This window comes from Curtobacterium oceanosedimentum (assembly GCF_040545555.1).
Classification (GTDB): Bacteria; Actinomycetota; Actinomycetes; order Actinomycetales; family Microbacteriaceae; genus Curtobacterium.
Genome location: NZ_JBEPMD010000001.1, coordinates 113,555 through 170,060, shown reverse-complemented (window position 1 = coordinate 170,060; position 56,506 = coordinate 113,555). Strand labels below are relative to the sequence as shown.

Below are 56,506 nucleotides of genomic sequence, written 5' to 3'. Positions count from 1 at the left end.
TGATCGGGATCGCCCCGGCGACGGCGGCCTCGTAGTAGAGCTGTGCACCGACCTGCTCGGCCGCGGCGAAGAGCTCCGGCCCGTGCGTGGCGAGGAGCGCCTTGTTGCCCGTGACGACGTCCGCGCCGGACTGCAGCGCCTGGAGCACCAGGGTGCGCGCCGGCTCGATGCCGCCGATCAGCTCGACGACGATGTCCGCGCCGAGGATGAGCGACTGCGCGTCGGTCGTGAAGAGCTCCTTCGGCAGGTCCACGTCACGGGGCGCGTCGAGGTCCCGCACCGCGATGCCGACGAGCTCGAGCCCGGCACCGGCACGCGAGGCCAGCTCGTCGCCGTGCTCGAGGAGCAGGCGCGCCACCTGGGAACCGACGGAGCCGGCTCCGAGCAGCGCGACGCGGACGTTGCGGTATTCGATCATGTGGTGCGCATTCCTGTGGGGCGGGCGGCAGCCCGGTCGGTCGGGGTCAGCGGCGTCAGCCGGCGACGACCCCCGTGTCGCGGGCGAGCAGGTCGTCGATCGACTCGCCACGGACGAGGATACGGGCTGTGCTGTCCGCGACCGCGACGACCGGCGGACGGCCGACGTGGTTGTAGTTGCTCGCGAGCGACCAGCAGTAGGCGCCGGTCGCCGCGACGGCGAGCAGGTCGCCCCGGTGCACGTCGCCGGGCAGGTACTCGTCGTTCACCACGATGTCGCCCGACTCGCAGTGCTTCCCGACCACGCGCGTCAGGACCGCCGGGGCGTCCGAGCTGCGGGCGAGCCGGGCCGTGTAGTCGGCGCCGTACAGCGCGGGCCGGGCGTTGTCGCTCATGCCGCCGTCGACCGAGACGTACGTGCGCGTCGCCGACGAGCCGTCCTCGGTCTCCAGCGTCACGGGCTTGATCGTGCCGACGCGGTAGAGCGTCGTGCCGGCCGGGCCGACGATGTACCGACCGGGCTCGACGGCGATCTCCGGCACGGGGATGCCCCGCTCCGTGCAGGCGTCGGCGACGATCGTCGCGAGGGCGTCGGCGACGTCCTCGGGCGCGAACGCCTCGTCCGCCTCGGTGTAGTCGATCCCCCAGCCGCCGCCGAGGTTGAGCTCCGGCACCGGGCCGGACGCCACCAGCTCGGCGTGCACGTCCATCAGCCGTCGCGCGGCCTCGCGGAAGCCGGACTCGTCGAAGATCTGCGAGCCGATGTGCGAGTGCAGCCCGACGAACGCGAGCGACGGCTCGGACCGGACCGCGGCCGCGGCGTCGACGGCCTCGGACAGGGGGATGCCGAACTTCTGGTCCTCGCGCGCGGTGGCGAGGTACTCGTGCGTCGAGGCGTGCACCCCGCTGTTGATCCGGATGCGCACGCGCTGGACCGTGCCCGCGTGGGCGGCCGCACGCGCGACGCGGCCGATCTCCTCGTGGCTGTCGAGCACGATCGTGCCGAGCCCGACCTCGACGGCACGGGCGATCTCGGCGTCCGACTTGTCGTTGCCGTGGAAGCCGAGCAGCGCCGGGTCCGCACCCCCGGCCAGCGCGACCGCGAGCTCGCCGGCGGTGCAGACGTCGAGGCGGAGTCCGGCACCGGTCATCCACGCGGCGACCTGGGTCGTGAGGAACGCCTTCGCGGCGTAGTAGACGTGCGCCCGCGTGCCGATCCGGGCGAAGGCCTCGGTGAACGCCGTCCGGACCCGGGCTGCGCGGGCCTGGACGTCGCGTTCGTCGACGACGTAGAGCGGGGAACCGAACCGGGCGACCAGGTCCGACGCCGTGATGCCGCCGACCGCGAGCTCGCCGTCGTCCGTCCGCGTCGCGGACGCCGGCCAGATCCGCGCGGTCAGCGCGGAGGCGTCGGCGGGGAACCGCAGCCGCGGCGGGGCAAGGGGGTTGGCGCTCACGGGACCCGATCCTACCGAGCCGGGGCGGGCCTCCAGGCCGGTGTTACGTCCACCGTCCACGAGCCCGACGCACGGGCGTCAGCCGCAGCTGCCGACCGTGCGGAGTCCCTGCTCGGTGAGCGGCAGCGCGTCCGCGGTGACCCGGACGGTGGCCTGCTCGGCGGTGACGTCGACGGACCGGACCCGGAGCTGCTCCGGGAGGAACTGCGCCGTGCAGACCTGCACCGGGACGCCCGTGACGCCCGGGATGCTGTCGACCCGCAGGCCGAGCGCTGAGTTCGTGATGCGGACGCTCTGCGGGGTGATGGTGACGCCGCGGCCGTCCTGCTGCGCGACCACGTCGCCGGTGGCGGCGTAGCTGATGTCGTAGCCGAGCACCGCGGTCGACCCGGAGAGCTCGACACCGTCGTCGACGAGCCGGAGCCGCTCGAACAGCGGGCTGTACTTCGCCAGGTCCTTCACGCTCGTCGCGGCGAGGGTCACGTGGCCGTCGACGTCGTGGACGTCGCCCTTGCCGTCGACCGGGACGTCGCGTGCGGTGACGTCGGCGGCGAGCGGGACACCGTCGACGGTCAGGCGGTCCGAGGTGATGTCGACGCGGTCGAGCGTGCCGGCGAGCAGCTGCGGGAGGACGATGCCCTCGGCGTGCGCGGTGACCTCGCCGGTGGCACCCTCCGGCAGGGACTGCTCGACCTGGTCCGCGATGATCCGGTCGACGACGCCCCGCAGGACGAACTCGGCGACGACCACCAGCGCGGCGAGCACGAGCACCAGGACGACGAGGACGACGGGCCAGCGACGGCGCTTCCGGGAGGGCGCGGTGGCGGAGGACATCGTCCCACCCTGCCAGGTGCTCCCCGTGGCCGGCCTGGAGGCGCGGTGTGCGCCCGGTGGGCGGGTTGCGGGCGCCGGGCGCGCCGCAGCAGCTACATGCGCTCGGGCGCGCTCACACCGACCAGGCCCAGGCCGTTCCGGACGACCTGCCCGGTGGCGTCGTTCAGCCAGAGTCGGGTGCGGTGCAGGTCCGACACGGCCTCGTCGCCGAGCGGCGTCACGCGGCAGGAGTCGTACCAGCGGTGGTACAGCCCGGCGAGCTGCTCGATGTACCGCGCGATGCGGTGCGGCTCGCGGAGCTCGGCGGCCTGACGCACCACGCGCGGGTACTCGGCGAGGGCGCCGAGGAGCGCGCTCTCCGTCTCGTGCGTGAGCAGGGACGCGTCGAACGCCGAGCGGTCGACGCCCGAGGCCGCAGCGTTGCGGGCGACCGACTGCGTGCGGGCGTGGGCGTAGTGCACGTAGAAGACCGGGTTGTCGTTGGTCCGCTTCGTGAGCAGGTCGAGGTCGATGTCGATCGAGGTGTCGCTCGCGAACCGCACGAGGGCGTAGCGACCGGCGTCGACACCGACCGCCTCGACGAGGTCCTCCATCGACACGATCGTGCCGTTGCGCTTCGACATGCGGAAGGGCTGGCCGTCCTTGAGCAGGTTCACCATCTGGCCGATGAGGATCTCGAGGTTCTTGCCGGGCTCGTCACCGAACGCCGCGCACATCGCCATCATGCGGCCGACGTAGCCGTGGTGGTCCGCGCCGAGCATGATCAGGTTCCGCTCGAACCCGCGCTCGCGCTTGTCGAGGTAGTACGCCAGGTCGCCCGCGATGTACGCCGGCTGCCCGTCCGACTTGATCACGACGCGGTCGCGGTCGTCGCCGAAGTCGGTCGTCCGGAGCCAGAGCGCCCCCTCGGCCTCGTACATCTTGCCGAGGGACTGCAGCCGCTCGATGGCGCGCTCGACGGCCTTCGACTCGTGCAGCGAGTTCTCGTGGAAGTAGACGTCGAAGTCGACGCCGAAGTCGTGCAGCGAGGACTTGATGTCGGCGAACATGAACTCGACGCCCTCGCGGCGGAAGAGCTCCTGGGCCTCGTCGCGCGGCAGGTCGCGGACGTCGGTGCCTGCGGGCAGCGTGGCGATGACGCGCGCCGCGATCTCGCCGATGTACGCACCGCCGTAGCCGTCCTCCGGCGTGGGCTCCCCCAGCGCCGACGCGACGAGCGACCGGGCGAACCGGTCGATCTGCGCACCGTGGTCGTTGAAGTAGTACTCGCGGGTGACGAGTCCGCCCTGGGCCTCGAACACGCGGGCCAGCGAGTCACCGACGGCGGCCCAGCGGACACCACCCATGTGGATCGGACCGGTCGGGTTCGCGGACACGAACTCGAGGTCGATCGACACGCCCTCGTACAGGTCGCCGTGCCCGAACGCGACGCCCTGGTCGACGATCGTGCGGGCGATCTCACCGGCGGCGGCGGCCTCGAGCGTGATGTTGATGAAGCCGGGGCCGGCGACGTCGACGGACGCGACGCCGTCGAGCTCGGTCAGCTCGCCGGCGATCTCGGTCGCGAGCTCACGCGGGTTCGTGCCGAGGCGCTTCGCGAGCTGCATGGCCGCGTTCGAGGCCCAGTCGCCGTGCGCACGGTTCTTCGGCCGCTCGAGGGCCACGTGGGACTCCCCGATCGTCACGGTGTCGGACGCACCTCGTCGCTCGACGATCCCGGTCAGGATCGACAGGTACGCGGCGGAGAGTTCGGCAGGAGTCACGAGGGTCGAGTCTACCGGGACGCCCAGGTGCCTCGCGGGCCGGTGCCGGACGCCGTGCAGCATCATGGCTGGATGACCTCCCGCAGCCGTGCCCGGGCGATCACCGTCGCCCTGCTCACCGTGTCCGCCGCCGTCCTCCTGGCCGGGTGCATGGGCGGGTCCGGCGACGCAGCTCCGAGCGCGAGTCCCACCCCGATCGGAACCGCCGTGCGGCAGACGTGCGCCGAGCTGCTCCCCACGAGCACCCTCGCGGTCTACGGGAAGACCTTCGAGCTGGACACGTCGTGGACGCCCGCGAAGGGCACGCCGGCCGCGACGATCGCGCGCCAGCGTGGCCGGGTCTGCCACCTCGTCGCCACCGACGACCCCTCGACCATGATCACGCTCGCCGTGGCGCACCTGCCTGAGAAGTCGCTCACGACCCTGAAGGACGCCCTCTACGAGCGCGGCGGCTCCGTGCCGACCTACCGCGTCGAGGGGTACTACGCACTCGACGACGGCGTCGGCCGCGCGGACGCCTTCCCCGACCCCTACTGGGTCACCACCGAGTCGACGCTCTACACCGAGCCGGGTGGAGCACAGCCCGTCGTGGACGCGGTGCGCGCGGTGCTGCAGCCGACCGCGTCGGCCAGCCCGGCGGGCTGACGCCACCACCGGTCGGACGGGAGGCGCGGTGCGGGCAAGAGCCGTGCCTCCCGTCCGGCGGTCGTCGCGACACGGACGCGACACGCGCTGTCGGGACCGGCTCGCGGGACCTGCTACGGTTGATCTCACCCACGAGCCCCCATAGCTCAGGGGATAGAGCACTGCCCTCCGGAGGCAGGGGCGGAGGTTCGAATCCTCCTGGGGGCACAGTCACATTCCCGCGCAAGCGGACGTTCTCGCTTCGCTCGATCGGCCGCGCGCGATGTCGCCTTCGGCGACTTTCCCCCGAGGTCGCGTCCGACACGTCAGGCTCGGTCTGCGTTGCGCGATGTCGCCTTCGGCGACCGTCCCCCGTGGTTGCGTCCCCCACGTCGGGCTCGATCGGCCGCGCGCGATGTCGCCTGTGGCGACCGTCACCCGTGGTCGCGTCCGTCAGGTCCTGCTCGATGGGCCGCCAGGCTGCCGGCCACTCCTCGTTCGCGGGGGCGACACCCGGCGTCAGTATGATCCGCGCCGATGAGCACCGGCACCACGGACACCCAGGCACCCCTCGCCCGCGGCCAGTACGCACCCGACCCCCGCACCCTGGTCGACGTCCTCGAGGCGACCGCACGCGCCACGCCCGACGCCCTCGCACTCGAGGACCCCGCGGGCTCCCTCGACTACGCGACGCTCCTCCGACTGGTCCGGGAGCAGGCCGACGACCTCGCCACGCGCGGGGTGTGCCGCGGCGACCGTGTCGGCGTGCGGATCCCCTCGGGTGCCCGTGACCTGTACCTGTCGATCCTCGCCGTGCTGGCCGCCGGCGCCGCCTACGTGCCCGTCGACGCGGACGACCCCGAGGAACGCGCCGCGCTGGTCTTCGGCGAGGCCGCCGTCTTCGGGGTGATCGGCGCCGGCGGGGTCCTGCGGTCGAGCGGCGCGCCGGACGCCGCGCCCGCACCGGTCGTCGACCCGGACGCGCGGGCCGCGACCCCGACCACCGACGACGACGCCTGGGTGATCTTCACCTCCGGTTCGACGGGGGTGCCGAAGGGCGTCGCCGTGACGCACCGCTCCGCCGCGGCGTTCGTCGACGCCGAGGCGCGGATGTTCCTGCAGGGCGCCCCGCTCGGTCCGGGCGACCGCGTGCTCGCCGGTCTCAGCGTCGCGTTCGACGCCTCGTGCGAGGAGATGTGGCTCGCGTGGGCGCACGGTGCGTGCCTCGTGCCGGCACCGCGGTCGCTCGTCCGCACCGGGGTCGACCTCGGCCCGTGGCTCATCGCGCACACGATCACCGTCGTGTCGACGGTCCCGACGCTCGCCGCACTGTGGCCCGACGACGCGTTGGAGCAGGTGCGCCTGGTGGTCTTCGGCGGCGAGGCCTGCCCGCCCGAGCTGGCCGCCCGCATCGCCTCACGCGACCGGGAGCTCTGGAACACCTACGGCCCGACCGAGGCCACCGTCGTCGCCTGCGGGTCCCTGATGGACGGCAGCCAGCCGGTGCGGATCGGCCTGCCGCTCGACGGGTGGGACCTCGCGGTCGTCGACGAGCAGGGGCAGCGCGTCGCGCCCGGCGGTGTCGGCGAGCTCGTGATCGGCGGGGTCGGACTCGGCCGGTACCTCGACCCGGCGAAGGACGCCGAGAAGTACGCAGCGTTCCCCGAGCTCGGGTGGGACCGGGCGTACCGGAGCGGTGACCTCGTCCGCTACGAACCGGAGGGTCTCGTCTTCCAGGGCCGCGCCGACGACCAGGTGAAGCTCGGCGGTCGCCGGATCGAGCTCGGGGAGGTCGACGCGGCGTTGCAGGGCCTCGACGGAGTCGCCGGCGGCGCGGCGGTCGTCCAGCGCACACCGGCCGGCAACCAGGTGCTCGTCGGATACGTCGCCCCCGTCTCCGGCACCGAGATCGACACCGCCGCGGCGAACGCCCGCCTGCGCGAGGAACTGCCCGCCGCCCTCGTACCGCTCCTGGCCGTCGTCGACGCCCTGCCCACGCGGACCTCGGGCAAGGTCGACCGCGCAGCGCTCCCCTGGCCGTTGCCCGGGGCGACGGACGCGGCGCTGCTGCCCGACACCGTGGCGTGGATCGCGGAGCGCTGGTCCGCGATCCTCGGGGTCCCGGTCACGAGCGTCGACGACGACTTCTTCGCGCACGGCGGCGGGTCACTCACCGCCGCACAGCTCGTGTCGGCGATCCGCGAGCGCTTCCCCACCACGACCGTGTCGGACGTGTACGACCACCCCCGCATCGGCGCCCTCGCCGACGCGCTCGACGACGCCGGTCCCGCTGCGGCCGCGCGGCCTCCCGTGCGCCCGGTCCCACCGACGACCGGCCTGCTGCTCACGCTGCTCGGGCTGCCCGTCCAGGTGCTGCGGGGCCTGCGCGTCCTGACCTGGACGGCGCTCGTCGCGGCGGTCCTGCACGCGACGACCCTGCCGGTGCTGCCGGTCCTGCCGTGGTGGGCCCTCGTCGTCGCGCTGCTCCTCTTCGTCACGCCGATCGGCAAGATGGCGGTCACGGTGGTGCTCGCAAGGCTGCTGCTCGTCGGCGTCCGCCCCGGCGACCACCCGCGGGGCGGGTCGGTGCACGTCCGGGTCTGGCTCGCCGAACGGGTCGCCGAGGCCGTCGACGGCCCGTCCACCGCGGGCGCCCCGTGGATCAGCTACTACGCCCGCGCGCTCGGTGCCCGCATCGGCCGCGACGTCGACCTGCACACCCTGCCGCCCGTCACCGGGATGCTCAGCGTCGGCAAGCGTGCGTCGATCGAACCCGAGGTGGACCTCGCCGGGCACTGGGTCGACGGGGACGTCTTCCGCCTGGGTCACGTGCGCGTCGACGCCGACGCGGTGGTGCACAGCCGCTCCACGCTGCTCCCCGGAGCCCACGTCGGCGCGGGTGCCGAGGTCGAGCCCGGCTCCGCCGTCACCGACCGGGTCCCCGACGGGGAACGGTGGGCGGGCTCGCCCGCCGAGCGCGTCGGCTCGGCGCGCCACGGCCGGGAGGCACGTCCCCCGGCCCGACGTCGGTGGCTCGTCGCGTACGGGGTCGGGTCGGTCGTCGTGGCCGGTCTGCCCGTCGTCGGCGTCACCGCGGGGCTGGCCGTCGCGATCACGCTCGTCGGGCCCGCCGGCACCCTGGGTGCGGCCGTGCTGCGCGCGCTGGCGGCGGTCCCGCTGGCCACGATCGTCGCGGGACTCGTGTACGCCGTGCTCGTGGTGGCAGCGGTGCGGCTCCTCGCGCTCGGGCTGCACGAGGGACGGCACCCCGTGCGGTCGCGCCCGGGCTGGCAGGCCTGGTGCACCGAGCGGGTGCTCGACGCCGCCCGGACGCTGCTCTTCCCGCTGTACGCCTCGCTCGTCACCCCGCTCTGGCTGCGACTCCTCGGCGCACGCGTCGGGCGGGACACCGAGATCTCGACGGTGCTGCTCATCCCGTCGCTGACGCAGATCGCGTCCGGGGCCTTCCTGGCCGACGACACCATGGTCGCCACCTACGAGCTCGGTGGCGGGTACGTCCGGATCGGCCGTTCGAAGGTCGGTCGCCGGGCGTTCCTCGGGAACTCCGGGATGACCGGCGCGGGACGGTCGGTCCCGCGCGAGGCGCTCGTGGCCGTCCTCTCCGCCGTGCCGAGGAAGGCGAAGCGCGGGTCGTCGTGGCTCGGATCGCCGCCCGTCCGGCTGCGCCGTGCCACCACGGAGTTCGACGAGGCACGGACGTTCCGCCCGCCCCGGCGGCTCAAGGTCGCGCGCGGGTGCTGGGAGCTGCTCCGCCTGCTCGCCCCGATGGTGTCCGCGGCGATCGCCCTCGGCGTCGCCGGGACCCTGCTCGCGCTCTGGTCGGCCGTCGGGATCGGCTGGACGGTGCTGCTCGCCGGCCCGGTGCTCATCGTGGCCGGTGCGGTGGCGGCCGTGGTCTCCACGCTCGCGAAGTGGGTGTTCGTCGGACGGATCGACGCCCGGGAGCACCCGCTGTGGTCGTCCTTCGTCTGGCGCAACGAGGTGCAGGACACCTTCGTCGAGACGGTGGCGCGCCCGTGGTTCGCCGAGCAGGCCCTCGGAACGCCCGCACTCGCCGCGTGGTTGCGGAGCCTGGGCGCACGTATCGGTCGCGGCACCTGGATCGAGACGTACTGGCTGCCGGAGGCCGACCTCGTGGCGATCGGCGACGGAGCCGCGGTCGCGCGGGGCACGGTCGTGCAGACGCACCTGTTCCACGACCGGGTCATGCAGCTCGACACGGTGCGGCTCGACGACGGTGCGACCCTCGGCCCGCACAGCGTCGCGTTGCCCGCCTCCGGGATCGGGACGAGTGCGACCGTCGGGGCGGGCTCGCTCGTGATGCGCGGCGAGCAGGTTCCCGGTGGCACCCGCTGGGCCGGGAACCCGATCGCCCCGTGGACGTCCGCGCCGACGGCACCGGCCGAGCCCGCGGGAGCGGACCGAGACCGCACCGGCTCCGCCGTCGGGTCCGGGGCCGTGGCAGACTCGACGACACCGTGAAGCCGAACCCCGACGCCGACCCGTACACCCCGCACAGCGGCGACCGGCGGTGGAGCGCGCAGCACTACGACCTGCGCCTCGGCTACCGCGTCGCGACGAACCGCCTCGACGCCACCGCCACCGTCACCGGCCGTGCCGTCGTCGCGCTCGACCGCATCGTGCTCGACCTGCACGGGCTGCGGGTGGACCGCGTCGACGTCGACGGCACCCGTGCGGCGAAGGTCTCCACCGGCACCCACAAGGTCACCGTGACGCCGGCCGCTCCGATCGCCGCCGGGGCCGAGTTCTCGGTGCACGTCCGGTACCGCGGCGCACCCCGTCCGCTCCGGAGTCCGTGGGGGCAGATCGGCTGGGAGGAGCTGACCGACGGCGTGATCGTCGCCGCCCAGCCCACCGGCGCACCCTCCTGGTTCCCGTGCAACGACCGGCCGGACGACAAGGCCACGTACCGCTTCGAGGTCACCGCCGAGAGCGGCTACGACGTCGTGGCGAACGGCGACCTGCTCGGCAGCGAGCGGGCTCGGGCCGGGACGACCTGGACCTACGCCGTCACCGAGCCGATGGCGACGTACCTCGCCACCGTGCAGATCGGGCGCTACCGCACGACGACCCTGCGCGGGACCCCGGCGGTGACCGTGCACCACCCCGCCGACCTGGCCACGGCGGTCCGTACGGACTTCGGCCGGGTCCCGGACATGATCGCCCTGTTCGGCGACGTGTTCGGACCGTACCCGTTCTCGTCCTACGGCATCGTGGTCACCGACGACGAGCTCGAGATCCCGCTCGAGGCCCACGGCCTCGCGGTGTTCGGGCGGAACCACGTCGACGGCGAGCACGGGACCGACCGGCTCATCGCGCACGAGCTCGCACACCAGTGGTGGGGCAACTCGGTGACGGCCGCCCGGTGGCGGGACATCTGGCTGCACGAGGGCTTCGCCTGCTACGCCGAGTGGCTGTGGTCGGAGCACCGCGGGGGTGACTCCGCCGACGTGCTGGCGGAACGGCACCGGCAGGCGCTCCTCGCCGGTCCGCAGGACCTGGTGGTCGCCGACCCGGGCGCGCGCGACATGTTCGACGACCGGGTCTACAAGCGCGGGGCCCTCGCCCTGCACGCACTCCGACGGGCCTTCGGGGACACGGCCTTCACCGCCGCGCTCCGCGGCCTCGGCGCCGCGCACCGGCACGGCTCGGTCGCGTCGACGGACGTGTACGCCGCCTTCGCCGCCGCTGCCGGCACCACCGAGCTCTCGGTGCGTCGGGTCACCGGACCCTGGATCGACGAGCCGGGCGTCCCCGGAGCCGCGGCGACCGACGCGGGGTAGTCACGACCAGACGCGTGCAGCCCCGACGCGGGAACCCGGCGCGTCACCGCCCGTCGGCCCCTCGGGCGACGGCGGGTGCACCTCGGCCCAGAGCGCGTCGAGGGACAGCCCGACGACCCCGGCGACGGCGGCGATGCTCGCGAAGGAGGGGGTCGCGATCCGGCCGGTCTCGACCTTGCGGAGGGTCTCCGGTGAGATGCCGGCGGCCAGTGCCACGTCGAGGATCGAGCGGTCGCCACGTGCGCTCCGGAGCAGCGCGCCGAGACGGCGACCGCGTTCGAGCTCGTCGGGGCTGAGCGGGAGTCGGACCATGCTGCCGATACTAGTACCGGGCTACCAGTACCGGTACGATCATCCGCATGATCGAGATCCTCTCCCCCGCCGAGGTCGACCGGGCCCGACGCACGGGCGCCCTCGTCGGCACGATCCTGCAGACCCTCCGCGAACGGACGACGGTCGGCACGAACCTGCTCGACGTCGACCGGTGGGCCCGCACCATGATCGAGGACGCCGGCGCGGTCTCCTGCTACGTCGACTACGCCCCGTCGTTCGGTCGCGGACCCTTCGGCCACCACGTCTGCACCGCGGTGAACGACGCGGTGCTCCACGGTCTGCCGCACGACCGCTCGCTCGCGGACGGCGACCTGCTCACCCTCGACCTCGCGGTGACCCTGGACGGGATCGCCGCCGATGCCGCGATCAGCTTCGTCGTCGGGCGGGCCGACCCCGCGGACACGGCCCTGATCGAGGCCACCGAACGAGCACTCGCCGCCGGGATCGCCGCAGCGGGGCCGGGAGTCCGGACCGGGGACGTGTCGCACGCCATCGGCAGAGTGCTGACCGCCGCCGGGTACCCCGTGAACACCGAGTTCGGCGGTCACGGCATCGGCTCGACGATGCACCAGGACCCGCACGTGGCGAACACCGGTCGACCCGGGCGGGGCTACACCCTGCGCCCGGGTCTCCTCCTCGCGCTCGAGCCCTGGGTGATGGCGGACACGGACGAACTGGTCACCGATCCGGACGGGTGGACGCTGCGGAGCGCGACCGGAGCGAGGACCGCCCACACGGAGCACACCGTCGCGATCACCGAGGACGGCGTCGAGGTGCTCACCCGACCGGGCCGCTGACGCCGGCACCACGCCCGTCGCCGAGCCCGTCGACGAGCCCGTCGACGATCCGGTGCTCGACGATCACGGGCAGACCGCCGGCCGCCACGGCGAGCACCGTGTCCGGCGCGGGCCAGCGGACCGTCACGAGGTGGTCGCGGCGGGCGAAGCGGGCGGCGCCCCGGGCCAGGTCGACCTCGACGGCGGCCGGGTCGACCCGCAGCCCTCGACCGTCCCGCTTCAGCACCGCTTCCTTGACGGCCCAGGCGGCCGCGCGGTCGTGGTCGTCCCGCAGCCGCGCGGCCTCGACCGGCGTGGAGACGTCGAGCGGGGCGGCCGCGACCCGGTCGACCCGTTCGAGGTCGATGCCGACCGCGACGCCACGGGCTGGGCCGGTCACGACGGCGATCGCGGTGACGCCCGGCGCGCCGGGCCGGCGAGCGGGTGTCCGGGCGAGGCTCACCGGGACGGGGCGGTCCGCGATCGTCGCCCAGGGGCGTCCGTGCTCGGTCGAACCGCAGTGCGGACAGCGGCGCCCCGTGCGCACGGCGACCTCGTCGACGTGGTGGGCCGACGCGACGGCGGTGACCAGGGCCTCCCGGTCGGCGCCGGAGGGTACGATCGTCACCCGGACGACGCCTGACGGACGGACCACGCGGCGAGCCTAGCGTCGGTCCGGCGCGGGGCCGTTGGTCGTGTCAGGCGTGCGTGAGCGCGATGAGCGCGACGTTCATGGTGCTGTAGGCGCCCTCGGACCGGGTGGCCTGGCGGACCCGCCCGCGGAGGACCTCGTAGCGGCCGTCCTGTTCACGGACGAAGCCGATGACACCGCTGGCCGGTGTCGAGACGCGGTGGTAGCCGTCCTCCAGTGGGACGACCTCGGTGCTCGTCGTACGCTCCATCGCTTTCCCCTTCCGTTCGTCGTCGAACGATGGCCACCACCATACCCCGGTCCGGGGTACAAGTCCTCCAGATGACCGACGTCACCGGAGGTTGTCCGAGCATCCACCCGCTGTGTGCGTCGTCTGGATAGCATCGGGACGACGGCACCCGTGCGGGGGCCGTCGGGGGTCGCACGACGGCCCCCGGGGCGACGGATGGAGGACGGATGCGAGCGGTCCACGACGGATCGGGCACGGGCGACCGGGCGGCCGGCAGGCCGCGCCGTCGGCGCCGCGGTCGGGCAGCATCGGTGACGACCAGGTCCCTGGGTCGCCTGAGCGCGCTGCTCCTCGCCGCCGGTCTGGTGCTCGCGCCCGCTGCGGCAGCCCACGCCACGGATCCGGTGGACCTCGGCGGTGCGTACGTGGTCGACGAGGCCGACGCGCTGAGCAGTGCGCAGCGCACGCAGGTCGAACAGGCGGTCCAGGAGCTGTACGACAAGACGCAGACGCAGCTCTACGTGGTCTACGTGCCGACGTTCACGAACCCGAGCGACCACGCGGCGTGGGGCGACGCCCTGATGGAACGCAACCAGATCGACTCCGACGCCATCGTGCTCTCCGTGGCGGTCGACGACCGCATCGCCGACATCCAGCAGACGAACGAGACCGCGCTCTCCCGCGGCGACGTCGAGTCCGCCTACCAGCAGGACGCGGTGCCGCAGCTGCGGGACGGCGACTGGGCGGGCGCCGCCGTCGCCATGGCGGACGGTCTCGTCGCGTCGCAGGCGCCGCCGGACCTGACCTGGCTGTGGGTGATCCTGCTCGTGGTCGTGGTCGGCGCGGTCGTCGCCCTGCTGGTGGTCCGCACCCGCAACAAGCGCCGGACCGCCGAGGCCGAACGGGCACAGCAGGAGTCGCTCGCAGGCCTGGAACGCAAGGCCGGCGCTGCGCTCGTCACGATCGACGACGAGCTCCGCACCGCCGAGCAAGAGGTCGGTTTCGCCACGGCGCAGTTCGGGGAGGACGCGGCGAAGCCCTTCGCCGACGCCGTCGCGACCGCGAAGCGCTCCGTGCGGCAGGCCTTCTCGTACCAGCAGCAGCTCGACGACGAGGTCCCGGACTCGCCGCAGCAGCGCGCGCAGTGGGCGAACCAGATCATCGCGATCTGCGAGCAGGCGCACACGTCGATCGACGAGCAGACCGAGGCCTTCGACCGGCTGCGGTCGCTCGAGGACGGGGTCGAGGACGCCGCGACCGCCCTCGCCTCCGCGGTCGCCGCGGCGCCGATGGAGCTCGACGCCGCGCGCCGCGCGCTCGAACGGGTGCGCGGGTCGTACGGCGGACGGACCCTGGCGACGGTCGCCGACAACGTCGACCAGGCCGAGCGGGTGCTCGGGTACGCGACCGAACGGTCACAGGCGGCGACCGCGGCCATCGCGTCGGGCGACAAGGGCCAGGCGGTGGTCGCCGTGCGCGACGCCCAGCACGCGCTCGCGCAGGTGCAGCAGCTCACCGGGAGCGCGACGGGCGCCGAGCGGGCCTTCGCCGAGGCGGCAGCCCGGGCCGAGGCGATGCGTGCCGACATCGAGGGCGACGTCGCCGCCGCGCGGGCGATGCGATCGGGCGACCCGGCCCTCGCCGCTGCGGTCACCCGGGCCGACACCGTCCTCCGCCAGGGCACCGACCCGCGCGACCCGATCGCCGCGGTGGACGCGCTGACGAAGGCGAACAGCGAGATCGACGCAGCGCTGGCCGCCGCACGCGGGGCCCAGGAGCAGCAGCAGCGCGCGCAACGAGCCCTCGACGACGCCCTGCGCGACGCCCGGGCGCGCATCAGCCAGGCCCGCGACTTCATCTCGATGCGCCGTGGCGCCGTCGGGACCACGGCCCGGACGCGTCTGTCCGAGGCCGAGCGCGCCCTCGACGACGCGGTCGACCTCGCCACGAGCGATCCCGCTCGCGCGCTGGGCGCCGCACGCGCCGCGGAGCAGTACGCCGCCGCTGCGATGGACGCCGCGAACGACGACATGGGCGGGTGGCCCGGCCAGGGCGGCGGCGGCAACGGCGCACAGCTCGGCGGTCTCGTGACCGGGATCGTGCTCGGCGGACTGCTGGGCGGACGCGGCGGCAGCTACGGTGGCGGCTCGTTCGGCGGCGGCGGCTTCGGCGGAGGTGGCGGCTTCGGCGGAGGCGGCGGTGGCGGCTTCGGCGGAGGCGGCGGCTTCGGCGGAGGCGGCGGTGGCGGTGGCTTCTCCGGTGGCGGCCGCTTCTGACACCACGGACCACGACCAGCACCGCGCACGCACGACCAGCACCGCGCACGCACGACCCGCACGACGACGCTCGACCAGCAGCACCACCAGAGACCTTCCACGAAAGGGAAAGCAATGGCAAAGCAGACGATCTTCGGCCGGATCTCCTCGCTCATCCGGGCGAACGTGAACCAGCTCATCGACGACGCCGAGGACCCGCAGAAGATGCTGGACCAGCTCGTCCGCGACTACACGAACAACATCGCGGACGCCAAGACGGCGATCGCGCAGACCATCGGCAACCTCCGCCTGCTCGAGCAGGACAACGAGGAGGACAAGCGCGCCGCCACCGAGTGGGGGCAGAAGGCCGCGAACGCCTCGGCCGCGGCCGACAAGTACCGCGCCGAGGGCAAGACCGCCGACGCGGACAAGTTCGACAACCTGGCGAAGATCGCGATCGGCAAGCAGATCGCGGCCGAGCAGGAGGTCAAGGACAACGAGGCACCGCTCGCGACGCAGAACGAGCAGGTCGAGAAGCTCAAGTCCGGTCTGGCCGGCATGGAGCAGAAGCTCGAGCAGCTCAAGGCCAAGCGCAACTCGCTCGTCGCACGCCAGAAGACCGCCGAGGCGCAGTCGAAGGTCAACGACGCCATCGGCACCATCGACATCACCGACCCGACCAGCGACCTGGCCCGCTTCGAGGAGAAGGTCCGCCGCGAGGAGGCGAAGGTCCTCGGACAGCAGGAGCTGCAGTCATCGAGCCTCGACGCGCAGTTCGAGAGCCTCGAGGACGTCGGTCGCGACACCGAGGTCGAGGCCCGCCTCGCCGCGCTGAAGAACGGCGACTCGTCGAGCATCTGACGCGGAACTGCGGACGACGCCGGACCGTGCTGACAGACTGAGACGATGCAGTTCCTCGTCGTCGGTCAGTGGCAGGGTTCGGCGTCGTCGCGCGCGATGCGCCTCGGCGACGGAGCCCAGGCCATCGCAGCCGACCTCCCCCGCGCCGCCACCACCGTGGTCGACGTCCCGGCCGGTGCCGGCGACCGCCTCGAGACCGCCGTCGCCCGGTACACCTCCGTCCGCGCCGTCGCCGAGCGCGTCGCCGAGGAGGCCGGCGTGGCGAGCGAACCCGTGCTCGTGGTCGGCGGCGACGGATCGAGTGTGCTGGGCGCCACCGTGCTCGTGCGCCCGGACACCGCGTTCGTGCGCATCGCCGGGTCGACCGGCTACCGGTCGCTGAACCGCGCACAACCCGTCGCGGCCGAGACCGCCGTGCTGCGCCTGCTGGTCGACCGGCCGGACGACCTGTTCCCCGACCTGCCGGTCCTCGACCCGGCCGCCGTCGTCCTGGCCGGCGTCCGCGGTGCCGAGGAGGCCGAGGTCGCCGCCCTCGACCGGGTCGGGATCACCCACCTCGACGTCGACGCAGCGACGCCGGACGCGCTCTCCGCCGCGGTCGAGGCCACCGGCGCCGAGCGTGTCTTCGTGCACGTCGACCTCGACGTGCTCGACCCCGCAGAGGTGGACGGCCTGCTCGAACCGGTGCCGTTCGGGCTCGACGCCTCCGGGCTCGTCGAGCGCATCCAGGCCGCGACCCGCGGACGGCGGCTCGTCGGGGCCGCACTGACCGGGTTCGCGCCGGTGGACCCCGACCGTGCGGTCGACGACCTGGGCGTGATCCTGCGCGCGGTCGGCGCCCTGACGACGGCGTCGCGCACCGCCTGACGGTCGGCGCACCGAGCCGCCGGGCGACCGCGCACGGCCGATGCCCCGCCGCTCCGCGTACGTTCGTGAGCATGACGGACTACGACCTCATCGTGATCGGCGCCGGCGCAGTCGGCGAGAACGTGGCGGACTACGCCCACAAGCGCGGCCTGTCGGTCGCCGTGGTCGAGGCCGAGCTGGTCGGCGGCGAGTGCTCCTACTGGGCGTGCATGCCGTCGAAGGCGCTCCTCCGCAGCGGCCACGCGGTCGCGGCCGCGAAGCGCGTGGACGGCGCCGCCCAGGCCGTGACCGGACGCGTCGACGCCGCGAAGGTCCTCGCCCGGCGCAACTCGTTCACCTCCGACTACCAGGACGACAGCCAGGTCGCCTGGCTCGAGTCCGCGGACATCGCCCTGATCCGCGGCCACGCCCGCATCACCGGCGAGAAGACCATCGAGGTCGGCGGCGAGACGCACACCGCACGCGCTGCCGTCGCCGTCGTGACCGGCTCGCTGCACCAGCTGCCCGACGTCCCCGGCCTCGCCGACGCGAAGCCGTGGGGCACCCGCGAGGGCACCAGCGCGCAGCAGGTCCCGGAGAGCCTGCTCGTCATCGGCGGCGGCGTCGCCGGCTCCGAGCTCGCGACCGCGTGGGCGTCCCTCGGGTCGAAGGTCACCCTGGTCGCGCGGCACGGGCTGCTCGGCGGCATGGAGCCCTTCGCGGGCGAGCTCGTCGCCGACGCGATGCGCGAACTCGGCATCGACGTCCGCACCGGTGTGAACCCCACGCGGGTCGACCGCGACGAGCACGGCCTCGTCACCACGACCCTCGACGACGGCACGACGGTCGTCACCAGCGAGGTCCTCGCCGCGACGGGGCGGAAGGCGCACACCGCCGACCTCGGCCTCGAGTCCGTCGGGCTCACCCCGGGCGACTGGCTGCAGGTCGACGACACGATGCTCGTGCAGGGCACCGACTGGCTCTACGCCGTCGGCGACGTCAACCACCGCGCGCTCCTCACCCACCAGGGCAAGTACCAGGCACGCGCCGCCGGCGAGGCGATCGCGGCTCGCGCGCAGGGCCGACCGGTGCACGCCGAACCGTGGGGTGCCCACGTCGCGACGGCCGACCACGCGGCCGTCCCGCAGGTCACCTTCACCGACCCCGAGGTCGCGAGCATCGGCCTGACCGAGGCCGCTGCCCGCGAGCAGGGCATCGACGTCCGGGCGGTCGAGTACGACCTCGGCGCGGTCGCCGGGTCGGCGCTGCAGGCGGACGGCTACACGGGCCGGGCGAAGATGGTCGTCGACGAGTCCCGCGGCGTCGTCGTCGGCGTGACCTTCGTCGGACAGGACGTCGCTGAGATGCTGCACGCGGCGACCGTCGCGGTCGTCGGCGAGGTCCCCGTCGACCGGCTCTGGCACGCGGTCCCGGCCTACCCGACGATGAACGAGATCTGGCTGCGCCTGCTCGAGACCTACGGCCGACCGGAGTAGGGGTGCGCAACCCGCTCCTCGACTCCCCCGTCTCCCGGGCCGGCTGGCTGTTCGCCACTGCCGTCGGGCTGGCGGTCGGCGTGCCGTTCTCGACCGGACGGGTCCGGGTCGAGGACGGGTTGATCGTGTGCACGGGCCTGCCGCGCTGGGCGTTCCGGCGCGGCGGCACGTGCGTCGGGTCGGTCTACCTGACGCGGGACAACGACGGGCCCCGCGTGCTGCGGCACGAGCGGGTGCACGTCGCGCAGTGGCGCCGGTACGGCATGCTCATGCCGCTGCTCTACGCGCTCGCGGGTCGCGACGCCACGCGGAACCGCTTCGAGGTCGAGGCCGGACTCGAGGACGGCGGCTACCGCTGACCGGGTGACCATCCGCCGGACGGGAGGCGCGGGGCGGTCCCGCCACGTGCCTCCCGTCCGCCACCCGGCGCACTCTGCCGCTTCACCCTGCCGCCCCGAGCGGGCCAGATCCGTCACGCTCGCCGCCGCGCACCGACCGATCGCGCCCGCTCGGCGAACGCGCGCGGCGCGTCCTGCCCGCTCGGCGAACGCGACCAGCGGACCGGGCAGCGGGAACCTCAGGCAGCGCGACGCCGCGGCACCACCAGGGGCGTCCCGGTTTCGGGGTCGGGGACGACCACGCAGGGCAGCCCGAAGACGTCCTCGACGAGGCCCGACGTCAGCACCGCAGCCGGCGCCCCCTGCGCCACGATCGCCCCGTCGCGCATCGCCACGAGGTGCGTCGCGTACCGGGCCGCCTGGTTCAGGTCGTGCAGCACGGCGACCACGGTGCGTCCCGACGCGTGCAGGGCCGAGGCGAGCTCGAGCACGTCGTACTGGTGTGCGATGTCGAGGAACGTCGTGGGCTCGTCGAGGAGCACGATGTCGGTCTCCTGCGCCAGGACCATCGCGATCCAGACACGCTGCCGCTGCCCGCCGGAGAGCTCCCCCACGCTGCGGTCGGCGAGGGCCACGGTGTCGGTCTGCTCGAGCGCGGCCTGCACGGCGGTGCGGTCGGACCCCGACGACGGGTGCAGCAGGTCCTGGTGCGGGAAGCGCCCGCGGGACACGAGGTCACGGACGGTGATGCCCTCGGGCGCGATCGGGGTCTGGGGCAGCATGCCCACCCGCCGGGCGACGGCCTTCGGGCGCAGCGAGTCGATCGGGGCGCCGTCGAGGTACACCGTCCCGGCGCTCGGCTTCAGTGTCCGGGCGAACGCCTTCAGCAGCGTGGACTTGCCGCACGCGTTCGGGCCGACGATCACGGTGAGTTCACCGTCGGGCACGTCGACGTCGAGCGACGAGACCACGACCCGGTCGTCGTACGCCAGGGTCAGCCCGCGTGCACCCAGGGCCGTCGTCGGGACGGTCGCGCCGCCGGGGAGGGACGCTGCCGCGCTCAGTGCTCGGCCTTGCCGTGCCGCCAGTAGCCCATGAACGCGACCTGCCGGCGGTCGAGCCCGACGCCGCGTACGAGGTGACGACGGAGCTCCTTCACGCAGCCGGCCTCGCCCGCGATCCACGCGTAGACGGGACGCTCCTCGGCGACCGTCGGCACGTCCCAGAGCACCTGCTCGTCGACGTCCACGTCGGCCAGCTCGACGGCGGCGCGGGACGCACCCGCGACACCGGCCGGGACCGACACGGCCTCGGAGGCCCACGCGTACACCTGGTCGGTCATCCGGACCCCGTGGGAGGCGCCGTTCCGGGCGATCCAGCGCACCTCGACACCGGCGGGCGCGGTGACCGGCAGCCGGTCGGCGTCGGTGGGCACCTCGATGAAGACGTGTCCGACGGTCGCGACGTCGAGCGCCTCGAGGATGGCGCAGATCGCCGGAGCGGCGGTCTCGTCACCGGCGAGCAGGATCCGGGTCGCGCTCCCCGGTGCGAACTCCGCCGCGCCGCTCGGCAGCTCCGCCGGCGAGGACGGCACGGCGGGCCCGACGATGCGGAGCTCGTCGCCGACCCGGCAGGAGGACACCCACCGCGAGGCCGGACCGGTGTCCCCGTGCGCCACGAAGTCGATGTCGAGCTCGCGCGCGTCCGGACGGAAGGACCGCACGGTGTAGGTGCGGAGCGGGTTGCGCTCCGCGTCGGGCAGTGCCCGCCACGCGCCGTACCAGTCGTCGCCGTCGGGCAGGGCGGTGAACCCGTGTCCGGGGATCGGCAGGACGACCTTGATGCGCTGGTCGAGCCCGACCGCGGAGAAGTCCGCGAGCGCGTCACCGGTGAGCGTCACCCGGACGAACGACGGGGTGAGCGCCGACACGGCCGCGACGCGGACGGAGAAGACTCGGTACCGGGCTGCCACGAGGTACGAGTATGGCATGCCTTACCTAAGGCTTCCAGGGTGCAACGGGGTGCCCGCGAGGGTGCGAGGATCGGACCCGTGCACGAACCCGACGACGAATTCTCGGACCTGGCCGCGCTGGCGGCCGCGAGCGGCGTGACGGAGCCGCTCCGCGCCTCCCGTCAGGTGGTCCGCACCGACGACGGACGCGAGACCGCAGCGATCCGCTGGGACACGGCGGACGGCCGGGAGGCACGGATCACCTACCTGCACGGGCTCGGCATCGACGCGCACAGCTTCGACCAGACGGCGATCGCGGTCGGGGAACCGGCGGTCGCCCTCGACCTGCCCGGGCACGGCCGGTCGTCGTGGCGCGACGACGCCGACTACGGCGCGAGCACGACGGCCCCCCAGGTGCTGGCCGCGCTCGACGCCCTCGGGGTCCCGCCGGGCGTGGTCGTCGGGCACTCGCTCGGCGCCATCCTCGCCGGCCGACTGGCGGCGACGGCCCCGGAGCGCGTCACCGGCCTGGTGCTCGTCGACATGTCCCCGGACTTCGCGCAGCGCGCGGTGGACCGCATCGCCCGGGCGCTCGAGGACGAGACACCGTTCGCGTCGCTCGAGGAGGTCGTCGACCGCGCCGTCGAGGCCCGCGTCGGCGACGACCGCGCGGTGCTCCTCCGCGAAGCCCGGCACACCACCCGCCTCGGCGCGGACGGCCGACTCGTCCGCCGGCACCACTTCCCGCACCTGCCCGCAGGTCGGACGGCGTCGGTCGGCCGGTTCGCCGACGCGTGGCCGGACCTCGAGGCCCTCGACGTGCCGCTCCTGCTCGTCCGCGGCGACCGCGGCTACGTCTCCCCGAAGCTGCACGCCGGCTTCACCGAGCGACTGCCCGACGCCGAGGTCGTCACGGTGACCGCCCGACACGCGGTGCAGAACCAGGCCCCCCTCGAACTGGCGTCCGCCATCCGGGCATGGGGAGCACGGCACCGGTTGTTGCACGAGGTCCAACAACCGTCGTCCGGCACCGATCGCCGGTAACCTCGTCCCGCGCGATGCGACGACCGTCGCCACCACGCGCCCGGAAGGAACCCACACCCATGAGTCCGCTCCTCCCCCGTCGCGGCGGCCGTGCAGCACGCGTCGCCCTGACCGCCACCGCGGTCGCCGTCGCCGCGGCCCTGACGCTCACCGCATGCTCGGGCTCCGACGGCGCTGACCGCACGGGCGACGACGCCACCGTGCGCGTCGGGCTCGTCCTCGAGCCGACGAGCCTCGACATCCGCACGCAGTCCGGTGCCGCACTCGACCAGGTGCTCATCGACAACGTCTACCAGGGACTCGTCGGGCGCACGGCGGACGGCGAGATCCGCGACGTGCTGGCTTCGGAGCACGAGGTGTCGGCGGACGGGTTGACCTACACGTTCACGCTGCGCGAGGGCACGACGTTCCAGGACGGCAAGCCCGTCACCGCGGCCGACGTCGTCTGGTCGCTGCAGCAGGCGAAGGACAACCCGTCCTACGTCGACTCCGCCAAGCTCGCGGGCGTCACGTCGATCAGCTCTCCCTCGGACGGCGTCGTCGAGCTGCGCCTGGCCGCGCCGGACTCCGACCTGCTCTTCACCCTGACCGGCCGCGCCGGACTCGTGCTCGAGCAGGCCGCGAGGAACGACCTGTCCGACAGCGCCAACGGCACCGGACCGTACGAGGTGTCGTCCTGGAAGCAGGGCGACTCGCTCACCTTCAGCCGCAACGACGACTACTGGGGCAGCGAGCCGAAGGTCGCGAAGATCGTGTTCCGGTACATCACGGACCCGTCGACGGCCGTGAACGCGATGGCCAACGGCGACCTCGACGTGCTGAACCCCGTCGACGGCACGCTGCAGGGCCAGCTGCAGGGCAACCCGGACATCGAGCTCCACCGCGGCAGGACGACCGACAAGTACACGCTCGCGTTCAACGACGCGCAGGCACCGTTCACCGACAAGCGGGTGCGCCAGGCCATCCGGCAGGCGATCGACCCGAAGGCGCTCATCAAGGCCATCGGCGGCACGGGCGTCGAGCAGGGCGGGCCGATCCCCGAGCTCGACCCCGGGTACGAGGACCTGACGTCGATCGACGCGTACGACCCCGACAAGGCCAAGCAGCTCCTGGCCGAGGCCGGGCAGCCCGACCTCGACCTGACCCTGACCTACGCCAACGTCTACCCGGCGACGATCGGCGACGTGCTGAAGTCACAGCTCGCCGACGTCGGCATCACCCTGAAGGTCCAGCGGGTCGACTTCGCCACCTGGCTCGACCAGGTCTTCACGAAGAAGGACTTCCAGCTCTCGATGGTCGACCACGTCGAGGCGCGGGACTTCGGCAACTGGGCGAACCCGGACTACTACTTCGGGTACGACAACCCCGAGGTGCAGCGGCTCTACGCCGAGTCGATCGCCGCGACCTCGCAGACCGAGAAGGAGCAGGCCCTCCGCAAGGCCGCCCGGATCGTCAGCGAGGACGCCGCCGGCGAGTGGCTGTACACCGCGACGGAGATCACCGCCGTCCGGAAGGGCGTGACCGGCTTCCCCGTCGACGGCGGCAACTCGCGCCTCGACCTGGCCGGGCTGGCGGTCCGGTGACCGCTGCCCTGCCGATCGTCGGGCGCTCGTCCGGCGACACGGTCCGGCCGGTCGCCGGGCGCCCGTCCGGCGCTGCGGTCCGGGCTCGTGCCGCCGCCCCCGTAGCATCGGACGCGTGACCCGGTTCCTCGTCGGGCGACTGCTGCTGCTCGTCGTCGGCCTGCTCGTGGCGAGCATCATCGTGTTCGCCACGCTGCGCGTGCTGCCCGGCGACGTCGCACAGATCGTCGCCGGCACCCAGTCGACGCCGGCCCAGGTCGAGCAGCTCCGGCAGCAGCTCGGCCTCGACCGACCCGTCGTCGTGCAGTACCTCGACTGGATCGGCGGCGTGCTCCGCGGTGATCTCGGCCGGTCGCTCGTGACGAACGGCGCGGTGGGACCGGAGGTCGCCCAGAAGCTCGCCGTCACGCTGCCGCTCGCGGGGATGTCCCTGGTGGCCGCCCTCGTGCTCGGCGTCCCGCTCGGGGTGCTCGCTGCGGTGCTGCGCCGTCGGGCCGGCGGTGCGGTGATCGGCTTCGTCGCACAGGCGGTCGCGGCCGTCCCCGTGGTCTGGGCCGGCATGCTCCTCATCGCGCTGTTCGCCGTCACGCTGCACTGGCTGCCGACGCAGGGCTTCCCGCTCGACGGGTGGGACGAACCCGGTCGCGCGTTCTCGTCGCTCGTGCTCCCCGCGCTCACCATCGGCGCCGTCGAGGGTGCCGTGATCCTGCGCTTCACCCGCTCCGCGACGCTCGCCGTGCTCGACGCGGACCACGTCCGGACCGCGGCGGCGATCGGCCTCACGCGGACGCGGGCGCTCCTGCGGCACGGCCTGCCGTCGGTGGCCCTCACGGTGCTGGCCGTCCTCGGCGTGCAGATCGCCGGGCTCCTGGTCGGGGCCATCGTCGTCGAGCAGCTCTTCTCGCTCCCGGGGGTCGGCCGCATGCTCGTCACGGACGTCGGACGGCGCGACGTCACGAAGGTGCAGTCGGAGCTCCTCGTGCTCACCGGCCTCGTGCTGGTCGTCGGCTTCGCGGTCGACGTCGTGCACCGGGCGCTCGACCCCCGGCAGCGGGAGGTGGGCGAGTGATCCGCCGTCTGCTCGTCCGACCCACGGGGTGCTTCGCGGTCGTGGTCCTCGCGCTCCTCGTCGTGCTCTCAGCGGTGTCCCTCGTGTGGACGCCGCAGGACCCGTTCCGCGCCGACCCGTTCCAGCAGTGGGCCGCGCCGAGCCCGGCGCACTGGTTCGGCACCGACGCCGCCGGCCGTGACATCGCCAGCTACCTGCTCGCCGGCACCCGGACGACCGTGCTCGTCGCGGTCGGCTCCGGCATCGTCGCGAGCGTCGTCGGCATCCTCCTGACGGCGATCGGCTCGCTGACCACGAGGTGGGTCCGCGAGGGCACCGCCGTCCTCCTCGACATCCTCGTCGCGTTCCCCACGCTGCTCACCGCCATGCTCCTGACGGCGGTGTTCGGCGGGTCGCTCGGCATCGTCGTGGTGAGCGTCGGGCTGTCGTTCGGCGTGACGATCGCGCGCGTCGCCCGCGGGGAGATCCGCCGCATCGCCCGGAGCGACTACGTCGTCGCGGCGCGGGCCTCCGGCGTCGGACCCCTCGGCGTGCTCACCCGCCACCTGGTGCCCAACGCGGCGCCGCTGTTCACCGTGCAGCTGTCGCTCGCGATGGCGACGGCGGTCCTCGCCGAGGCCGGCCTGTCCTACCTCGGCTACGGCGCGGGGTCGGACACGGCATCGTGGGGCAACCTGCTCGCCGACCTGCAGACGTACATCGGCGTGCACCCGTGGAGCGCGACCTGGCCGGGAGCCGCGATCGCCCTGGTCGTGGCCGCGCTCTCGCTGCTCGGTGACGCGGTGCGCGACGCGACCGACCCACGACTGACGACAGGCGACCGGACGGCCGCGGGCGACGGAACGGACCCGCACGACCGTCCGAGCGCGGGCCGGGCCGCCGTCGACCGCCGCGCCGACCGACCGGACGACACGACGACCCCGGGGGTGACGGCGTGAGCGACCAGCGGACCGGACGCGACGGACTCGAGGTGACCGGACTGTCGGTCCGCATCGCGGGGCGGACGGTGCTCGACGACGTGACGTTCACCGTGCCTCCCGGCCGACGCGTCGGCGTGATCGGCGCGTCCGGGTCCGGCAAGTCGATGACCTCGCTCGCCCTGATGGGTCTCGAGCCGGCGGGGGCCGAGGTGCGCGGGAGCATCCGCCTCGACGGCACCGAGCTCGTCGGCATGCGGGACCGGGACCGCGCACGGCACCGCGGTTCCGGCATCGGCATGGTGTTCCAGGAGCCCGCGACCGCCCTCGACCCGCTCCGCCGGGTCGGCGCGCAGGTGGCGGAACCGCTCCGGCTGCACCGCGGGCTGGACCGCCGGGCTGCTGCCACCGCCGCGGTCGCGCTGGCGGACGCCGTCGGGCTGCCCGACCCCGCTGCGCTGCTCCGGCAGTACCCGCACCAGCTGTCCGGCGGGCAGCGGCAGCGCATCTGCATCGCGATGGCGATGGCCGGCTCCCCCGCCTACCTCGTGGCCGACGAACCGACGACGGCACTCGACGTCACGACCGAGGCTCGGATCCTCGAGCTGTTCGAGCGGCTCTCTACCGAGCGCGGCACCGGGATGCTCTTCGTGACGCACGACCTCGCGGTGCTCGCCCGCATCGCCGACACCGCCGTCGTGCTCGACCACGGCCGGGTCGTCGAACAGGGGTCCGTGCGTGCGCTGCTCGAGGCCCCGCAGCACCCGACGACGGCGGCCCTCGTCGCCGCCGCACGCGCCACCGCCCGCCGTACCGGAGGCCCCGCATGACCGACGCGCTGCACGCCAGCGGCCTCCACCGCACGTACCGCCTGCCGCGCCGCGGCCCCTTCGAACCGGGTCCGGTTCGGACCGCGGTCGACGGGGTCGACCTGGCGGTCGCCTCCGGTGCGCGGCTCGGCATCGTCGGCGAGTCCGGTTCCGGCAAGTCGACGCTGGTGCGCCTGCTCGCCGGCCTGGAGGCTCCCACCGCCGGCACCGTGTCGGCCGGCGGTCGTCCCGTGGTGGCGTCGGCCTCCGCGGCCGCGATGCGCTGGTTCCGTCGCGAGACCGGGGTGGTGTTCCAGGACCCGTACGCGTCCCTCGACCCGAGGATGCGCGTCGGGTCGATCGTGGCCGAACCGCTCCGCGCACTGCGGGTGCCGGGCGACCACCGCGCACTCGTGGCCGCGGTGCTGGAGCGCGTCGACCTGCCCGCAGACGCCGCCAGCCGGTACCCGCACGAGTTCTCCGGCGGACAGCGGCAACGCATCGCCATCGCTCGCGCGGTGGTGCACTCGCCGCGGATCCTGTTCGGGGACGAGCCGATGAGCGCCCTCGACGTGGTGGTCCGTGCCCGGGTGATCGACCTGTTCCGCTCGCTCGCCGACGACCTCGGCCTGACGCTCGTGCTCGTGTCGCACGACATCGGCGTGGTGCAGCGGCTGTGCGACAGCGTGGCGGTGCTCTCCGAGGGGCGGATCGTGGAGCAGGGGCCCGTGTCGCTGCTCGACGACCCGCGGCACCCGGTGACGCGGGCGCTGGTGGCGGCGGCGCCGACGCTGCCGTAGGGCGCGCGGCGAGCGCTGGCGCGGGCGACGCGACACTTCCGCTGTCGTACGACGACCACGATGTCGCGCCAGCCCGCGAGCGCACGACACCGCGCCGGCGTCAGTCGAGCGTCACCACATCGCCGGGTGTCGCCGCTGCCACCGCAGCCGTCGCTCGAGCTGCGCCCCGATGGCCAGCAGCACGCGCTCCCCGCCCGGGCGCCCGATGAGCTGCACGCCCATCGGCAGGCCCGCGCCGTCCGGGTGGTCCTCGTCCGTCACGCCGACCGGCAACGTGATCGCAGGCAGCCCCGACACGTTCGCCATCGAGGTCCACGGCGAGTACGCGCACTGCCGTCGGAAGTCCTCCTCGGGGTCGTCCCCGTACCAACCGAGCGGCCGAGGCGTCAGCGCCAGGGTCGGCGTCAACACGGCGTCGAACCGGTCGAACGCCCGGATGAGCCCGGCCGAGAAGGCATCGAGCGTCGTCATCGCGTCGAGCACCTGCGTCGCGGTGAGCGCCCGCCCGCGGTCGACCAGCCAGGACACCAGCGGGGTGAGCTCGGACAGGTCGATGCCGGGTACGCGGGGCAGCCCCGCAGCGCCGGACTCCCACGCCACCCGGAACGCGTCGGCGTACGGCAGTCGGGGCATCGCGACGTCCTCGACCCCGTGGCCGACCTCGCCGAGCACACGCACGGCGGTCTCGACGGCGGCTCGGGCGGCCGGATCGACCACGACGTCGACGGTGTCGTCCCACGGCGACCCGTCGAGCAGCCCGACGACGAAGCGCCCCTCGCCACGGACGGCCGCAGCAGTGAACGGCCCGTCGCCGACCTCGGGTGTGACGAGCGCGTACGGTGACGGCTCCGCCAGCCCGGTCGGGGCCACCAGGGCGTCGAGGAGCATCCCCGCGTCGGCGACGTTCCGCGTGATCGGACCGGCGACGCTCAGTCCGCCGAGGCCCGTCCGACCGGGCATCGACGGCACCCGGCCGCGGCTCGGCTTCAGCCCGACGAGACCGGTCGCTGCGGCCGGGATCCGGACCGATCCCCCGCCGTCCGTCCCGACGGCCGCGGGCACGAGTCCGGCGGCGACGGCGACAGCGGTGCCGCTCGACGACCCGCCGGGCGCCCGAGTGGTGTCGTACGGGTTCCTGGTCGTGCCGATCCGGGTCTCCGACGACGACGACATGCCGAACTCCGGAGAAATCGTCTTGCCGAGGCTCACCGTCCCCGCTGCGGCGAGCGCCGCCACCAGTGGGTGGTCAGCGGTCGCAGGCGTCGCGGGAAGTGCTGCGGAGCCGTACCGGGTCGGGACGCCGGCTCGGTCGTACAGGTCCTTGTCCGCGGTCGGCAGCCCCCACAGCGGACGGGAGGTCGGCACCAGGGACCCGAGCTGCGACGCCCGGGCGCGTGCTGCGTCGGCGGTGACGGTGACGAAGGCGCCGAGTGCGGGGTCGAGTCGTTCGATGCGGGCGAGGTAGTGCTCGGTCACCTCGAGCGCGGTCGCGTCCCCCCGTCGGATCCAGTCCCAGAGTTCCTGCGCCGAGAGGTGGTGGAGTTCGAACACGGTCCCCGAGCCTAGGCCTGCAGGTGCGCGGCGAGCACGTCCCGCACCGTCGTCCAGTCGTGCGGCCCGTAGCGGTCGTTCGCGACGTGGTGGAGTTCGGCCTCGCCGCTGAACATGCTGACGAAGTACTGCATCCCCTGCCATGCGGGGAACGGCTCGGCGTCGTCGGCACGGGAGAGGCGTCGGCCGACCCTGGCCATCGCGGAGAGCGTGCTCGCGGTCCCGGCCCACTGCGTGCGGAACCGGGTGCCGGTGAGCCGCGACAGGGTGTCGGCGACGCTCCGGGCGGTCACCCGGTCACCCGCGACCTCGACGACGCGTGGCGCGTCCGGGTCGAGGGCGACGCGTGCGGTGACCCAGGCGGTGTCGTCCTTCGTGGTGAAGTCGAGCAGCTGGTCCGGGGACGACCAGTACAGGACGGTGCGGCGGTCGAACAGGATCATCGGCGCCTGCCCGGTGAGCATGTCGGTGAAGGCGCCGTTCAGCACCGAGGTCGCCCGGATCGGTGCGGCGTCGAGCGCTGCGGCGAACTCGCGGCGCAGCTCGAAGTTCCGGTTCGTCCCGGGGGTGATCGCGCGGTAGTCGGCCGAGTAGTCGGACGGCACGAACCGGGGCACGCCGGCGTCGACCGCTGCGGCGAGCAGCGCGGTCTGTGCGTCGACGACCACGGAGCGGGTGCCGCTCAGCACGGAGACGACGACGTCGACCCCGGCGAGCGCCGACACGAGTCCGTCGTGGTCGTCGTAGGCGGCGCTGACGACGGAGACACGGTCGGACCGTGTGGTGAGCCGGTCGGCGGCGAGCCCGGTGGCCGAGCGGCTGAGCGCGCGGACCCGGACGTCGGGGTCGGCCGCGAGGAGTGCGTCGACGATGCGGGAACCGAGGTCCCCCGTGGCGCCGGCGACGAGGACGATGCTGCTGGTCATGCACCCGACGCTACGCACGGGCGTCCGACACCGTCCCACGCTTGCATCCTTCGGTGGAACTCCCGGTGGTGCGTCCCTCCGCCGGTCGTCCCGGGGAGCAGACGTTCCTAGCGTCGGTGTCATGACGAACACGACCGAAGTCCGGCCCGGTGCCGGCACCGCTGCCCCCCGTGCGACGGGGGTCCGGGGCGTGGTGTCCCGGCACCCGCTCGCCTCCTTCGCCACCCTCGCCCTCGGCCTGAGCTGGCTCGCGTGGATCCCGTACATCCTGAGCCCGCACGGCCTGGGTCTCTGGGACCTGCACTTCCCGGAGTTCCTCGGCACGGCCCAGTTCACCGGGGTCCTGCCCGGCGCGCTCCTCGGCCCGCTCGGCGGCGCGTTCGTGGTGACCGCCCTCGCTGACGGCCGTCCGGGGCTGCGCCGCTGGGTCGGACGACTCTGGCGCTGGCGCGTGTCCTGGTACTGGTACGCACTGGCACTGGTCGGCGTCCCGGCGCTCATCGTCCTGACGGGTCTGCCGTTCTCCGGTGGCAACGTGCAGGCACCGACCGCCCTCGCCCTGCTCGCCCTCGTGCCGGGTCTCGTCGTGCAGCTGTTCACCACCGGACTGTCGGAGGAGCCCGGCTGGCGTGACTTCGCCCTGCCCCGGCTGCAGGACCGCTTCGGGCCGCTCGGTGCCGCCGCGGTGCTCGGTCCGCTGTGGGCGCTGTGGCACATGCCGCTCTACCTGTCCGACTGGGGCGGGTGGCCGGACGCGCACTGGTCGGAGCCGGTCGTCTTCGCGCTCTTCACGATCACGTTCAACGTCGTGATGACGTGGGTGTTCAACCGCACCGGCGAGAGCCTGCCGATCGCACTCCTGCTGCACGTCGGGGTGAACAACACCATCTCCACCCTGTGGGCGGACATGTACCCGGGCATGACGGCGGGCACGATGATGCACGGGCTCGCGATCGTCTCGACGGTGGCCGCCGTCGTCCTGCTGGTCGCCACCCGGGGTCGGCTCGGGTACGACCGTCGGCCGGGAGGCACGGATCGCCTCCCCGCGTCGCCCTCCGCCCGCCTCGTAGGATCGGACGATGGCACCCGCTGAAGCGCGTGCGGCTCGCGTCGCCGCCGACCCCCGCTCCGCGCGGGAGGTCGACGGTGGCCGCGGCCTGCGCCGCACCGACGTCCTGGTCGCCGTCGCGACCGCCGTCGTCTCGCTCGGGCTGCTGCTCGGGCTGCCCTTCCTCGACGCCGTCGATCCGGACACGCTCGGACACCCGCTCTCGGCGCCCGAGGTCGGCAGTGCTGACTGGGCGGCGACCGCGCTCGGACTCCTGGTGCAGTCCGCGGTCCTGCTCGCAGCTCGTCGAGCTCCCCGGACGGTCGTGCTCGCGGTCGCTGCCGTCCCCGTCCTCCTCGTCGCCGTCACCTCCGGCGGCGACCTGTTCGGCCTCACCGCGCTCCCCGTCGTGGTGGCGGTGGTCCTCGCCGGCGTGCGGGTACCGCTCACCGTGCTCTGGCCGTCGGTCGTCGGGGCGGCGGCGCTCGTGTCCGCCGGCACCGCGGGCAACTGGATCAGGCTGAACGGCGCGCTGTCCGACCGGTCTCTCGCCGATGCACTCGTCGACGCGCTGCCGCAAGGTGTCACGCAGGCCGTCGGGGCCGTCGGGCTCCCGCTCGTCGTGGCGCTCGTGGTGCGGTCCCGGCGCGAGGTCCGGGCAGCGCGGGACGCCGAGGTCGCCGCACGGACCGCCGAGGCCTCCGCAGCGGTGCGGGAGCAGGACGCCCGGGTCGACGCCGCCGTGTCGCGCGAACGGGCCGCGATGGCCCGGGAGCTGCACGACATCGCAGCGCACCACCTGTCCGGGATCGCGCTCATGTCGGCCGTCATCGACCGGCAGATCGACACCGACCCGACCGCCGCGCACGAGGGTGTCCGCCAGGTGCGGGAGCAGAGCACCGCGGTGCTCGAGGACCTGCGTCGCCTGGTCGGACTGCTGCGGGACGATGCCCCGGCCGAACGCGCCGTCGAGACCGTCGCGGGCATCGTCGACCTGGCCGAGCGTGCCCGGTACCGGTCCGACGTGCGGCTCGAGGTCCTCCGCGGTGCGCACGAGGTCGCCGAGGGCGTCGGACCCCTGGCGCAGCTCGCTGCCTACCGCACCGCGCAGGAGGCACTGGCGAACGCCGCCCTGCACGCCCCGGGTGCCGTCGTCACGGTGACGCTCGACGACCGCGCCGCCGACCACCTGGAGCTCCGCGTGGAGAACACCGCACCCCCGGCACCCGGCACGGCGGACGCCCCGGGCGACCCGACCCCGGGGAGCACGGCAGCAGGCGGGAACGGACTGCGCGGCATGCGCGAGCGGGCGGACCTGGTGGGGGCGAGCCTCCAGACCGGTCCGACGGCGAGCGGTGGCTGGGTCGTGACGTTGCGACTCGGACGTGAGACGCCCGAGGTGGCGCGGTGATCCGGGTGCTGGTGGCGGACGACCAGCCGCTCGTCCGGGCGGGGGTGTCGGCGCTGCTGGCGGCCGAGCCGGACGTCGACGTGGTGGCGGTCGCGGCCGACGGCGGCGAGGCCCTCGCACTGGCACGGAGCACGCGGCCGGACGTGGCGGTGCTCGACATCCGGATGCCGGTCCGGAACGGCATCGAGGTCGCGCGGGAGCTCTGTGCCCCCGACGCCGACCCCGCGGTGCCGGTGTTGGTGCTGACGACCTTCGACCTCGACGACCTGGTGTTCGGGGCGCTCGAGGCGGGGGCGTCGGGGTTCCTGCTCAAGGACGCGGAGCCGGACGCGATCGTCGACGCGGTGCGGCAGGTCGCGGCCGGGAACGGCACGATCGACCAGAGCCTGACGCGGCGGGTGCTGCGGGAGTTCGTCTCACGGCGGAGCCTGCAGCCGGTGACGGGTGACCGGGCGTCCGAGCTGCTGACCGCCCGGGAGCGGGACGTGCTGCTGCTCCTGGCGCAGGGCATGTCGAACGAGGAGATCGCGGCGGAGCTCGTCGTCGAGGTCTCCACCGTGAAGTCGCACCTGGCACGGATGCTGCCGAAGCTCGGGGTGCGCTCGCGCCTGCAGGCCGTCGTCTGGGCGTACCAGAACCGCGTCGTGGCGATCCCCGAGGGCTAATCGGCCGCGAGGGTGGTGCTCGGCCTTTCCGGGCGTACCTGGCGCTTCCGGGCGTACCTGGTCCTCCAGTTCTGCCAGGTACGCCCGGTTCCACCTGGCATCGCACGCGTTCTGGGAAGGAACGGGCGCGCGACGTCAGGTGAGGCAGTGTGCCAGGACCGCCTGCTGGACCGGCAACAGCGCACGTTTCGCCCCGTGTCCCACGAAGGCCGGACTCGCGATCGCGTCCGCGCTGACCTCGCGCCCACGGACGAACGGCGGACACGGAGCGAAGCGCACCCCGTCGGGGGCGAGCGCCAGGACGTCCGCTGTGATCCGGTAGGGCTCGAGGGCAGCGGCGTGGCGACCGGGCCCGTCGGTCACGACGACGTCCGCGTCCGCCATCGCTCCGCCGAGGTCGTCCGTCCACGGCACGTGAGGCGCTGCCAGCCCCTCGGGACAGCACTGGACCAGGTCGAAGCCGAACAGCCGCGACGCCTCGGCCCACGCACGGGCGATGTTGCCGTCGGCGCCCACGAACCGCACCCGGAGCGACCCGACCTCGCGCCCCCGGGTGAGTGCCCACAGGTCCGCGAGCACCTCGCACGGGTGGTTGACGCTCGTCATGGCGTTCACGACGGGCACCGCGTCGGCAGCGGCGAGCGCCTCGAGGACGGGCAGGTCCGGGTGCCGGACGACGAGCACGTCGACGAAGTCCGCGAGGTACCGGGCGACGTCGTCGTGCGCCTCGTCCTTGTCGAGCGACTCCGGCGGGAACACGATCGGCTGGAGTCCGGCGAGCGCCGCACCCCGCTCGAAGGACGCCCTCGTTCGCAGACTCGTCGGCGGGAAGAACACCGCCGCAGCTCCGTCCAGCACCGGACCGGTGCCCTGCTCGTACGCGCGGGCGAGTGCGAACACCGCGTCGGTGTCGTCGGTGGTCCAGTCGTCGAGTCGCAGGAGGTGGCGCACCTCGCCACGCTAGGGGGCCGTCACCGCCGTACCGTGCCCGACTCCCCGCGCAGGACGGAGAGCACGGAGGACCGGACGGCGGCACCGCCGTCACGAGCCGGATCGACCAGGACCGCGCGCATCCCCGCGGCACGTGCCCCGGCGACGTCACGTTCGGGGTCGTCGCCGACCATCAGGCACGCCTCGGTCGGGACGCCGAGGTCGTCCGCGACACGCTCGAACGCGCGTCGGTCCGGCTTGGCGACCCCGATCCCCTCCGACGTGCAGACCACGTCGACGAGGTCTCCGAGGCCGGTCGTGACGAGCTTGTCGCGCTGCTGTTCCTCGGTCCCGTTGGTCAGGACCGCGATCGCTCTGCCGGAGTCCCGGATCTCCTGCAGGAGCGCCGCGCTCCCCGCGAACGGACGCCAGGCGGCCCGGTACGCGACGAGGTAGCGGCCGAACAGTGCGTCGAGCTCGTACGGGTCGTGCCGTGGTCGGAGCCCGGCGAGGGGCAGCACCTCGACGAGCCGGGCCCGACGCTGCTCGGCGAAGTCGACCTCTCCACGTCGCCACCGCTCGAAGTGCCGCTCCTCCGCCTCCGCCCATGCGTCCCGCAGGGCATCGGACGGGCCGACACCGAGCTCGCCGAGGAAGTCGTCGACCGCTCGAGCTGCTGCTCCCGCGTGGTCGAACAGGGTGCCGTCGAGGTCGAAGACCACCGCACGGACGTCGCTGGTCATCCGCGCACCGCGGCGACGACCCGCTCGACCGCGGCCGCCACGGCCCGCTCGCGCACCGCCGGGTCCTCGTGCTCGGACTCGTGCACGAACGCCGTCGCCCCGCGGACCGCGCCGCAGAAGTCCACCACGCCGTGCTCGAGCTGCGTCCGGAGTGCCTGCTCGTACCCGTGCCGCTCGTACACCCCGGCGTCGTCGCCGGCGATCGGCACGAGGTGCACCGTCAGCCGGCCGAGCCGTCGGTCGATGCGCCCGTCCTCGCCGACGCCGAAGGCCCACCCGTTCACGAACACCCGGTCGAGCCAGCCCTTGACGAGCGCCGGCACCGACCACCACCACACCGGGAACACGAGCACGAGGTGGTCCGCTCCGTCGAGGCGCGCCTGTTCGGCCGCGACGTCGGGCGCCGGGTCGGTCCCCGTCCGGTAGGTGTGCCGGTCCGCGGCGGTGAAGCGGGGGTCGAAGCCCTCGGCGGCGAGGTCGGCGACCGTGACGGGGCCCGCGCCGGCGGCGTCGAGCGCCGCCTCGATGCGGTGGGCGACGGCGAGCGTCAGCGAGTCGGGGTCCGGGTGGGCGGTCACGATGAGCGTCGACACGCCTCGATCCTGCCAGCAGCGGGTGCACGGACGCCCCACCGTACGGGAGGCACGGTGCGGGCCGGCACCGTGCCTCCCGTCCGTCGGGTGGTGCCGACGTCAGTCGTCGTAGCGGTAGAAGCCCTGTCCGGTCTTCACGCCCAGGTGGCCGGCGTCGACGTGTTCGCGCAGCAGGCGGCGCGGCCCCTCCGGCAGGTTCGGGTCCTCGGCCGCGTAGTGCTCCTCGATGTCGAGGACCACGTCGAGGCCGACCTGGTCCATCATCCGGAAGGGCCCGGCCGGTGCGCCGCTGTTCACCTGCCACATCGCGTCGACGTCCTCGGGCGTCGAGACACCGTCGGCGACGACCGCGAGCGCCTCGCGCTTGATGGCGGCCCAGATGCGGTTGAAGATGAAGCCGGTCGACTCGCGGCGGGCCAGGAACGGGTGCACGCCGTAGCGGGGCAGCACCTCGAGCAACAGGTCGATCACGGCCGGGTCGGTCTGGCCGTCGCTCATCAGGTCGACGGCGTTCTGCTGCGGGGGCATGTAGAAGTGCACGTTGAGGACGCGCTCGGGGTGCTCGACCTCGTCGATGACCAGACGACTGGCGTACGAGGACGAGTTCGTGGCGAGGATCGTGTCCGCCGCGACCAGGGCGTCGAGCCGTCCGAACAGCGGGGTCTTCAGGTCGAGCCGCTCGGGTACGGCCTCGACGACGAGCCACGCGTCGGCCACCGCGGCCTCGAGGTCCGCCTCGCCGCGGACCGTCCCCGCGGTCGCACCGTCGCGCGCGGCCACGACCCCGGGCAGGGTCTCCTCGACGTACCCGACGGCGGCGGCCCGGACCTCGTCCGACAGGTCGTGGATCCGGACCTCGGCCCCGCCGCTGGCGAACATCAGGGCGATGCGGCGTCCGAGCGTTCCACCGCCGATCACGGTCACGGGGCGGTCGGCGGTGTCTCGGGGCGGCTGGTACGGCACGGGGTCCCTGCTCTCGGTCTGTTTCGGTACACTTCGTACTCGATACAGATCGTATCGGAGTTCTGAAGAGGAGATGCGCATGCGCGCCGACGACGTCCTGCAGCACCTGACCACCCCGCTCGCCGCGCCCGTCTACCCGCTCCGGCCGACCCGGTTCACCGACCGCGAGTACTTCAACGTCGTGTACCGCACCGACCCCGACGCACTGCGGGCCGTGGTCCCGGAACCGCTCGAGGTCACCGAGCCGCTCGTCCGCTTCGAGGTCATGAGGATGGGCGAGGTCGACGGGTACGGCCCGTACGTCGAGTCGGGCCAGGCGATCCAGGTCGAGCACGAGGGCGAGCGCGGCGAGTACCTGCACGCGATGTACCTCGACAACTCGGCCGCGACCCTCGCCGGCCGCGAGCTCAGCGCCTACCCGAAGGTGCTCGGCACCCCGGCGCTCCGCGTCGACCAGGGCGCACTCGTCGGCACCCTCGACCGCGGAACCGAGCGCGTGGCCACCGCCACCATGGCGTACGAGTGGGAGCCGCTCGACCACGACGCCGCCCTGGCCGAGATCACCGTGCCGACCTTCATGGTGAAGCTCGTCCCGGACCTGCGGACCCAGCGCCACCTGGTGGCCGACCTCGTCCGCACCGAGATCACCGACGTGACCGTCAAGCAGGCCTGGACCGGACCCGCCCGGCTGCAGCTGTTCGCGCACGCGCTCGCGCCGATGGCCGACCTGCCGGTGCTCGAGGTCGTCCGGGCGTCGCACGTCCTGACGGACCTGACCCTCGCCCCGGTCCGCACCGTGCACGACTACCTGGCCGACCGGCCCTCGGCCTAGCCTGGAGCCGTGACCGAACCAGCCGCGCCGCGCACCGTCCGACGGCGGAGCAGCACCCGGGCGACGCTCATCGCGGCGGCCGAGGCGATCTTCCAGGAGACCGGGTCGACCTCGGTCAGCGTCGAGGCGATCGTCGCGCGCGCCGGCTACACCCGCGGGGCGTTCTACTCGAACTTCCGGACCGTCGACGAGCTGTTCTTCGCGGTCTACGAGCAGCAGGCCGAGGCCGTCTTCGCCGTGCTCGAACACGAGCTCGGCGCCGCGCTCGACGGGCACCCGACGGTCGATGGTGTCGTGCAGGGCGTCGTGCACGGCCTGCCGCCCGAGGACCGCTGGTACGCGATCCGCTCGGTGCTCACCACGCGGGCCCGACACGACCCCGAGGTGAACGCCCTGCTCCGCGCGCACACCGACCGGTTCCACGCGACGCTCCAGCCACTCCTCGTCGCCGCGCTCGAGCGGGCCGGTCGGGTCCCCACCGTCGACCCGGCGCTCTACACGCGGGCGGTGGTCGCGGCGCACGTCGGCGCGGTGAGCCAGAGCGTGCTGTTCGACGGGACGGACGCGGTGCGGGTCGCGGCGGTCGAGGGGTGCATCCTCGGGCTCACGCGTCCGGCCTGATCGCCGTCCGAGCCGCCCGGCCCGGCCCTCGTCGGAGCCGTGGGACGATTGCCGGATGACCGCCACGCTCGTCGCCAAGGACCTCGCCGGCGGCTACGCCGCCCGCACGCTCTTCGAGGGCCTCGACCTCACCGTGGCCCCGGGCGACGTGATCGGCCTGGTCGGCGTGAACGGTGCGGGCAAGTCGACGTTCCTCCGCCTGCTCGCCGGCGTCGACGAGCCCCTCGCCGGCACGGTGTCGACGAACCCGCCGGACGCCTTCGTCGGCTGGCTCCCCCAGGAGCACGAGCGGATCGCCGGCGAGACCGTCGCCGCGTACGTCGCTCGACGCACTGGCTGCGCGGACGCGACGGCCGACATGGACCGCGCTGCCGAGGCCCTGGGCGACCCGGCCGGCGGTGACGCCGCGGCCGACCGCTACTCCGCCGCGCTCGAGCGCTGGCTGGCGTCCGGTGCCGCCGACCTCGAGGAGCGCCTGCCGGTCGTGCTCGCCGAGCTCGGGCTCGAGACCACCCCGGACGGCTCCGGCGTCGGCCCGGACTCGCTGATGACGGCGCTGTCCGGTGGGCAGACGGCCCGCGTCGGGCTCGCCGCACTGCTGCTGTCCCGCTTCGACGTCGTGCTGCTCGACGAGCCGACGAACGACCTCGACCTGGACGGCCTCGACCGGCTCGAGCAGTTCGTCCGGGGTCTGCGTGGCGGTGCGGTGCTCGTCAGCCACGACCGCGAGTTCCTCGCCCGCTCGGTGACGGCCGTCCTCGAGCTCGACCTGGCGCAGTCGTCGCACCGGCTGTTCGGCGGCGGCTACGAGGCGTACCTCGAGGAACGCGAGATCGCCCGGCAGCACAAGCGCGACGCGTACGACGAGTACGCCGCGACGAAGGCCGACCTGGTCTCCCGCGCGCGGACGCAGCGCGAGTGGTCGAGCCAGGGCGTCCGCAACGCGATGAAGAAGAACCCGGACAACGACAAGATCCGCCGGAAGGCCGCGAGCGAGTCGAGCGAGAAGCAAGCGCAGAAGGTGCGGCAGATGGAGTCGCGCATCGCCCGGCTCGACGAGGTCGAGGAGCCCCGCAAGGAGTGGCAGCTCGCCTTCACCATCGGCAGCGCCCCGCGCTCGTCCGCGGTCGTCGCGACGCTGTCCGACGCCGTGTACGAACAGGGCGACTTCACGCTCGGCCCGGTGTCGCTGCAGGTGTCCGGCGGCGACCGCATCGGCATCACCGGCCCGAACGGCGCCGGCAAGTCGACCCTGCTCCGCGCCCTGCTCGGCCGGACGGAGCCGACGAGCGGGTCGGCGTCGCTCGGCTCCAGCGTCGCGATCGGCGAGGTCGACCAGGCTCGCGCGGCCTTCACGGGCGAGCAGCCCCTCGCCGCGGCGTTCGAGGAGCTCGTCCCCGAGATGACCACGGCCGACGTCCGGACCCTGCTCGCGAAGTTCGGGCTGAAGGCGGACCACGTCGGCCGCCCGTCCGCCGCGCTCTCACCGGGTGAGCGGACCCGTGCCGGGCTCGCGCTGCTGCAGGCCCGCGGGGTGAACGTGCTCGTGCTCGACGAGCCGACGAACCACCTCGACCTCGTGGCGATCGAGCAGCTCGAACAGGCGCTGGAGTCCTACGACGGCACCCTGCTGCTCGTCACGCACGACCGGCGGATGCTCGACACCGTCCGGCTCGACCGCCGCTGGCGGGTCGGGGCGGGTCGCGTCACCGAGGTGTGACGCGAGGAACGGGAGGCACGTGGCGGGCCCGCCACGGGCCTCCCGTCCGTCTCGTGGCCGGGTCGGCCCGGCCTGCAGACCCGTTAGTGCGCCGCCCGGTGGAACGGGCACCCTCCGGACCGCGCGGTGCCCGCGCCGCGTCGCGTCACCCGACCGCCCGAGGCGGGCTTCGTCGGCATCCGCCGCCGGTCGACGTCGAGTCCCTCGTCGAGCACCTCGATCCGCGGGTCGCTCAGCACGGCGACGGCGGTGGCGAGGGCCGCGACGGCGACCTTCTCCCCCGGGCACCGGTGCCCGGTCGCGACGTCCGCTCCGCCGTGCGGCACGAAGGTCGCCACGGCTTCGACGTCGTCCCAGCTGGTGACGTCCAGCCAGCGGGCGGGATCGAACCGGTCGGCGTCCGGCCAGGAGCGGTCATCGGTGTCCGTGCCCAGGATGTCGAGCACCACCCGTCCGCCCGCGCGGAGGCGCTCGCCGTCGAGTTCGACGTCCTCGGTCGCCCACGCCGGGAGCACCGGGACGAAGGGCGCGGTGCGGCGGACCTCCTGCGCGAAGGCGACCGCGACGGGCCCGTCGACGAGCGAGCCGCGGGACAGGGTCTCCTCGGCGATCCGACCACGCCACTCCGACAGGTCGTGGAGCTCCTTCGCGGCGAAGGCGACGAACCGGGCGACGGCGATCGCCGGCCGGATCGAGTTCTGCAGCTCGATGCCCGCCGTCCGCGGCGGGAGCAGGGCGCCCTCCTGGTCGCGGTGCCACGCCCACTCGTGCAGTGCCGTGCCCTCGGCGGGGTGCATCCGTCCGCCGCGGACCGCCTCGACGAGTCGGGCGGCGTGCCGGTCCGACCAGTGCCGGTTCAGGACGGCGAGCAGGTACTCGGGCGAGTACGGCACCCCGAAGCCGTCGACGACCTGCGCGAGCTTCGCCGACCACCGGGTCTTCGCTGCCGGGGTGCCCGGGAGCCCGGCCCACCGCATGACCGCCCGTCCGATCGCGCCGACCGCTGCGTCGTACGCCGACCGCCGGCCGCCGGCGAGCCAGCCGTCGAGCTCGCGTGCCCACTCCTCGGCGAGGAACGGCGTGAGACGTCGGACCTGCTCGTCCTCGTACGCCACGTCGACGAAGGTCGCCTTGCGGTGTCGGTGCTCCGCGCCGTCGAGCGAGTGCACCGACCCCGCACCGAACAGGGTCCGCTGCACCAGGGCGGGCATGGCACCGTGCCGCCTGGTGCGGTCACCGTCGTAGAACAGGTCGACGCCCTCCCTGCCGCGGACGAGCAGCGCCGGCCGACCGAGCAACCGGAACGGCACCGCGCGGGCGCCGGGTGCGGTCTGACGCCACAGGTGGGCGCCGAAGCCGTAGCCGCGGGTGAGGAGTCCGAGGGAGTCGTCGATCGCCATGCCCGCCATGGTGCCAGCGCGTCCCGAGGTGCCCTCACGGCCGGGATCTGGTGGACTGTGCACAGGAGGGGACATGCGACGCAGGACCTGGGGCATCACGATCGCCGCCGTGGCGGCAGCGGCGCTGGCTGCGGTGGGGATCGGCGCGGCCGTGCAGCAGCCCGAGCCGGCGACCACGACCGCCGCGCGGACGACGCCGACACCGGTGCGGACGGCCACGCCGACGCCGGCGCCGACGCTGCCCGCGATCCCGGTGGCTGCGTCCGAGGCGGAGCTCGCCGCACTCCCCCTGGCGTACCACGACGCCGTCGTCCCGGAGCTGCTCGACGGCAGCCACGTACGGCCGGACAACCGGTGGGAGATCGCCACACCGAAGCAGCGCCTCGTCGCGCTCTACGCCGACCCCTCGCCGGACGCCCGCCCGGTCGCCACCCTCGCCTCGACGGTCTCCACGATCGAGACGCCTGCTGCGACCGCGGTGTGGGGCCGGTCGGACGGCGAGGACGGCGGCATGGTCCTCGTCTCCACCCCCGCGCGGAACCGCACGCCCGGCGACGGCGGTGACCCGACCGCGCCGAGCGCGACCTTCGCCTGGGCGCGTGCCGCCGACTTCACCATCGCGGCGTCCGACCGGATGATCCAGGTCGACGTCGCCGCGTCGACGGTGTCCGTCGTGGGGAAGGACGGATCGGTGTCCGCCTCCGAGCCCGCACGGCTCGGGACCCCGGACGACCCGACCCCCACCTCGACCGCGACCTACGTGGAGGCCGCCTACGTCGACGCCCGCGTGACCTACACGCAGGGGAACCCGATCATCCTGACCGGCGCACACTCGTCGCGCATCCCGCAGTACGGCGGGAACGCGGCCCTGACGGCCCTGCACTACTACCCGGACCCGAACGGCAGCTCGCACGGGTGCGTCCGGATCTCCGCGGCGATGACGAAGACCCTGTCCGAGCTGCCGGTCGGGACCGCGATCTGGTTCAGCTGACGGCCGTCAGCGGTCGGCTCCGAGCCCCAGCCGCGCGACGACGTCGGCGCTCTCCTCGTCGGGCGAGCGTTCGGCCGACACGGTCAGGTGTGCCTCGTCGGGCTGCGGCGGCTCGAGCGTCGCCAGCTGCGAGGCGAGCAACGACGTCGGCATGAAGTGTCCCGCCCGGGCGGACATCCGCTGCTCGACGAGCGCGGGGTCCCCGGCGACGTGCACGAACACCACCCCGGGCGCGCGGAGCACGTCCCGGTAGGAGCGCTTCAGTGCCGAGCAGGTGACGACACCGGGGATCCCGTCGGCCTGGTGCGACCGGATCCAGTCGGCGATCGTCCCGAGCCACGGCCAGCGGTCCTCGTCGGTGAGCGGGGTGCCGGCCTCCATCTTCGCGACGTTCGCGGGCGGGTGCATGTCGTCGCCCTCGGCGAACTCCCACCCGAGGCGCTCGGCCACGGTCGCGGCGAGCGTCGACTTGCCGGAGCCCGAGACGCCCATCACCACGAGGACACGCGGAGTGGTGGCCGCCATCAGAAGAACACCCCCGCGATGAGCACGCCGACGAGACCGATCACCGAGATGAGGCACTCGAGCACCGTCCACGTCTTGAACGTCTGCCCGACCGTCGTCCCGAGGTAGCCCTTCACGAGCCAGAAGCCCGCGTCGTTGACGTGCGACAGGAACACCGAGCCGGCGCCGATCGCGAGCACGAGGAGCGAGGTCTCCGGGGTGGACAGGTCGGCGGCGATCGGCGCCATGATGCCGGCCGCCGTGACCGTCGCGACCGTGGCCGAACCGGTGGCGACGCGCACGAGGGCGGACACCACCCAGGCGACGAGCAGCACCGAGATGCCGGACTCCTGCACCGCGTCGGCGATGACCCCGCCGATGCCGGTGTCGATGAGCACCTGCTTGAAGCCACCGCCCGCTCCGACGATGAGCAGCACGCCGGCGACCGGGGGCAGGGCGTCCTCGAGGGACTTCGCGACGGCGCTGCGGTCCATCCCGCCGCCGATCGCGAAGAACACCATGGCGAAGACGGTGGCGATCCCGATCGCGATCATCGGGGTGCCGAGGAAGTCGAGCAGCGACACCCAGCCGCCGGCGGCGTCGGGTGCGACCGCCTCGCGGACCGCCTGGGCGAGCATGAGCACGACCGGCAGCAGGATGCCGACGAGCGCGGTCGTGAACGACGGGCTGCGCGGTTCGCTGATCACGCGGGTGAAGTCGCTCTTGCCGTTCGGCAGGGACGCGGTGTCCTGCGTTGCGGGGCCGCGGCGTGCCTCCCGGCCGGCGTGCGCGGGGTCCGACGGGCCGGAGCCGCCGGACGAGCCGGTGCCGGATCCGCGCGAGCCGAACATGTCCGGCGCCGGGATGTCGACCCAGCGCGCGGCGAAGCGCGCGAACAGGGGGCCGGCCAGGATGATCACCGGGATCGCCAGGACGATGCCGAACGCGAGCGTCGTGCCCAGGTTCGCGCCGACCGTGGAGACCGCGACGAGCGGGCCGGGGTGGGGCGGCACGAAGGCGTGCATGGTGGAGAGGCCGACCAGGGCCGGGACCGCGATCTTCATGATCGGGACATCGCTGCGCTTGGCGACCAGCACGATGATCGGGATGAGGAGCACCAGGCCGACCTCGAAGAACATCGGCAGGCCGATCAGCGCGCCGATGAGCGCCATCGTCCACGGGAGCGCCGCCTTCGACGATCGACGGACCAGGGTGTCGACCACGCGGTCCGCGGCCCCGGAGTCGACCAGCATGCGACCGAACATCGAGCCGAGGCCGACCAGGATGCCGACGCTCGTCATCGTCGCGCCGAAGCCGTTGCCGAAGCTCGTCACCGTCTTGTCGGGAGCGAGCCCCGCGCCGATGCCGACCCCGAGCGCGCCGATCGTCAGCGCGACGAACGGGTGCACCTTGAGCCAGGTGATGAGCACGATGATCACGACGATCCCGAGCAGTGCGGCGACGATCAGCTGCCCGATCGGGCCGGACGGGTCGACCGTCTGAGTCGGGCCGCCCTCGGCTGCCAGGACCGTGAGCCCGTGCAACGCGTCGGCCGGCGCGGTTCCTCCGGTGGGTGCGTGAGGCATCTGTGCCCCTTCCTGGAGCCGCTGCCTCGCGGCTCCGTCGCCTTCGTGTGCGTCCGTGGGTCGTGACGCGCAGGCGGCCGTTCGCGAGCGGCCGCCCGGGCGACTTCTCGACCGCCCAATAATCTGATAAATCAGACTGTACAACGATCTCCCGCGCGGCAGCCACCCTGCGGCGCAGTCTGCCGCTTCGATGGAGACCGCGTCACAGGGACCGCTCCCCGACGCCGGCCGGACCGCAGTGCACGCCCGGTCGAACCCAGATCACGCTCGGCCCGACCCAGCGCACGTGAGGAGCACCGATGACCACCGCCCGCGGGCTCCACGCCCACGTGCTCGAGACGCTCGGGCAGCGCATCGTCGACGGGGTGCTGCCCGCGGGCACCGTCGTCCGTCCGGAGCTCGTCGCCTCGGAGTCCGGCGTGTCCCGGTCCGTCGTGCGCGAGGCCCTGCGCGTCCTGCAGTCCCTCGGCCTGGTCGAGCCACGGCAGCGCGTCGGCACGCTGGTGCTCCCCGTGACGTCGTGGGAGTTGCTCGCGCCGACCGTCATCCGGTGGCGCGGAGCCTCGCCCGCGTACTTCGTGCAGCAGCGGGAACTGCTCGAGCTCCGGCTCGGGGTCGAACCCGTCGCGGCTGCGCTCGTCGCCGGTGCCGCCGGTGCCGGCGACGCGTCCGGAGCCGCCGGGTCCCCCGCCGACGCGGTCCTGCTCGCGGCGCGGGACATGCTCGATGCCTGGGCGCGGGAGGACAGCCGCGCCTACCTCGAGGCCGACGTCCGCTTCCACCGTGCGCTGCTGACCGGGTCGGGCAACGCCGTGTTCACCCACTTCGCCGGCACCGTCGAGGCACTGCTGCGGACCCGGACGTCGGAGTCGCGCGACACCATCTCCCGCTGGACCCGCGACGCCGCGGTCCGGCACGAGGCGGTCGCGCTCGCGGTCGTCGCGGGGGACGCCGCCGCGGCCGGCGAGGCGGCCACCGCGCTGCTGCGCGTCACCCGGGACGAGTTCATCGCCGAGGCGCCGGACGCCTGACGGGCGCGCGGCGCGCCGCGCGGTGCGCGTACCGGGCGGAACCGGGCGTACCGGGCGGAACCGGGCGTACCTGGCAGAACCGGGCGTGCCTGGCGTTCCCAGAGCACCAGGTACGCCCGGAACCACCAGCCATCGCACGCGTGATGGGAAGGAACGGGCGAACGGGAGGCTCGCGGCGGCCCCGCCACGCGCCTCCCGTCCGGCACCGCGCCGCCTCGACTGCCCTGCTCGCCCCGGGCGAGACGCCGCGGCCCGGGCGAGACGCCGCCGGGGCGCCGAGACGCCTCGATCCCGGCGGCGTCCTGCACCCGTCGAGGGCGCTCCGCGCCGACGCCGGCGTCTCGAGGTCGCGGGTCAGCGCCGGGCGCGCGCGAAGAGCCGCGGCCCGCGCAGGCGGAGCCGCATCGTGACGGTGCCGAGCCACCGGTCGTACTTGAAGCCGACCTTGCCCATGCGGCCGACCTCCTCGAAACCGAGCCGCTCGTGCAGGCGGATCGAGGCCTCGGCCTGCCGGTCGGCGATCACGGCGATGACCTCGCGGACGCCGGCGGCGCGGCACTCGTCGAGCAGCGCCTCCATGAGCGCACGGCCGAGGCCCTTCCCGCCCGAGGCGGCACCGAGGTAGATCGAGTCCTCGACGACGTGGTTCGACCGGTCGCGCGGGTTCCAGGGGTCCACCAGCGCGTAGCCGAGTATCTGCCCCGACGGGTTCTCGGCGACGAGGAACGGCAGCCCCCGGCGACGGACCTCGTCGTACCGCTGCTTCCACCGCGCGAAGGTGAACGCGGACGGATCGAACGTCACCGAGGAGTTGCGGACGTAGTGCGTGTGGATCTCGCGGACGTCGGGCAGGTCGCGCGGCTCGGCAGCGCGGATCGAGTACGAGAAGGTCGCCTCGGCGGGCACGGGCGCACGCAGGTGTCGCGGCAGCACACGACGGCGTTGGTATTCCTCCTCGAGCACGGTCCGAGCCTACGGGGTGCAACCCGGCGGCGGTCGTCAGCCGGCGGAGGGTCAGGCGGGGAGCGTCCAGTCGACCGGGTCGGCGCCCTGCTCGCGGAGGAGCGCGTCGACCTGCGAGAACGGCCGGCTGCCGAAGAAGCCCCGCGACGCACTGAGCGGCGACGGGTGCGCGGACGCCACCACCGGGGTGTCGCCGAGCAGCGGGCGCACCGACGCGGCCTGGGCACCCCACAGCACGGCGACGAGGGGCTTCCCCCGGGCGACGAGCGCACGGACCGCCTGGTCGGTGACGGCCTCCCAGCCCTTGCCGCGGTGGCTGCCGGCGGCACCGGCCTCGACGGTCAGCACCCGGTTGAGCAGCAGCACGCCCTGCTCCGACCACGCCCGCAGGTCCCCGTGCTCCGGCGGCGTCACGCCGAGGTCGTCGTGGAGCTCGCGGTAGATGTTCGCCAGACTCCGCGGGACCGGGCGCACGTGCGGGTCGACCGCGAACGACAGCCCGATCGGGTGGCCGGGCGTCGGGTACGGGTCCTGCCCGACGACGAGCACCTTCACGTCGTCGAAGGGTTGCGTGAAGGCTCGCAGGACGACGTCGCCGGCGGGCAGGTAGTGGCGGCCTGCGGCGACCTCGTCGCGGAGCCAGTCCCCCATCCGGTGCACGTCGGCCTCGACCGGCGCGAGGGCCTCGGCCCACCCGGGGTCGACGAGGTCGCGGAGGGGGTGCGGCCGCACGGGACTCAGGCGCCCATGGTCGCGACGGAGACGGTCTCGTCCCCGGCGACCACGCGCCAGACGCTGCCCGTCCCGCGGACCTCGAGCGCACCCTCGCCGACGACCAGCGCCGTGTCCTCGTCGATCGCGAGTCCGGCCGTGACGAACTCGGCCTCGGCCGCGGCGACGAGTCGGGCCAGGGTGCCGGCCTGCACGGCGTGCACGTCGATGGTCAGGTCGACGAGTCCGAGCCCCTCGCGGAGCTCCACCTCGTCCAAGCCCTCGGACGCGGCCTGCGGGCAGACCTCGACGCCGCCGATGCGCCACCCGCCGACGAGCGCCCGATCGGCCGCGACCATCGCGCCGGCCGAGTAGCCGAGGTACGGGAGTCCGTCGGAGACCAGGAGCCGGATCTGGTCGACGAGGGGCTGGATCGCGTCGAGGTACGCCGGGGTGACCCCGCCCCCGACCACCAGCGCGTCGACGTCACTGAGGACCGCGGTGGCGAACACCTCGCCCGCGGCGACCTCGGTCACCAGGACCTCGGCCTGCCGAGCACCGCCGAGGACCCCGGCGATGTCGGCCGTCGACGACGGAGCGGTACCGGACGGACCGGTCACGGAGAGCAGGGCGATCCGGGGCACGCTCCGACCGACGGCGGCGGAACGCGCGGTGGCCTCGGCCAGGAACGGGGCGGCGACGTCCGCCGCGACGAGGGGACCCCCGCCGACGAGGTGGATGCTCACGACTCGGCCGTCACCGGGGCGAGGGCGCTCCACGGGAAGGTGATCCACCCGTCGACACGACGCCACACGTGGTCGGGCTCGAGCACGGTGCCGGGCTTCGAGTACAGGCAGGCGCTCCGCACGTCGGCACCGGCGTTCCGGATGATGTCGACGACCAGGCGCAGGGTGCGGCCGGAGTCGGAGACGTCGTCGACCACGAGGACGCGCTTGCCCGACAGGCTCGGCGCGTCGAGGGCGGGCGACAGGATGACCGGCTCGTCCAGGCGCTGCTCGACGTCGGTGTAGAACTCGACGTTGATCGAGCCGCACTCCTTGGTGCCGAGCGCGTACGCTACGGCGCCGGCGATGATCAGGCCGCCGCGCGCGACCGCGACGACGACCTCGGGCTCGAAGCCGGAGGACAGGACGTCCTTGGCGAGCAGCCGTGCCGCATCGCCGAACTCCAGCCAACCGAGCACCTCGGGCCCGCTCGTCACGGTCACGGTCGAGGGCGCCTGCTCGGCGTGCCCGGGTTCGCTGCTGATCGGCATCCGCCCACGGTACCGGCAGGGAGCCACCCGCCGCGACCCGCGCCCCGACACCGCGCGCGCCGGGACGTCAGCTCCGGGGCGTCAGCGGCCCGCGGGCGAGCTTGTGCTGCGCCGACTGCGCGACCGGCCGCACCGTCACCAGGTCGAGGTTGACGTGCGCCGGCAGCTCGACCGCGTGCACGATCGCCTCGGCGACGTCGTCGGCGACGAGCGGCTCCGGGACGTCGGCGTACACCGCGTCGGCCTTCGCGCGGTCGCCCCGGAAGCGCGTCAGGGCGAACTCGTCGGTCTTCACCAGTCCGGGGGCGATCTCGACGACGCGCAGCGGCTCCCCGTTCAGCTCCAGCCGAAGGGCACCGACCAGCGCGTGCTCGGCGAACTTCGCGGCGTTGTACCCGCCGCCGTTCTCGTAGGCCACATGCCCCGCGGTGCTCGTGACCGTGACGACGTCGGCGACCCCGTGCGTGGCCGCGCGACGTCGGAGCTGCGGGAGCAGGGCGGCCGTCACGCGCTTCGTGCCGATGACGTTGACCTCGAACATCGCACGCCAGTCGTCGACGTCGGACTCCTCGACGCTCGCCGAGCCGAGGGCACCGCCGGCGTTGTTCACGAGCACGTCCGCACCGCCGAGCTGGTCCACGCGGGCCGCCAACGCCACGACGGCGCCGGCGTCGGTCACGTCGGCGACCAGGAACGACGCCCCGGTCTCCGCGGCGAGCGCCTCGAGCTTCTCCTGCCGCCGGGCGACGGCGAGGACCTGCCAGCCGTGCTCGCGGAACAGCCGGACGGTCGCTGCGCCGATGCCCGAGCTCGCGCCGGTGACGACGGCGAGCCGCTCGGTGGTGTCGGGCCGCTCGGTGTCGGGACGTGCTGCCATGGGTGCCTCCAGGTGGTGTCGGCACAACCGTACCGATCCGCGGAGGACACGATCCGGTACCGTGACCGGTCATGACGACGGACGCCGCTCCCCCCGCGCCCTCGGCCCCGGCGACGCCGCTCGAGCCGGGCCGGTCGCCGCGACGGATCCCGATGTGGGACACGGCCCGGTTCGTCGCCGTCACGCTCGTCGTGATCGGGCACGCGATCCAGCGGCAGACGGCCGGCAGCGAGCACGCCCTGGCGCTCTACACGTTCATCTACGCGTTCCACATGCCGGCGTTCGGCGTCATCAGCGGGTACTTCTCGTCCGCTGCCACGCCGACGGCCGAGCGGATGCGGCGGACCTTCACGGACATCGTGGTGCCGTACATCGTCATGCAGACGATCTGGACGGTGGTGCAGGCGGTCGTCGAGGGCGGTAAGGAGTTCAACCCGACGAAGCCGACCTGGACGCTGTGGTTCCTGCTGGCCCTGGGGATCTTCCGGCTGATCCTGCCGTACCTGGCGATCCTGCGGTGGTCGCTCGTCTGGGCCGTGGTGCTCAGCATCGGCGTCGGGTACCTCGACAACGTCGACTCGACGTTATCCCTCGGCCGGGCGATCAGCCTGCTGCCGTTCTTCCTGCTCGGGTGGCAGGTCAAGCGGTGGGGCGTGTTCGACCGCTGGTACGAGGCACCCCGCCGCGTGGTGGTCCGTCTCCGCACGGCCGCCATCGTCGTCTTCGCGGCGTGGGCGGCCGCGTGCGTGCTGTTCATCCCGCAGTTCAAGGGCTTCGACCTGCACCACTGGTTCTTCTACGACGACTCGTACTCGGGACTCGGCGAGGACGCCTGGTGGGCCGGCGGGGTCCGGCTCGGCCTGGTGCTGCTCGCCACCGTGCTGACGGCGTCGTTCCTGCTGCTCGTGCCCCGCCGGACGGTGTGGATCACCCGGTTCGGTGCCGCGACGATGTACGTCTACCTGCTCCACACGTTCGTGCTCTACCCGATCCGCGAGTCCGGCATCCTGGCCGGGGAGCACTCGGCGTGGCCGTACGTGCTGCTCATGGTCGTCGTGGCCTGCGCGGTGAGCCTGTTCCTCGCGCAGCCGTTCGTGCGGCGCGGCATGCGGTGGCTGCTCGAGCCGAAGGTCGACTGGTTGTTCCGCCGGGAGCCCGTCGAGCGCTGACGGCTCAGCGGCCGAGTGCCCGGAGCGCGACCACGACCTCGTCGAGGAAGTCGTCCACCTCGTCCTGGTCGTAGCCCTCCTGCCACTTCGTCGCGCGGAAGCGGACGGCGACCACGTCCTCCGGTGTGACCGTCCGGTCCCCGGTCACCGGACGGTCGCCCCGTTCCGCGGCGGCGAGCGTCGCCTGCACCCGGTCCAGCAGGTCGTCGACGTCGTCCTGCGAGTACCCCCTGCGGAACTTCGTCGGCTGGAACCGCTTCTCCGCCACGTCCTGAGCGCGCATGACTCTCCCCCTCTCGTCCGGTCCGATCCTGCCAGTCGCCGGCGCGTTACGTCGCGAGGCAACGCCGCTGGTGCCCGGCCCGCCACCTGCGTAGCGTGACCGTCGTCGCGACGACGCCCAGGGCCTCCCGGCCGGAGCGCAGCGACCAGTTGACGGACCGGACCCGACAGGAGCCCCGATGAGCACGAACGACGCAGCCGCCTGGCGGTTCGAGACCACGCAGGTGCACGCCGGCGCGCAGCCGGACCCGACCACCGGGGCACGCGCCACGCCGATCTACAAGACGACGTCGTACGTGTTCGAGGACTCGGACCACGCCCGTGACCTCTTCGCGCTGGCGCGGCCGGGCAACATCTACTCGCGGATCATGAACCCGACGAACGACGTCGTCGAACAGCGCATCGCGGCGCTCGAGGGCGGCACGGGTGCGCTGCTGGTGTCGAGCGGTCAGGCGGCCGAGACCTACGCGGTGCTCAACATCGCCGGTGCCGGCGACCACATCGTCTCGTCGTCGTCGATCTACGGCGGCACGTACAACCTGTTCAAGTACACGCTGGCGAAGCTCGGCATCGAGACCACGTTCGTCGAGGACCAGGACGACCTCGAGGAGTGGCGCCGCGCCGTCCGCCCGAACACGAAGCTCTTCTTCGCCGAGACGATCGGCAACCCGCGGATCAACGTGCTCGACATCGCGGGCGTCAGCAGCGTCGCGCACGAGTCCGGCCTGCCGCTCATCGTCGACAACACGATCGCGACGCCGTTCCTGATCCGCCCGTTCGAGCACGGCGCCGACGTCGTGGTGCACTCCGCGACGAAGTTCCTCGGCGGCCACGGCACCGTCATCGGCGGCGTGATCGTCGACGGCGGCCGGTTCGCCTGGTCGGAGCACGCCGAGCGCTTCCCGGAGTTCAACTCCCCCGACCCGTCGTACCACGGCGCGGTGTTCGCGCAGGCCGTCGGCAACGAGCTCGCCTACGTCGTGAAGGCCCGCGTGCAGCTCCTGCGCGACCTCGGCGCGTCGAACTCGGCGGACACGGCGTTCGCGCTGCTCCAGGGCATCGAGACGCTGTCGCTGCGCATGGAGCGGCACGTGTCGAACGCCCAGGAGATCGCCGAGTGGCTCGACCGGCACCCGGAGGTGGCGACCGTGTCGTACGCCGGGCTGCCGACGTCGCCCTGGTACGCGGCGGCGAACAAGTACGCGCCGCGCGGGGTCGGAGCCGTGCTGTCGTTCGAGCTGAAGGGCGGGGTGCCGGCCGGCAAGGCGTTCGTCGACGAGCTGCGGTTGTTCTCGCACCTGGCGAACATCGGCGACGTGCGCTCGCTCGTGATCCACCCGGCGTCGACCACGCACTCGCAGCTCACGCCCGAGCAGCAGCTGACGACCGGGGTCACCCCGGGCCTCGTGCGGCTCTCGGTCGGCATCGAGAACGTCGAGGACCTGCGTGCGGACCTCGAGGCGGGGCTCGCGGCGGCCCGGGCGGTCTCGCAGGAGGGCCAGCGCGCCTAGCGCGGCCCGGGACGGAACCCCGCCACGCGCCCGAGGTGACGTAACACGGCGCGGGCGGGGCGCGCCTCCCGGCAGACTGGACCCGATGGACTGGCAGACGATCCCCGAGGACTCGGTCCCGTCCACCCTCGTGCCCGGCACCGAACTGGGGACGCTCGGCAAGCCGCCCGTGACCGGTGCCTGGCGTCCGGGTGACCACCCCGGCTCCCGGCAGTTCGCCGCACTCGGCGAGCAGTGGGTCCGCGGCGGACGGATCCCGTCGGTGCGCGTGGCCTACGAGACCTGGGGCGAGTTGAACGGGGCGCGCGACAACGCCGTGCTGCTCCTGCACGCGATGACCGGGGACTCGCACGTCACCGGTCCCGCCGGGCCCGGCCACCGGACGGCGGGCTGGTGGGGTGACGTCGTCGGACCGGGCCTGGCGATCGACACCGACCGGTGGTTCGTCGTCGCGCCGAACATGCTCGGCGGGTGCCAGGGCACGACCGGCCCCTCGTCGGTCGCCCCGGACGGCGTCGAGTGGGGCTCGCGCTTCCCGTTCGTGACCGTGCGGGACCAGGTCGCCGTGCAGGTGCAGCTCGCCGACGCGCTCGGCATCGACGTCTTCGCGGCCGTCGTCGGCGGATCGATGGGCGGCATGCACGCCCTCGAGTTCGCGGTCACGCACCCGTCCCGGGTCGAGCGGCTCGCCGTCCTGGCGTCGACCGCGCAGACGACGGCCGACCAGATCGCGGCGAACTCGCTGCAGCGCGCCGCGATCCAGACCGACCCCGGCTACGCCGGCGGCGACTACTACGAGGCCGAGGCCGGCGAGGGGCCGCACCGCGGCCTGTCGCTCGCGCGGCGGATGGCGCTGATGACCTACCGGGCGCCGGACGAGCTGAACGGGCGGTTCGCGCGGTCGTGGCAGAGCGACGTCTCCCCGCTCGGCGACGACGGACGATTCTCGGTGGAGAGCTACCTCGACTTCCACGGCAACCGGTTCACGCGACGGTTCGACGCCTCCTCGTACGTCGCGCTGACGCAGGCGATGGACTCGCACGACGTCGGGGCCGGGCGCGGCGGGGTGTCCGCAGCGCTCGCGTCGGTGACCGCCCGGACGCTCGTCGTCGGGGTGTCGAGCGACCGGCTGTTCCCGCTCGAGGACCAGCACCGGATCGCGGCGGGGATCCCCCACACGCTCGACGGGGACCGAGCGGCGGTGCTCGACAGCGAGTTCGGCCACGACGGCTTCCTCATCGAGCACGAGGCCGTCGGGGCGCACCTGCGACGGCTGCTCGACTGAACGGCCCGTCGCCGTCACCGCGGCACGTGCGCGGCGCGCCCGGCGCGCCCACGGACCGATCTGTCCACGTCCGCGTGCCGAACACCCCACAACGGGTGGGCCGCGTGGAATGATGGCGACGGGTACCCCGCCCGCGGGGTCCGGCGAACCACCGGACCCGACCGAACCGACGTCACCACCAGGACACCGATGGACTTCATCGCACAGGAACGCGACCGCTTGCTGCGGTCGACGACCCGTGTCGTCGGCGTCACGTGCGCGCTGGTCTCCGTCGTGGGCATCGTGTCCTCGTTCGCGGTACCGCTCGTCCCCCTGCTCGGCGCGCTCGCGTGCATCGCCGTGCTCATCGCCGCGCTGCTGGTCTTCGGCACGAACGGCTCGGTGTGGTGGACCGCGCTCGCACTCGCGTCGGGCCTCGGCGCCCTCGCACTGCTGCTCTTCGGCGCCGATCCCGACGTGCGGTCCGTGGTCGCCAGCGCCGTGGTGCCACTGGCCGCCGGATCGTTGTCCGCACCGCTGATGGCCCAGCGGGGCGCCCCGGTCGGACTCGCGATGACGATCGTCGCCGGGGTCGCGGCCGTCGGTGCCGTCGTCTGGGCCTCCGGCGGCCCGCTCTCCGGTCCGACGACCGGTGTGGTGCTCGGCTGGGTGCTCGTCGCCGTCGTGTCGGTGTGGATCGCCCGGAGCATCCCCCGCGTCGCCCGGCGCATCCAGAGCATCGGCACGGCACACCGCGCGGAGCGGCAGGCCAGCGAGACCGAGGCACAGCGCCGTCAGGGCGCCCGACTCCTGCACGACACCGTGCTCGCGACCCTCACGCTCCTGGCCCACTCCGGCGTCGGGGTGTCCGAGCAGGCCATGCGCGAGCAGGCCGCCGAGGACGCCAGGCTCCTCCGTCACCTCCGTCTCGGGGCCACCCCGCAGCCGCAGCAGTCCGGGGACTACTCGCTCACCCGCGAAGAGGAATCGCCGCTCGGCCAGACCCTCGAGTCGGTCAAGCAGCGCTTCGGTCGGATGGGGCTCGAGGTCAGCTGGCACGGCACCGGGCAGGTCCTGCTCCCCTCGCACGTCCTCGACGCGTTCCTGCTGGCCCTCGGCGAGTGCCTGGAGAACGTCCGCCGCCACGCGGGGGTCGGCGAGGCCCACGTCACCATCGTCCACGACCAGGAGACCGTCCGCGCCATGGTCACCGACTCCGGTGTCGGCTTCGACCTCGACGCGGTGAGCGCCGAACGCCTCGGCTTCAAGGAGAGCGTCGTGAACCGGCTCCGCGAGGTCGGCGGCGACGCCAAGCTGTTCTCCGCCCCGGGCTCGGGCACGACCGTCGTCCTGGAGGCCCCGCGATGACCCGCATCCCCGAGGACACCATCAGCCGCGGGTTGCCCGGAGAGACCGTGCAGCCGGCACCCCGCACCCGCCGTGAGGCGCGCGAGCGCTACCGAGGCAGCGAACGACGGCAGGCCCGAGGGCTCCCGTCGACCTCGACCGGCGCCCGGTCGCTCCGCCAGGCGGCCAAGCCCGGCGCATCGCTCGGTGCCGGGTACCTCGGCCTCGGCGCCGCGGTGCTCACCGCCATCGAGGCCGTCGTCGGCATCGTCTTCTTCCTGGTCCGGCTGCCGGGCTACTCCGAGCCCTGGTTGCCCACGGCCGCATGGGCGCTGTACCTGGTCGCCGCGATCGGCGTCGGCCTCAGCCTGATGACCTACGGCGAACGACTCACCGGAACCGCGTTCGCGCTGATCTGCACCGTGCTGGCGTGCGTCGTGACCCTCGACTTCATCGGCATCTTCCCCGAGCACGACATCGCGCACACCGCCAGCGCCTCGGTGGCCGCGGCGTTCGCCCTGCTCCCGGTCGCGACGCTCCGCCCCGCCCGCGAGGTCGCGGCCGCCATCGCGGTGCTCGGCACCGGCTTCGCCGTGATGGCGGCCGTGTCCACGCCGATCACCCCGACGAGCCTGCCGAGCATCGTCTCGCTGCTCGCGCTGGTGGTCGTGCCGCCGTCGGTCGCCCTGTTCGTGGTCCACCGTTTCCGGCAGCTCGTGCAGCGCGAGCTCGACCGGGTACTCGTGCAGAGCAACGTCCAGGCGCCGCAGTTCGCGGTCGGCATGCTGGCGTCCGACGAACTGGCCCGGCTCGACCTGGCTGCCGAGAAGCTCCTCGACGCCGTCGCGAACGGCTCGGACCCGCTGCCGCTCTCGGATGCCTCGGCATCGGTCGCCGCGTCGCTGGCGACCGAGCTCCGGCTGCACCTCATCGAGGGGCGCCGCGAGACGTGGCTCTACCACGCGATCACGGAGTCCGACCATCTCGGCCGCTCGGTCAGCGTGGCCGACCCGCAGTCCCTCGCCGGCCACCTGGGACCCGCCCAGCGGGACGGCCTGCTGCAGGCCCTGTGGCAGATGGTGGGCGACGGGCGTCCGGCGCAGCCCGGTGTCCCGGTCGTCTCCGTGACGCTCGGCCCGATCGGCTCCGACGGCCACCCGGTCTCCGACGAGCGCATGGACGTCCCGATCGTGTTCGAGTCCCGCGGGATCCCCCGCCGCCGCCTCGGCCCGACCGCGTGGAGCGCGCTGCAGCGCATCGGTCCGTACACGGAGTCGTTCCGCGAAGGGACGCTCCGCGTCGTGTCGCACTGCGTCGTCGACCGACACCCGTCGATGTAGACGGGTCCGAACTGCCGGACACCCGGCACACCTCCCCAGCCCGGACGGTCCCGACACCTAGGATCGGCGTGCACTGCCTTCGAGAAAGGACGCCTGATGGCGACTCCAGAGGAACCGATCCGACTCGCACTGGTCGACGACCACCGCATGCTGCTCGGCGCGCTCACGGAGTGGATCCGCAGCGCCGCCGACGACATCACGCTCGTCGCCGCCGTCACGACCTGGCCGGAGCTCCTCACGAGCCCGGCGTTCCCGGTCGACGTGGTGCTGCTCGACCTGGACCTCAAGGACTCCATCCCGGTGTCGCTCAAGATCTCGACCCTCAAGACCGCCGGTGTGAAGACCGTCGTGATGAGCACGTACTCGGAGCCGAACGTCGTCCGTGAGGCCCTCGGCTCCGGTGCCCTCGGCTACCTCGTGAAGAGCGAGGACGCCGACATGATCGTCGAGGCGATCCGTGCGGCGCAGCGCGGCGAGCAGTACGTCTCCGCCGAGCTCGACCTGGCGATCAACAGCGGCGACGTCGGTGGTGTGCCGAAGCTCAGCGCGCAGGAACGGCGCGTGATGGCGCTGTACGGCGGCGGCGAGCCCGTCAAGAGCGTCGCGTACCAGCTCGGCATCTCCGAGGAGACCGCGAAGAGCTACCTCAAGCGCATCCGCGAGAAGTACCGCGTCGCCGGCTTCGACGTCGGCACGAAGGTCGCGCTGCGGAAGCGCGCGATCACCGACGGCATCATCGTGCAGGACGGCAGCCCGGTCGGGCTCTAGCCGGCACCCACACGACGGACGGGAGGCCCGTGGCGACACCGCCACGGGCCTCCCGTCCGTCGTCTCGGCGCGTGTGCCCGCCGGTTGCGGCCGGGCTGCCGGCTGCCGGGCTGCCGGGCTGCCGGCTGCCGGCTGCCGGGCTGCCGGCTGCCGGCTGCTGGCTGCTGGCTGCCGGCTGCTGGCTGCCGCGAAAGCGACAGGCTCACACGGAACGTTCGCGGCCTTCTGTCGCTTCCGCGGAGCTCATCGGCGCCGAGGCGCAGCGGAGCGTCAGCGCGCGGACCAGCGTCGGCACGGGAAGATGTGCAGGTGTCCGACCTGACCCGCCCTCGCTCAGCAGCCCGTCGCGCACGTGGGGTCGGACGGCACGCAGGCCGCTCCCCGGATCGACGTCCGCTCGTGCTCACCGGCCTGGCGCTGGCGGCGTACGCCGTCCTGCTCGTGCTCGTGATCGGGGCGGCCGGCGTGGCGGCGACACGCTCCGCCGGACGGGACCAGCCGGTGCACTGGGGCAGCTTCCGGCTGACCGATCAGGACTGCTCGAGGGATCGGAACGGTGACGAGTCCTGCGTCTGGTACGGCACGTGGACCCCGGACGACGGGT

Annotated in this window: 52 protein-coding genes, 1 tRNA gene and 2 pseudogenes (1 of these 55 only partly in view); 30 read left to right on the top strand and 25 right to left on the bottom strand. The window is 73.6% G+C overall.

Annotated elements, in window-relative coordinates:
• The 4 genes from ABIC52_RS00810 to argS form a co-directional block, all read right to left on the bottom strand.
• Nucleotides 1-418: the 5' end (the start) of a homoserine dehydrogenase gene (locus ABIC52_RS00810; RefSeq protein WP_354026390.1), read on the bottom strand. 902 nt of this gene lie to the left of the window's left edge; 418 of the gene's 1,320 nt are visible here — the first part of the coding sequence; it begins with the start codon at nt 416-418; its stop codon lies beyond the left edge, outside the window.
• 55 nt (nt 419-473) lie between these two features.
• Complete coding sequence (gene lysA, locus ABIC52_RS00805) at nt 474-1,874, bottom strand: diaminopimelate decarboxylase (RefSeq protein ID WP_354026389.1); 1,401 nt, start codon at nt 1,872-1,874, stop codon at nt 474-476.
• Between the two features lie 78 nt (nt 1,875-1,952).
• Nucleotides 1,953-2,708 (bottom strand): LmeA family phospholipid-binding protein, encoded by a 756-nt coding sequence (locus tag ABIC52_RS00800; protein ID WP_126892269.1) that lies wholly within the window; start codon nt 2,706-2,708, stop codon nt 1,953-1,955.
• 92 nt (nt 2,709-2,800) lie between these two features.
• Nucleotides 2,801-4,471, bottom strand: coding sequence for an arginine--tRNA ligase (gene argS / locus ABIC52_RS00795; RefSeq protein WP_354026388.1), 1,671 nt, complete (start codon nt 4,469-4,471; stop codon nt 2,801-2,803).
• Between the two features lie 72 nt (nt 4,472-4,543).
• Between argS and ABIC52_RS00790 the strand changes: the two genes are divergently transcribed.
• The 4 genes from ABIC52_RS00790 to ABIC52_RS00775 all read left to right on the top strand — a co-directional run bounded on the left by ABIC52_RS00790 (nt 4,544) and on the right by ABIC52_RS00775 (nt 10,920).
• Nucleotides 4,544-5,116 carry a hypothetical protein gene (locus tag ABIC52_RS00790; protein ID WP_354026387.1) on the top strand — a complete coding sequence of 191 codons (573 nt, stop codon included), beginning with the start codon at nt 4,544-4,546 and terminating at the stop codon, nt 5,114-5,116.
• A gap of 135 nt (nt 5,117-5,251) precedes the next feature.
• Nucleotides 5,252-5,323: transfer RNA gene (locus ABIC52_RS00785), tRNA-Arg, on the top strand.
• 309 nt (nt 5,324-5,632) lie between these two features.
• Nucleotides 5,633-9,598, top strand: coding sequence for a Pls/PosA family non-ribosomal peptide synthetase (locus ABIC52_RS00780; protein ID WP_354026386.1), 3,966 nt, complete (start codon nt 5,633-5,635; stop codon nt 9,596-9,598).
• Complete coding sequence (locus tag ABIC52_RS00775) at nt 9,595-10,920, top strand: M1 family metallopeptidase (RefSeq protein ID WP_126892547.1); 1,326 nt, start codon at nt 9,595-9,597, stop codon at nt 10,918-10,920. The genes ABIC52_RS00780 and ABIC52_RS00775 overlap by 4 nt, the downstream gene beginning before the upstream one ends.
• On the opposite strand, the gene ABIC52_RS00770 is transcribed toward ABIC52_RS00775, so the two are convergent.
• Nucleotides 10,921-11,232, bottom strand: coding sequence for a helix-turn-helix domain-containing protein (locus ABIC52_RS00770; RefSeq protein ID WP_126892548.1), 312 nt, complete (start codon nt 11,230-11,232; stop codon nt 10,921-10,923).
• Nucleotides 11,233-11,279: 47 nt separating this feature from the next.
• Here ABIC52_RS00770 and map point away from each other — a divergent pair, with 47 nt between their 5' ends.
• Nucleotides 11,280-12,050 carry a type I methionyl aminopeptidase gene (gene map / locus ABIC52_RS00765; protein WP_354026385.1) on the top strand — a complete coding sequence of 257 codons (771 nt, stop codon included), beginning with the start codon at nt 11,280-11,282 and terminating at the stop codon, nt 12,048-12,050.
• Here the strand turns inward: map and ABIC52_RS00760 are convergent.
• Both ABIC52_RS00760 and ABIC52_RS00755 read right to left on the bottom strand, forming a co-directional pair.
• Complete coding sequence (locus tag ABIC52_RS00760) at nt 12,031-12,684, bottom strand: 4'-phosphopantetheinyl transferase family protein (protein ID WP_354026384.1); 654 nt, start codon at nt 12,682-12,684, stop codon at nt 12,031-12,033. The genes map and ABIC52_RS00760 overlap by 20 nt on opposite strands.
• A gap of 43 nt (nt 12,685-12,727) precedes the next feature.
• Nucleotides 12,728-12,931: a hypothetical protein gene (locus ABIC52_RS00755; protein ID WP_058729997.1), complete on the bottom strand. Its 204-nt coding sequence runs from the start codon at nt 12,929-12,931 to the stop codon at nt 12,728-12,730.
• Nucleotides 12,932-13,221: 290 nt separating this feature from the next.
• On the opposite strand from ABIC52_RS00755, the gene ABIC52_RS00750 reads away from it, so the two are divergent.
• From ABIC52_RS00750 to ABIC52_RS00730, 5 genes are all read left to right on the top strand, one after another.
• Nucleotides 13,222-15,186 carry a TPM domain-containing protein gene (locus tag ABIC52_RS00750; protein WP_354026383.1) on the top strand — a complete coding sequence of 655 codons (1,965 nt, stop codon included), beginning with the start codon at nt 13,222-13,224 and terminating at the stop codon, nt 15,184-15,186.
• A 114-nt stretch (nt 15,187-15,300) separates the two neighbouring features.
• A complete protein-coding gene (locus ABIC52_RS00745) occupies nt 15,301-16,026 on the top strand; it encodes a PspA/IM30 family protein (RefSeq protein ID WP_126892292.1) in 726 nt (241 codons plus the stop codon).
• Between the two features lie 45 nt (nt 16,027-16,071).
• Nucleotides 16,072-16,893, top strand: coding sequence for an arginase family protein (locus ABIC52_RS00740; RefSeq protein WP_126892293.1), 822 nt, complete (start codon nt 16,072-16,074; stop codon nt 16,891-16,893).
• A gap of 71 nt (nt 16,894-16,964) precedes the next feature.
• Nucleotides 16,965-18,368, top strand: coding sequence for a dihydrolipoyl dehydrogenase family protein (locus tag ABIC52_RS00735; protein ID WP_126892294.1), 1,404 nt, complete (start codon nt 16,965-16,967; stop codon nt 18,366-18,368).
• A gap of 2 nt (nt 18,369-18,370) precedes the next feature.
• Entirely contained in the window at nt 18,371-18,727 is a 357-nt protein-coding gene (locus ABIC52_RS00730; RefSeq protein WP_250367217.1) for a Fe-S oxidoreductase, read from the top strand.
• Between the two features lie 218 nt (nt 18,728-18,945).
• On the opposite strand, the gene ABIC52_RS00725 is transcribed toward ABIC52_RS00730, so the two are convergent.
• Both ABIC52_RS00725 and ABIC52_RS00720 read right to left on the bottom strand, forming a co-directional pair.
• Complete coding sequence (locus ABIC52_RS00725; RefSeq protein ID WP_126892302.1) at nt 18,946-19,719, bottom strand: ABC transporter ATP-binding protein; 774 nt, start codon at nt 19,717-19,719, stop codon at nt 18,946-18,948.
• Between the two features lie 47 nt (nt 19,720-19,766).
• Nucleotides 19,767-20,696: a siderophore-interacting protein gene (locus ABIC52_RS00720; protein WP_354026382.1), complete on the bottom strand. Its 930-nt coding sequence runs from the start codon at nt 20,694-20,696 to the stop codon at nt 19,767-19,769.
• Between the two features lie 60 nt (nt 20,697-20,756).
• Here ABIC52_RS00720 and ABIC52_RS00715 point away from each other — a divergent pair, with 60 nt between their 5' ends.
• From ABIC52_RS00715 to ABIC52_RS00690, 6 genes are all read left to right on the top strand, one after another.
• Nucleotides 20,757-21,701 (top strand): alpha/beta fold hydrolase, encoded by a 945-nt coding sequence (locus tag ABIC52_RS00715; RefSeq protein WP_161972667.1) that lies wholly within the window; start codon nt 20,757-20,759, stop codon nt 21,699-21,701.
• Nucleotides 21,702-21,760: 59 nt separating this feature from the next.
• A complete protein-coding gene (locus ABIC52_RS00710; protein ID WP_354026381.1) occupies nt 21,761-23,284 on the top strand; it encodes an ABC transporter substrate-binding protein in 1,524 nt (507 codons plus the stop codon).
• Nucleotides 23,285-23,399: 115 nt separating this feature from the next.
• The gene (locus ABIC52_RS00705; protein ID WP_354026380.1) at nt 23,400-24,353 is read left to right on the top strand and encodes an ABC transporter permease; all 954 of its coding nucleotides are present in this window, start codon (nt 23,400-23,402) and stop codon (nt 24,351-24,353) included.
• Entirely contained in the window at nt 24,350-25,291 is a 942-nt protein-coding gene (locus ABIC52_RS00700; protein ID WP_354026379.1) for an ABC transporter permease, read from the top strand. Before ABIC52_RS00705 ends, ABIC52_RS00700 begins: the two co-directional genes overlap by 4 nt.
• Nucleotides 25,288-26,100 (top strand): ABC transporter ATP-binding protein, encoded by an 813-nt coding sequence (locus tag ABIC52_RS00695; protein WP_354026378.1) that lies wholly within the window; start codon nt 25,288-25,290, stop codon nt 26,098-26,100. The genes ABIC52_RS00700 and ABIC52_RS00695 overlap by 4 nt, the downstream gene beginning before the upstream one ends.
• Nucleotides 26,097-26,879, top strand: coding sequence for an ABC transporter ATP-binding protein (locus tag ABIC52_RS00690; RefSeq protein WP_354026377.1), 783 nt, complete (start codon nt 26,097-26,099; stop codon nt 26,877-26,879). Before ABIC52_RS00695 ends, ABIC52_RS00690 begins: the two co-directional genes overlap by 4 nt.
• 111 nt (nt 26,880-26,990) lie before the next feature.
• Here the strand turns inward: ABIC52_RS00690 and ABIC52_RS00685 are convergent, their stop codons facing one another.
• Nucleotides 26,991-28,430, bottom strand: coding sequence for an amidase (locus tag ABIC52_RS00685; RefSeq protein ID WP_354026376.1), 1,440 nt, complete (start codon nt 28,428-28,430; stop codon nt 26,991-26,993).
• An 11-nt stretch (nt 28,431-28,441) separates the two neighbouring features.
• Nucleotides 28,442-29,356, bottom strand: coding sequence for an NmrA family NAD(P)-binding protein (locus tag ABIC52_RS00680; protein WP_354026375.1), 915 nt, complete (start codon nt 29,354-29,356; stop codon nt 28,442-28,444).
• A 121-nt stretch (nt 29,357-29,477) separates the two neighbouring features.
• Between ABIC52_RS00680 and ABIC52_RS00675 the strand changes: the two genes are divergently transcribed.
• Genes ABIC52_RS00675 through ABIC52_RS00665 form a run of 3 tightly spaced genes read left to right on the top strand, consistent with a single transcriptional unit; the run spans nt 29,478 to nt 32,480 of the window.
• Nucleotides 29,478-30,449: a type II CAAX endopeptidase family protein gene (locus ABIC52_RS00675; RefSeq protein ID WP_126891798.1), complete on the top strand. Its 972-nt coding sequence runs from the start codon at nt 29,478-29,480 to the stop codon at nt 30,447-30,449.
• Nucleotides 30,436-31,815 carry a sensor histidine kinase gene (locus tag ABIC52_RS00670; protein ID WP_126891799.1) on the top strand — a complete coding sequence of 460 codons (1,380 nt, stop codon included), beginning with the start codon at nt 30,436-30,438 and terminating at the stop codon, nt 31,813-31,815. The genes ABIC52_RS00675 and ABIC52_RS00670 overlap by 14 nt, the downstream gene beginning before the upstream one ends.
• On the top strand, nt 31,812-32,480 hold the full coding sequence (locus ABIC52_RS00665; protein WP_354026374.1) for a response regulator: 669 nt from the start codon (nt 31,812-31,814) through the stop codon (nt 32,478-32,480). Before ABIC52_RS00670 ends, ABIC52_RS00665 begins: the two co-directional genes overlap by 4 nt.
• A gap of 135 nt (nt 32,481-32,615) precedes the next feature.
• Here the strand turns inward: ABIC52_RS00665 and ABIC52_RS00660 are convergent, their stop codons facing one another.
• The 4 genes from ABIC52_RS00660 to ABIC52_RS00645 form a co-directional block, all read right to left on the bottom strand.
• Nucleotides 32,616-33,431, bottom strand: coding sequence for an ornithine carbamoyltransferase (locus tag ABIC52_RS00660; protein ID WP_354026373.1), 816 nt, complete (start codon nt 33,429-33,431; stop codon nt 32,616-32,618).
• Nucleotides 33,432-33,451: 20 nt separating this feature from the next.
• Nucleotides 33,452-34,153: an HAD family hydrolase gene (locus tag ABIC52_RS00655; RefSeq protein ID WP_354026372.1), complete on the bottom strand. Its 702-nt coding sequence runs from the start codon at nt 34,151-34,153 to the stop codon at nt 33,452-33,454.
• Nucleotides 34,150-34,746: an NAD(P)H-dependent oxidoreductase gene (locus ABIC52_RS00650; RefSeq protein ID WP_209677348.1), complete on the bottom strand. Its 597-nt coding sequence runs from the start codon at nt 34,744-34,746 to the stop codon at nt 34,150-34,152. The genes ABIC52_RS00655 and ABIC52_RS00650 overlap by 4 nt, the downstream gene beginning before the upstream one ends.
• A gap of 99 nt (nt 34,747-34,845) precedes the next feature.
• On the bottom strand, nt 34,846-35,709 hold the full coding sequence (locus ABIC52_RS00645) for a 3-hydroxyacyl-CoA dehydrogenase family protein (protein ID WP_250367231.1): 864 nt from the start codon (nt 35,707-35,709) through the stop codon (nt 34,846-34,848).
• 79 nt (nt 35,710-35,788) lie between these two features.
• Between ABIC52_RS00645 and ABIC52_RS00640 the strand changes: the two genes are divergently transcribed.
• From ABIC52_RS00640 to ABIC52_RS00630, 3 genes are read left to right on the top strand one after another with little or no spacing between them, the layout of a single operon-like run.
• Nucleotides 35,789-36,541, top strand: coding sequence for an acetoacetate decarboxylase (locus ABIC52_RS00640; protein ID WP_209677353.1), 753 nt, complete (start codon nt 35,789-35,791; stop codon nt 36,539-36,541).
• Between the two features lie 9 nt (nt 36,542-36,550).
• Nucleotides 36,551-37,162 (top strand): TetR/AcrR family transcriptional regulator, encoded by a 612-nt coding sequence (locus ABIC52_RS00635; protein WP_209677355.1) that lies wholly within the window; start codon nt 36,551-36,553, stop codon nt 37,160-37,162.
• Nucleotides 37,163-37,217: 55 nt separating this feature from the next.
• Nucleotides 37,218-38,882: an ABC-F family ATP-binding cassette domain-containing protein gene (locus tag ABIC52_RS00630; RefSeq protein ID WP_209823511.1), complete on the top strand. Its 1,665-nt coding sequence runs from the start codon at nt 37,218-37,220 to the stop codon at nt 38,880-38,882.
• 83 nt (nt 38,883-38,965) lie between these two features.
• Here the strand turns inward: ABIC52_RS00630 and ABIC52_RS00625 are convergent, their stop codons facing one another.
• Nucleotides 38,966-40,282 (bottom strand): cytochrome P450, encoded by a 1,317-nt coding sequence (locus ABIC52_RS00625; protein WP_354026371.1) that lies wholly within the window; start codon nt 40,280-40,282, stop codon nt 38,966-38,968.
• A 73-nt stretch (nt 40,283-40,355) separates the two neighbouring features.
• Between ABIC52_RS00625 and ABIC52_RS00620 the strand changes: the two genes are divergently transcribed.
• Nucleotides 40,356-41,273 (top strand): L,D-transpeptidase, encoded by a 918-nt coding sequence (locus tag ABIC52_RS00620; protein WP_354026370.1) that lies wholly within the window; start codon nt 40,356-40,358, stop codon nt 41,271-41,273.
• 6 nt (nt 41,274-41,279) lie between these two features.
• Here ABIC52_RS00620 and ABIC52_RS00615 read toward each other — a convergent pair whose 3' ends face one another.
• Together ABIC52_RS00615 and ABIC52_RS00610 are read right to left on the bottom strand one after the other, a co-directional pair.
• A complete protein-coding gene (locus tag ABIC52_RS00615) occupies nt 41,280-41,798 on the bottom strand; it encodes a gluconokinase (RefSeq protein WP_354026369.1) in 519 nt (172 codons plus the stop codon).
• Nucleotides 41,798-43,363: a GntP family permease gene (locus ABIC52_RS00610; protein ID WP_238638187.1), complete on the bottom strand. Its 1,566-nt coding sequence runs from the start codon at nt 43,361-43,363 to the stop codon at nt 41,798-41,800. Before ABIC52_RS00610 ends, ABIC52_RS00615 begins: the two co-directional genes overlap by 1 nt.
• Nucleotides 43,364-43,662: 299 nt before the next feature.
• Between ABIC52_RS00610 and ABIC52_RS00605 the strand changes: the two genes are divergently transcribed.
• Nucleotides 43,663-44,394, top strand: coding sequence for a FadR/GntR family transcriptional regulator (locus ABIC52_RS00605; protein ID WP_209823509.1), 732 nt, complete (start codon nt 43,663-43,665; stop codon nt 44,392-44,394).
• Between the two features lie 354 nt (nt 44,395-44,748).
• Here the strand turns inward: ABIC52_RS00605 and ABIC52_RS00600 are convergent, their stop codons facing one another.
• The 5 genes from ABIC52_RS00600 to ABIC52_RS00580 form a co-directional block, all read right to left on the bottom strand.
• Entirely contained in the window at nt 44,749-45,357 is a 609-nt protein-coding gene (locus tag ABIC52_RS00600; RefSeq protein WP_126891870.1) for a GNAT family N-acetyltransferase, read from the bottom strand.
• A gap of 51 nt (nt 45,358-45,408) precedes the next feature.
• The gene (locus ABIC52_RS00595) at nt 45,409-46,089 is read right to left on the bottom strand and encodes a uracil-DNA glycosylase (RefSeq protein ID WP_126891871.1); all 681 of its coding nucleotides are present in this window, start codon (nt 46,087-46,089) and stop codon (nt 45,409-45,411) included.
• 5 nt (nt 46,090-46,094) lie between these two features.
• Nucleotides 46,095-46,814, bottom strand: a complete 720-nt coding sequence (locus ABIC52_RS00590) for a Type 1 glutamine amidotransferase-like domain-containing protein (protein ID WP_126891872.1) — start codon at nt 46,812-46,814, stop codon at nt 46,095-46,097.
• Nucleotides 46,811-47,344, bottom strand: a complete 534-nt coding sequence (locus ABIC52_RS00585) for a phosphoribosyltransferase (RefSeq protein ID WP_174234737.1) — start codon at nt 47,342-47,344, stop codon at nt 46,811-46,813. Before ABIC52_RS00585 ends, ABIC52_RS00590 begins: the two co-directional genes overlap by 4 nt.
• A 67-nt stretch (nt 47,345-47,411) precedes the next feature.
• Entirely contained in the window at nt 47,412-48,221 is an 810-nt protein-coding gene (locus ABIC52_RS00580; RefSeq protein ID WP_209823504.1) for an SDR family oxidoreductase, read from the bottom strand.
• 71 nt (nt 48,222-48,292) lie between these two features.
• Between ABIC52_RS00580 and ABIC52_RS00575 the strand changes: the two genes are divergently transcribed.
• Nucleotides 48,293-49,390 carry an acyltransferase family protein gene (locus ABIC52_RS00575; protein WP_354026368.1) on the top strand — a complete coding sequence of 366 codons (1,098 nt, stop codon included), beginning with the start codon at nt 48,293-48,295 and terminating at the stop codon, nt 49,388-49,390.
• Between the two features lie 7 nt (nt 49,391-49,397).
• Here ABIC52_RS00575 and ABIC52_RS00570 read toward each other — a convergent pair.
• Nucleotides 49,398-49,538, bottom strand: a pseudogene (locus tag ABIC52_RS00570) (DivIVA domain-containing protein); the annotation flags it as partial.
• Between the two features lie 39 nt (nt 49,539-49,577).
• A pseudogene (locus ABIC52_RS00565) lies at nt 49,578-49,673 on the bottom strand (DivIVA domain-containing protein); the annotation flags it as partial.
• Between the two features lie 178 nt (nt 49,674-49,851).
• On the opposite strand from ABIC52_RS00565, the gene ABIC52_RS00560 reads away from it, so the two are divergent.
• The 5 genes from ABIC52_RS00560 to ABIC52_RS00540 all read left to right on the top strand — a co-directional run bounded on the left by ABIC52_RS00560 (nt 49,852) and on the right by ABIC52_RS00540 (nt 55,902).
• A complete protein-coding gene (locus tag ABIC52_RS00560) occupies nt 49,852-51,183 on the top strand; it encodes a bifunctional o-acetylhomoserine/o-acetylserine sulfhydrylase (RefSeq protein ID WP_126891876.1) in 1,332 nt (443 codons plus the stop codon).
• Between the two features lie 85 nt (nt 51,184-51,268).
• The gene (gene metX / locus ABIC52_RS00555) at nt 51,269-52,468 is read left to right on the top strand and encodes a homoserine O-acetyltransferase MetX (protein WP_354026367.1); all 1,200 of its coding nucleotides are present in this window, start codon (nt 51,269-51,271) and stop codon (nt 52,466-52,468) included.
• A 189-nt stretch (nt 52,469-52,657) separates the two neighbouring features.
• A complete protein-coding gene (locus tag ABIC52_RS00550) occupies nt 52,658-53,815 on the top strand; it encodes a sensor histidine kinase (RefSeq protein ID WP_209677377.1) in 1,158 nt (385 codons plus the stop codon).
• Complete coding sequence (locus tag ABIC52_RS00545) at nt 53,812-55,134, top strand: hypothetical protein (protein ID WP_209823502.1); 1,323 nt, start codon at nt 53,812-53,814, stop codon at nt 55,132-55,134. The genes ABIC52_RS00550 and ABIC52_RS00545 overlap by 4 nt, the downstream gene beginning before the upstream one ends.
• Before the next feature lie 96 nt (nt 55,135-55,230).
• Complete coding sequence (locus ABIC52_RS00540; protein ID WP_209677381.1) at nt 55,231-55,902, top strand: response regulator; 672 nt, start codon at nt 55,231-55,233, stop codon at nt 55,900-55,902.
• The last annotated feature ends 604 nt before the right edge of the window (nt 55,903-56,506 follow it).

Coding starts and splice junctions, on each gene's coding strand:
- ABIC52_RS00670 (WP_126891799.1), top strand. CDS start 30,436: ATGGCACCCGCTGAAGCGCGTGCGGCTCGCGTCGCCGCCGACCCCCGC.
- ABIC52_RS00550 (WP_209677377.1), top strand. CDS start 52,658: ATGGACTTCATCGCACAGGAACGCGACCGCTTGCTGCGGTCGACGACC.
- ABIC52_RS00735 (WP_126892294.1), top strand. CDS start 16,965: ATGACGGACTACGACCTCATCGTGATCGGCGCCGGCGCAGTCGGCGAG.
- ABIC52_RS00580 (WP_209823504.1), bottom strand. CDS start 48,221: ATGGCAGCACGTCCCGACACCGAGCGGCCCGACACCACCGAGCGGCTC.
- ABIC52_RS00610 (WP_238638187.1), bottom strand. CDS start 43,363: ATGCCTCACGCACCCACCGGAGGAACCGCGCCGGCCGACGCGTTGCAC.
- ABIC52_RS00755 (WP_058729997.1), bottom strand. CDS start 12,931: ATGGAGCGTACGACGAGCACCGAGGTCGTCCCACTGGAGGACGGCTAC.
- ABIC52_RS00640 (WP_209677353.1), top strand. CDS start 35,789: ATGCGCGCCGACGACGTCCTGCAGCACCTGACCACCCCGCTCGCCGCG.
- ABIC52_RS00790 (WP_354026387.1), top strand. CDS start 4,544: ATGACCTCCCGCAGCCGTGCCCGGGCGATCACCGTCGCCCTGCTCACC.
- metX (WP_354026367.1), top strand. CDS start 51,269: ATGGACTGGCAGACGATCCCCGAGGACTCGGTCCCGTCCACCCTCGTG.
- ABIC52_RS00560 (WP_126891876.1), top strand. CDS start 49,852: ATGAGCACGAACGACGCAGCCGCCTGGCGGTTCGAGACCACGCAGGTG.
- ABIC52_RS00605 (WP_209823509.1), top strand. CDS start 43,663: ATGACCACCGCCCGCGGGCTCCACGCCCACGTGCTCGAGACGCTCGGG.
- ABIC52_RS00800 (WP_126892269.1), bottom strand. CDS start 2,708: ATGTCCTCCGCCACCGCGCCCTCCCGGAAGCGCCGTCGCTGGCCCGTC.
- ABIC52_RS00710 (WP_354026381.1), top strand. CDS start 21,761: ATGAGTCCGCTCCTCCCCCGTCGCGGCGGCCGTGCAGCACGCGTCGCC.
- ABIC52_RS00720 (WP_354026382.1), bottom strand. CDS start 20,696: ATGCCATACTCGTACCTCGTGGCAGCCCGGTACCGAGTCTTCTCCGTC.
- ABIC52_RS00780 (WP_354026386.1), top strand. CDS start 5,633: ATGAGCACCGGCACCACGGACACCCAGGCACCCCTCGCCCGCGGCCAG.
- ABIC52_RS00690 (WP_354026377.1), top strand. CDS start 26,097: ATGACCGACGCGCTGCACGCCAGCGGCCTCCACCGCACGTACCGCCTG.
- ABIC52_RS00770 (WP_126892548.1), bottom strand. CDS start 11,232: ATGGTCCGACTCCCGCTCAGCCCCGACGAGCTCGAACGCGGTCGCCGT.
- ABIC52_RS00655 (WP_354026372.1), bottom strand. CDS start 34,153: ATGACCAGCGACGTCCGTGCGGTGGTCTTCGACCTCGACGGCACCCTG.
- ABIC52_RS00745 (WP_126892292.1), top strand. CDS start 15,301: ATGGCAAAGCAGACGATCTTCGGCCGGATCTCCTCGCTCATCCGGGCG.
- ABIC52_RS00625 (WP_354026371.1), bottom strand. CDS start 40,282: ATGGCGATCGACGACTCCCTCGGACTCCTCACCCGCGGCTACGGCTTC.
- ABIC52_RS00540 (WP_209677381.1), top strand. CDS start 55,231: ATGGCGACTCCAGAGGAACCGATCCGACTCGCACTGGTCGACGACCAC.
- ABIC52_RS00585 (WP_174234737.1), bottom strand. CDS start 47,344: ATGCCGATCAGCAGCGAACCCGGGCACGCCGAGCAGGCGCCCTCGACC.
- ABIC52_RS00615 (WP_354026369.1), bottom strand. CDS start 41,798: ATGGCGGCCACCACTCCGCGTGTCCTCGTGGTGATGGGCGTCTCGGGC.
- ABIC52_RS00740 (WP_126892293.1), top strand. CDS start 16,072: ATGCAGTTCCTCGTCGTCGGTCAGTGGCAGGGTTCGGCGTCGTCGCGC.
- ABIC52_RS00620 (WP_354026370.1), top strand. CDS start 40,356: ATGCGACGCAGGACCTGGGGCATCACGATCGCCGCCGTGGCGGCAGCG.
- ABIC52_RS00675 (WP_126891798.1), top strand. CDS start 29,478: ATGACGAACACGACCGAAGTCCGGCCCGGTGCCGGCACCGCTGCCCCC.
- ABIC52_RS00680 (WP_354026375.1), bottom strand. CDS start 29,356: ATGACCAGCAGCATCGTCCTCGTCGCCGGCGCCACGGGGGACCTCGGT.
- ABIC52_RS00575 (WP_354026368.1), top strand. CDS start 48,293: ATGACGACGGACGCCGCTCCCCCCGCGCCCTCGGCCCCGGCGACGCCG.
- map (WP_354026385.1), top strand. CDS start 11,280: ATGATCGAGATCCTCTCCCCCGCCGAGGTCGACCGGGCCCGACGCACG.
- ABIC52_RS00545 (WP_209823502.1), top strand. CDS start 53,812: ATGACCCGCATCCCCGAGGACACCATCAGCCGCGGGTTGCCCGGAGAG.
- ABIC52_RS00630 (WP_209823511.1), top strand. CDS start 37,218: ATGACCGCCACGCTCGTCGCCAAGGACCTCGCCGGCGGCTACGCCGCC.